Origin of the sequence: Niallia taxi, from assembly GCF_004005475.1 — a bacterium.
In the GTDB taxonomy this organism is placed as follows: domain Bacteria; phylum Bacillota; class Bacilli; order Bacillales; family Cytobacillaceae; genus Niallia; species Niallia taxi.
In genome coordinates this window covers 57,672-115,342 of sequence record NZ_RZTZ01000014.1, presented here as the reverse complement: position 1 = coordinate 115,342, position 57,671 = coordinate 57,672, and the positions used below count along the sequence as shown (strand labels likewise).

At 36.9% G+C, this 57,671-nt stretch carries 57 protein-coding genes and 1 pseudogene (2 of these 58 cut by a window edge); 41 read left to right on the top strand and 17 right to left on the bottom strand.

Features of this window, described 5'->3' with window-relative positions:
* Positions 1-58: the end of a (2Fe-2S)-binding protein gene (locus EM808_RS23450; RefSeq protein WP_127741372.1), read on the top strand. 413 nt of this gene lie to the left of the window's left edge; the window shows 58 of its 471 coding nt (coding positions 414-471); its start codon lies beyond the left edge, outside the window; its stop codon occupies positions 56-58.
* Between the two features lie 29 nt (positions 59-87).
* Here the strand turns inward: EM808_RS23450 and lepB are convergent, their stop codons facing one another.
* Positions 88-606 carry a signal peptidase I gene (lepB, locus tag EM808_RS23445; protein WP_127741370.1) on the bottom strand — a complete coding sequence of 173 codons (519 nt, stop codon included), beginning with the start codon at positions 604-606 and terminating at the stop codon, positions 88-90.
* Positions 607-731: 125 nt separating this feature from the next.
* Between lepB and EM808_RS23440 the strand changes: the two genes are divergently transcribed.
* Positions 732-1,358 (top strand): NUDIX hydrolase, encoded by a 627-nt coding sequence (locus EM808_RS23440; protein ID WP_127741368.1) that lies wholly within the window; start codon positions 732-734, stop codon positions 1,356-1,358.
* A gap of 30 nt (positions 1,359-1,388) precedes the next feature.
* Here the strand turns inward: EM808_RS23440 and EM808_RS23435 are convergent, their stop codons facing one another.
* The 3 genes from EM808_RS23435 to EM808_RS23425 form a co-directional block, all read right to left on the bottom strand.
* Positions 1,389-2,027 carry a histidine phosphatase family protein gene (locus EM808_RS23435; RefSeq protein WP_164849763.1) on the bottom strand — a complete coding sequence of 213 codons (639 nt, stop codon included), beginning with the start codon at positions 2,025-2,027 and terminating at the stop codon, positions 1,389-1,391.
* A 164-nt stretch (positions 2,028-2,191) separates the two neighbouring features.
* The gene (locus EM808_RS23430; RefSeq protein WP_225314780.1) at positions 2,192-2,359 is read right to left on the bottom strand and encodes a DUF4021 domain-containing protein; all 168 of its coding nucleotides are present in this window, start codon (positions 2,357-2,359) and stop codon (positions 2,192-2,194) included.
* Positions 2,360-2,413: 54 nt separating this feature from the next.
* On the bottom strand, positions 2,414-2,995 hold the full coding sequence (locus EM808_RS23425; RefSeq protein ID WP_191965165.1) for a CBO0543 family protein: 582 nt from the start codon (positions 2,993-2,995) through the stop codon (positions 2,414-2,416).
* Positions 2,996-3,219: 224 nt separating this feature from the next.
* Between EM808_RS23425 and EM808_RS29595 the strand changes: the two genes are divergently transcribed.
* From EM808_RS29595 to EM808_RS23410, 4 genes and pseudogenes are all read left to right on the top strand, one after another.
* Positions 3,220-3,351 (top strand): hypothetical protein, encoded by a 132-nt coding sequence (locus tag EM808_RS29595; protein WP_259347222.1) that lies wholly within the window; start codon positions 3,220-3,222, stop codon positions 3,349-3,351.
* Between the two features lie 95 nt (positions 3,352-3,446).
* Positions 3,447-3,824 (top strand): annotated as a pseudogene (locus tag EM808_RS23420) (cell wall hydrolase).
* A 124-nt stretch (positions 3,825-3,948) separates the two neighbouring features.
* Positions 3,949-4,425 (top strand): YbaK/EbsC family protein, encoded by a 477-nt coding sequence (locus EM808_RS23415; protein WP_127741364.1) that lies wholly within the window; start codon positions 3,949-3,951, stop codon positions 4,423-4,425.
* Positions 4,422-5,195 (top strand): nucleotidyltransferase domain-containing protein, encoded by a 774-nt coding sequence (locus tag EM808_RS23410; protein ID WP_164849762.1) that lies wholly within the window; start codon positions 4,422-4,424, stop codon positions 5,193-5,195. The genes EM808_RS23415 and EM808_RS23410 overlap by 4 nt, the downstream gene beginning before the upstream one ends.
* 456 nt (positions 5,196-5,651) lie before the next feature.
* On the opposite strand, the gene lexA is transcribed toward EM808_RS23410, so the two are convergent.
* A complete protein-coding gene (lexA, locus tag EM808_RS23405; protein ID WP_127741360.1) occupies positions 5,652-6,272 on the bottom strand; it encodes a transcriptional repressor LexA in 621 nt (206 codons plus the stop codon).
* Between the two features lie 156 nt (positions 6,273-6,428).
* Between lexA and yneA the strand changes: the two genes are divergently transcribed.
* The 7 genes from yneA to EM808_RS23370 all read left to right on the top strand — a co-directional run bounded on the left by yneA (position 6,429) and on the right by EM808_RS23370 (position 11,815).
* On the top strand, positions 6,429-6,743 hold the full coding sequence (yneA, locus tag EM808_RS23400; RefSeq protein ID WP_164849761.1) for a cell division suppressor protein YneA: 315 nt from the start codon (positions 6,429-6,431) through the stop codon (positions 6,741-6,743).
* Positions 6,744-6,823: 80 nt separating this feature from the next.
* Positions 6,824-7,489: a YneB family resolvase-like protein gene (locus EM808_RS23395; protein ID WP_127741356.1), complete on the top strand. Its 666-nt coding sequence runs from the start codon at positions 6,824-6,826 to the stop codon at positions 7,487-7,489.
* A gap of 109 nt (positions 7,490-7,598) precedes the next feature.
* Positions 7,599-7,832: a DUF896 domain-containing protein gene (locus EM808_RS23390; RefSeq protein ID WP_127741354.1), complete on the top strand. Its 234-nt coding sequence runs from the start codon at positions 7,599-7,601 to the stop codon at positions 7,830-7,832.
* A gap of 426 nt (positions 7,833-8,258) precedes the next feature.
* Positions 8,259-10,268: a transketolase gene (tkt, locus tag EM808_RS23385; RefSeq protein ID WP_127741352.1), complete on the top strand. Its 2,010-nt coding sequence runs from the start codon at positions 8,259-8,261 to the stop codon at positions 10,266-10,268.
* Positions 10,269-10,445: 177 nt separating this feature from the next.
* Positions 10,446-10,889 (top strand): sporulation inhibitor of replication protein SirA, encoded by a 444-nt coding sequence (gene sirA, locus EM808_RS23380; protein ID WP_127741349.1) that lies wholly within the window; start codon positions 10,446-10,448, stop codon positions 10,887-10,889.
* A gap of 87 nt (positions 10,890-10,976) precedes the next feature.
* Positions 10,977-11,195: a YneF family protein gene (locus tag EM808_RS23375; protein ID WP_127741347.1), complete on the top strand. Its 219-nt coding sequence runs from the start codon at positions 10,977-10,979 to the stop codon at positions 11,193-11,195.
* Between the two features lie 404 nt (positions 11,196-11,599).
* Positions 11,600-11,815: a hypothetical protein gene (locus EM808_RS23370; RefSeq protein WP_127741345.1), complete on the top strand. Its 216-nt coding sequence runs from the start codon at positions 11,600-11,602 to the stop codon at positions 11,813-11,815.
* A 217-nt stretch (positions 11,816-12,032) separates the two neighbouring features.
* Here EM808_RS23370 and EM808_RS23365 read toward each other — a convergent pair whose 3' ends face one another.
* Positions 12,033-12,206, bottom strand: coding sequence for an aspartyl-phosphate phosphatase Spo0E family protein (locus EM808_RS23365; RefSeq protein WP_127741343.1), 174 nt, complete (start codon positions 12,204-12,206; stop codon positions 12,033-12,035).
* A gap of 242 nt (positions 12,207-12,448) precedes the next feature.
* Between EM808_RS23365 and EM808_RS23360 the strand changes: the two genes are divergently transcribed.
* The 5 genes from EM808_RS23360 (at position 12,449) to EM808_RS23340 (ending at position 17,210) form a co-directional block, all read left to right on the top strand.
* Entirely contained in the window at positions 12,449-13,156 is a 708-nt protein-coding gene (locus tag EM808_RS23360; RefSeq protein ID WP_127741341.1) for a cytochrome c biogenesis protein CcdA, read from the top strand.
* A gap of 157 nt (positions 13,157-13,313) precedes the next feature.
* Entirely contained in the window at positions 13,314-13,673 is a 360-nt protein-coding gene (locus EM808_RS23355; RefSeq protein ID WP_127741339.1) for a response regulator, read from the top strand.
* A gap of 139 nt (positions 13,674-13,812) precedes the next feature.
* Positions 13,813-14,283 carry a CcdC family protein gene (locus EM808_RS23350; RefSeq protein ID WP_127741337.1) on the top strand — a complete coding sequence of 157 codons (471 nt, stop codon included), beginning with the start codon at positions 13,813-13,815 and terminating at the stop codon, positions 14,281-14,283.
* Between the two features lie 440 nt (positions 14,284-14,723).
* Positions 14,724-15,281 carry an isochorismatase family protein gene (locus tag EM808_RS23345; RefSeq protein ID WP_127741335.1) on the top strand — a complete coding sequence of 186 codons (558 nt, stop codon included), beginning with the start codon at positions 14,724-14,726 and terminating at the stop codon, positions 15,279-15,281.
* A gap of 483 nt (positions 15,282-15,764) precedes the next feature.
* Positions 15,765-17,210: a DEAD/DEAH box helicase gene (locus EM808_RS23340; protein WP_127741333.1), complete on the top strand. Its 1,446-nt coding sequence runs from the start codon at positions 15,765-15,767 to the stop codon at positions 17,208-17,210.
* 168 nt (positions 17,211-17,378) lie between these two features.
* Here EM808_RS23340 and EM808_RS23335 read toward each other — a convergent pair whose 3' ends face one another.
* The gene (locus EM808_RS23335; RefSeq protein ID WP_225314779.1) at positions 17,379-17,639 is read right to left on the bottom strand and encodes a phage holin family protein; all 261 of its coding nucleotides are present in this window, start codon (positions 17,637-17,639) and stop codon (positions 17,379-17,381) included.
* A gap of 177 nt (positions 17,640-17,816) precedes the next feature.
* Here EM808_RS23335 and EM808_RS23330 point away from each other — a divergent pair, with 177 nt between their 5' ends.
* The 9 genes from EM808_RS23330 (at position 17,817) to EM808_RS23290 (ending at position 26,556) form a co-directional block, all read left to right on the top strand.
* A complete protein-coding gene (locus EM808_RS23330) occupies positions 17,817-18,035 on the top strand; it encodes a DUF1659 domain-containing protein (RefSeq protein WP_127741331.1) in 219 nt (72 codons plus the stop codon).
* 30 nt (positions 18,036-18,065) lie between these two features.
* Positions 18,066-18,281: a DUF2922 domain-containing protein gene (locus EM808_RS23325; protein WP_127741329.1), complete on the top strand. Its 216-nt coding sequence runs from the start codon at positions 18,066-18,068 to the stop codon at positions 18,279-18,281.
* Between the two features lie 76 nt (positions 18,282-18,357).
* The gene (locus tag EM808_RS23320; RefSeq protein ID WP_127741327.1) at positions 18,358-18,495 is read left to right on the top strand and encodes a YvrJ family protein; all 138 of its coding nucleotides are present in this window, start codon (positions 18,358-18,360) and stop codon (positions 18,493-18,495) included.
* A gap of 208 nt (positions 18,496-18,703) precedes the next feature.
* Positions 18,704-18,904, top strand: a complete 201-nt coding sequence (gene cspD / locus EM808_RS23315; protein ID WP_127741325.1) for a cold-shock protein CspD — start codon at positions 18,704-18,706, stop codon at positions 18,902-18,904.
* 184 nt (positions 18,905-19,088) lie between these two features.
* Positions 19,089-20,234: an exonuclease SbcCD subunit D gene (locus EM808_RS23310; protein ID WP_127741323.1), complete on the top strand. Its 1,146-nt coding sequence runs from the start codon at positions 19,089-19,091 to the stop codon at positions 20,232-20,234.
* Complete coding sequence (locus EM808_RS23305; protein ID WP_127741321.1) at positions 20,231-23,368, top strand: AAA family ATPase; 3,138 nt, start codon at positions 20,231-20,233, stop codon at positions 23,366-23,368. Before EM808_RS23310 ends, EM808_RS23305 begins: the two co-directional genes overlap by 4 nt.
* A gap of 274 nt (positions 23,369-23,642) precedes the next feature.
* Positions 23,643-24,596: a C40 family peptidase gene (locus tag EM808_RS23300; protein ID WP_127741319.1), complete on the top strand. Its 954-nt coding sequence runs from the start codon at positions 23,643-23,645 to the stop codon at positions 24,594-24,596.
* Between the two features lie 399 nt (positions 24,597-24,995).
* The gene (locus tag EM808_RS23295) at positions 24,996-25,940 is read left to right on the top strand and encodes a response regulator (protein ID WP_127741317.1); all 945 of its coding nucleotides are present in this window, start codon (positions 24,996-24,998) and stop codon (positions 25,938-25,940) included.
* A gap of 61 nt (positions 25,941-26,001) precedes the next feature.
* Positions 26,002-26,556 (top strand): M15 family metallopeptidase, encoded by a 555-nt coding sequence (locus tag EM808_RS23290; RefSeq protein WP_205685893.1) that lies wholly within the window; start codon positions 26,002-26,004, stop codon positions 26,554-26,556.
* Between the two features lie 49 nt (positions 26,557-26,605).
* Here the strand turns inward: EM808_RS23290 and EM808_RS23285 are convergent, their stop codons facing one another.
* Positions 26,606-27,655 carry a M42 family metallopeptidase gene (locus EM808_RS23285; protein WP_127741315.1) on the bottom strand — a complete coding sequence of 350 codons (1,050 nt, stop codon included), beginning with the start codon at positions 27,653-27,655 and terminating at the stop codon, positions 26,606-26,608.
* 478 nt (positions 27,656-28,133) lie between these two features.
* Between EM808_RS23285 and EM808_RS23280 the strand changes: the two genes are divergently transcribed.
* From EM808_RS23280 to EM808_RS23260, 5 genes are all read left to right on the top strand, one after another.
* Positions 28,134-30,098, top strand: a complete 1,965-nt coding sequence (locus EM808_RS23280) for an LTA synthase family protein (RefSeq protein WP_127741429.1) — start codon at positions 28,134-28,136, stop codon at positions 30,096-30,098.
* Positions 30,099-30,485: 387 nt separating this feature from the next.
* The gene (locus EM808_RS23275) at positions 30,486-31,739 is read left to right on the top strand and encodes an MFS transporter (protein ID WP_127741313.1); all 1,254 of its coding nucleotides are present in this window, start codon (positions 30,486-30,488) and stop codon (positions 31,737-31,739) included.
* A gap of 201 nt (positions 31,740-31,940) precedes the next feature.
* Entirely contained in the window at positions 31,941-34,259 is a 2,319-nt protein-coding gene (helD, locus tag EM808_RS23270) for an RNA polymerase recycling motor HelD (RefSeq protein WP_127741311.1), read from the top strand.
* Positions 34,260-34,388: 129 nt separating this feature from the next.
* The gene (locus tag EM808_RS23265) at positions 34,389-37,742 is read left to right on the top strand and encodes a hypothetical protein (RefSeq protein WP_127741309.1); all 3,354 of its coding nucleotides are present in this window, start codon (positions 34,389-34,391) and stop codon (positions 37,740-37,742) included.
* A 118-nt stretch (positions 37,743-37,860) separates the two neighbouring features.
* The gene (locus tag EM808_RS23260) at positions 37,861-38,568 is read left to right on the top strand and encodes a class I SAM-dependent methyltransferase (RefSeq protein WP_127741307.1); all 708 of its coding nucleotides are present in this window, start codon (positions 37,861-37,863) and stop codon (positions 38,566-38,568) included.
* A 29-nt stretch (positions 38,569-38,597) separates the two neighbouring features.
* Here EM808_RS23260 and EM808_RS23255 read toward each other — a convergent pair whose 3' ends face one another.
* Complete coding sequence (locus tag EM808_RS23255; protein ID WP_127741305.1) at positions 38,598-39,188, bottom strand: sortase; 591 nt, start codon at positions 39,186-39,188, stop codon at positions 38,598-38,600.
* A complete protein-coding gene (locus tag EM808_RS23250) occupies positions 39,178-40,140 on the bottom strand; it encodes a processed acidic surface protein (RefSeq protein WP_127741303.1) in 963 nt (320 codons plus the stop codon). Before EM808_RS23250 ends, EM808_RS23255 begins: the two co-directional genes overlap by 11 nt.
* 192 nt (positions 40,141-40,332) lie before the next feature.
* Between EM808_RS23250 and EM808_RS23245 the strand changes: the two genes are divergently transcribed.
* On the top strand, positions 40,333-40,668 hold the full coding sequence (locus tag EM808_RS23245; RefSeq protein ID WP_127741301.1) for an antibiotic biosynthesis monooxygenase family protein: 336 nt from the start codon (positions 40,333-40,335) through the stop codon (positions 40,666-40,668).
* Between the two features lie 50 nt (positions 40,669-40,718).
* On the opposite strand, the gene EM808_RS23240 is transcribed toward EM808_RS23245, so the two are convergent.
* Together EM808_RS23240 and EM808_RS23235 are read right to left on the bottom strand one after the other, a co-directional pair.
* Positions 40,719-41,741, bottom strand: a complete 1,023-nt coding sequence (locus EM808_RS23240; RefSeq protein ID WP_164849760.1) for a potassium channel family protein — start codon at positions 41,739-41,741, stop codon at positions 40,719-40,721.
* A 114-nt stretch (positions 41,742-41,855) separates the two neighbouring features.
* Entirely contained in the window at positions 41,856-43,406 is a 1,551-nt protein-coding gene (locus EM808_RS23235; protein ID WP_127741297.1) for an ABC-F family ATP-binding cassette domain-containing protein, read from the bottom strand.
* Between the two features lie 547 nt (positions 43,407-43,953).
* On the opposite strand from EM808_RS23235, the gene EM808_RS23230 reads away from it, so the two are divergent.
* A complete protein-coding gene (locus EM808_RS23230; protein ID WP_127741295.1) occupies positions 43,954-44,499 on the top strand; it encodes a hypothetical protein in 546 nt (181 codons plus the stop codon).
* Positions 44,500-44,510: 11 nt separating this feature from the next.
* Here the strand turns inward: EM808_RS23230 and EM808_RS23225 are convergent, their stop codons facing one another.
* On the bottom strand, positions 44,511-44,816 hold the full coding sequence (locus EM808_RS23225) for an Hsp20/alpha crystallin family protein (protein ID WP_127741293.1): 306 nt from the start codon (positions 44,814-44,816) through the stop codon (positions 44,511-44,513).
* A 124-nt stretch (positions 44,817-44,940) separates the two neighbouring features.
* Positions 44,941-45,087, bottom strand: a complete 147-nt coding sequence (locus EM808_RS23220) for a small acid-soluble spore protein P (RefSeq protein WP_127741427.1) — start codon at positions 45,085-45,087, stop codon at positions 44,941-44,943.
* Between the two features lie 171 nt (positions 45,088-45,258).
* On the opposite strand from EM808_RS23220, the gene EM808_RS23215 reads away from it, so the two are divergent.
* From EM808_RS23215 to EM808_RS23205, 3 genes are all read left to right on the top strand, one after another.
* Positions 45,259-45,519, top strand: a complete 261-nt coding sequence (locus tag EM808_RS23215) for a hypothetical protein (protein WP_127741291.1) — start codon at positions 45,259-45,261, stop codon at positions 45,517-45,519.
* A gap of 789 nt (positions 45,520-46,308) precedes the next feature.
* Entirely contained in the window at positions 46,309-49,014 is a 2,706-nt protein-coding gene (gene acnA / locus EM808_RS23210) for an aconitate hydratase AcnA (protein WP_127741289.1), read from the top strand.
* Between the two features lie 137 nt (positions 49,015-49,151).
* Positions 49,152-49,541, top strand: a complete 390-nt coding sequence (locus tag EM808_RS23205) for a rhodanese-like domain-containing protein (RefSeq protein ID WP_127741287.1) — start codon at positions 49,152-49,154, stop codon at positions 49,539-49,541.
* Between the two features lie 56 nt (positions 49,542-49,597).
* Here the strand turns inward: EM808_RS23205 and EM808_RS23200 are convergent, their stop codons facing one another.
* The 3 genes from EM808_RS23200 to EM808_RS23190 form a co-directional block, all read right to left on the bottom strand.
* Positions 49,598-50,575, bottom strand: a complete 978-nt coding sequence (locus EM808_RS23200; protein ID WP_127741285.1) for a D-2-hydroxyacid dehydrogenase — start codon at positions 50,573-50,575, stop codon at positions 49,598-49,600.
* Positions 50,575-51,795 carry an aminotransferase-like domain-containing protein gene (locus EM808_RS23195; protein ID WP_127741283.1) on the bottom strand — a complete coding sequence of 407 codons (1,221 nt, stop codon included), beginning with the start codon at positions 51,793-51,795 and terminating at the stop codon, positions 50,575-50,577. The genes EM808_RS23200 and EM808_RS23195 overlap by 1 nt, the downstream gene beginning before the upstream one ends.
* Positions 51,796-51,892: 97 nt before the next feature.
* Complete coding sequence (locus EM808_RS23190) at positions 51,893-53,074, bottom strand: MFS transporter (RefSeq protein ID WP_164849759.1); 1,182 nt, start codon at positions 53,072-53,074, stop codon at positions 51,893-51,895.
* Between the two features lie 306 nt (positions 53,075-53,380).
* Between EM808_RS23190 and EM808_RS23185 the strand changes: the two genes are divergently transcribed.
* The 4 genes from EM808_RS23185 to EM808_RS23170 form a co-directional block, all read left to right on the top strand.
* Complete coding sequence (locus tag EM808_RS23185; protein ID WP_127741279.1) at positions 53,381-54,715, top strand: glutamine synthetase family protein; 1,335 nt, start codon at positions 53,381-53,383, stop codon at positions 54,713-54,715.
* 421 nt (positions 54,716-55,136) lie between these two features.
* The gene (locus EM808_RS23180; protein WP_127741277.1) at positions 55,137-56,066 is read left to right on the top strand and encodes a manganese-dependent inorganic pyrophosphatase; all 930 of its coding nucleotides are present in this window, start codon (positions 55,137-55,139) and stop codon (positions 56,064-56,066) included.
* 144 nt (positions 56,067-56,210) lie between these two features.
* Positions 56,211-56,909 carry a response regulator transcription factor gene (locus EM808_RS23175; RefSeq protein WP_164849758.1) on the top strand — a complete coding sequence of 233 codons (699 nt, stop codon included), beginning with the start codon at positions 56,211-56,213 and terminating at the stop codon, positions 56,907-56,909.
* Positions 56,906-57,671, top strand: partial view of a HAMP domain-containing histidine kinase gene (locus tag EM808_RS23170; protein WP_127741273.1) — the 5' portion only. Its footprint extends 599 nt past the window's final position; the window shows 766 of its 1,365 coding nt (coding positions 1-766); the start codon lies at positions 56,906-56,908; its stop codon lies beyond the right edge, outside the window. Before EM808_RS23175 ends, EM808_RS23170 begins: the two co-directional genes overlap by 4 nt.

The window sequence follows — 57,671 nt, the reverse complement described above, 5'->3', positions numbered from 1 at the left end:
GAGCTATGAAGAAATTGAGCATGCCGTACTTGAAGCAATGGGGAAATGGAATACGTAAAAAGGGAAGGGCGAACCTCTTCCCTTTATTTATGGGAGTCCAATTTCATGAAGTGGATAAATGCGTAAAACAACTTTGCCGATAACAGAGTTTTTGTTTATAAAACCAAATATTCTGCTGTCTTTACTGTATAATCGGTTATCACCCAAAACAAACAAGCTGTCCTTAGGAACAGTTGTCTTACCTGTACGCTCCCAAAGCGTAAAGTCGCCAGTGAGCTTAGAGGTAGAAGCTTCTTTTTTGTTTTCTGTTAAATAAGGCTCTTTGTAGGCTTTGCCATTCACATACAAAATGTCATCCGTAACAGAAATTGTATCACCTGGAAGTCCAATCACTCTTTTTATGTAATTATTATCGCTGTCTGGTGCATGAAAGACAATCATGTCAAAGCGCTGAATATCGGCAATTTTGCTGAGAATGATTTTGTTGCCATCCTCAAAAGTGGGAGACATGCTATTACCATGGACAACACTCGGGGAAAACAGGAAATTTCTGCATATAAAAACAAGAATAAAGGCAAAAACAATGCATTTCAGTACAGAATACATTTCTTGTTTCCAGTTTTTTTCATAGAAGACCTCCTAGTTATTTACTACTTATATTCTATCTAGTAAATAAATGGAAATCAATGATATAATAGATGCAAAAAGCATGAAGATGGGAAGAGTTTGTAATGGAAGATGAACTGTTAAAAGTATTTGATGAACAATTTAATCCTATTGGAAAGGCACCGAGAACAAAAATTCATGTAGAAGGCCTTTGGCATGAAACAGTTCATTTCTGGTTAATGACAAAAATGAGCGGCAAGCATTATGTATTTCTACAAAAACGAAGCAAAAGCAAAAGGGATTATCCCGCTCTCCTTGATATAACTGCAGCAGGCCATTTATTGGCAACAGAAACATCCACAGACGGGGTAAGAGAGCTGCAGGAGGAATTGGGGCTTCCTTCGATTGAGAGGGACAAGCTGTATAAGCTTGGAACGGTGAAGAACATTATCCATACAAATAAGTTGGTAGACAATGAGTTTAGCCATGTTTATTTGTATATAGTGAATGATGATATTTCTTTTCATTTGCAGGAAGAGGAAGTATCTGACATCGTTGTCACAGAGTTTATGGCCTTTTATCCATTTTGTATGGCAGAAAGGGATGAATTGGTCATTTATCCTTGGCGAGACGGTAAAGTAATCAACGACGAAGAAAGTAAAGCTGGTAAAAACAACTTTGTTCCGCATGAGGAGGCTTATTTTAAGAAAGTAGCAGAACTACTAAAACAACAATTAGAAAACCTCGAATAGGCCAGCAAACAAATGCTGGCCAAAAAGTAGTTATTTGGCAGATGAAAGCAATTCCATCCCTTTGTCCCGGAAAGAGGGATCTGCAGCCATTTCAACTGTTATTTCACCATTTTCATAGGAAATAACGGAAACACAGCAATTATCATGATGTGGAAAAGTTTCCATTTTTGCAAGGGACATGATCAAGTAACCGATTGTGACACCATGCGAAAAAATCAGTATGTTTCCGCCGTTCTCTTTATGTGTAGCGATTATTTCATCTACAGCTGCCTTTGTTCTTGTTAATAAATCGGTGAAAGACTCTCCTTTTGGAACTTTAAAATTAATATCAGACATGGAAAAGATTTTTTCTAATATATTTCCATGCTCTGAGATGATTTCTTCTTGTAACAATGATTCCAATATACCAAAATTCATTTCCTTTAATCGAGCATCTGTTTTAATTGGCAGTGCTTTTTCACCTAGTGCGAATTTAGCAGTATCCTGGACCCTTTGACTTTCACTCGCATAAACCGCTTCGAAATCGATGGAAGCAAGACCTGCACCAACTGCTTTTGCTTGCTGTATCCCTCTATCTGTGAGAGGTGAATCACAAAATCCCTGCATTCTTTTTTCAATATTGTATTGAGTTTCTCCATGACGGACAAAGTAAAGTTTTAATTTAGACATGTAATACATATGCTCCTATTCATTTTAATTCTTAGAAAAAACGTCTCCCTCTTACTATTCTTTATAACTTAGTATAAACCCTTCTAAATGCGAAAGAAAAGAGATAGAAAAAAACAAGAGTTCCTATGTCAATGACAAGAACTCCTGTTTCTTTTGTATTACTATTATTTATTCTCTTTTTGGTGCAAGTCATCCTCTTCCTGCGTTTCCAGCATGCCCCATAATCCGTTGATTTCTTGTTCATCCAAATCTACACCTAATGCTGCCTGCTGTGCTGCCAGTTTCTTCGTTAGTTCTTCTTTTTGATTTTGATTTTGATTATTGTTTTCCAAGAGTTATCACCTCCCACTTAAGATGCCACGGAAAAAGTGAATATATGCACTTAACTATGTGGAGTCCTTTAAGCTGTGCATTAGTCCAAGCTTTATTCCTTTAAATATCGCTCTTAATACAATGCCTAGTAGAATGAAGCCAATAAAGGAATAAGAATGCTTCCAATTGTCACCAAGCATAAACATATTCCATTCCACAAATAACGGTTCAAAAATATAAGAAAACAATGCCGCCCAAAGGATTGTACCAATAAGAAAGGTCTTCCACTTATTTGTATATTGATATACGAGCATGGCGGTAATTGGAATCATGACCAGATCGGCAGGAATTAATGGAGGAATCCATGGTAGAAGCTTATCAGGGTAGCTCCACAGCAGCATTTCTGTGCCGATAATGTCCAAAACAATTGAAAAACAGCCGCAAAGTAGCCCATATGAAAAAATTTCGTAAAACCTCTTTATATTAACTAGTCTCCACCAAATGAAATAAGGGATTATGGTTGCACCGACAAGAATCCACCACTGTATGGAAAATAAATCATAATAAAGCCAATGATTGATAGTCAGTTCGACGAGATGCTTTTTCGCTTCCATAATTTCTGAAGATGACGCCATACCTTGAATAAGGAATATCATGTTCACTCACCATTCGTATAGTTTAGTAAGTCAGATGCTCATTATCGTTTATAGTAAATGAAAGCCAGAATTTAGCTTGATAAAGCGCTACAACAGCTACTTTCTTTGAGATTTTATTATTATTGCTCTCTTTCCATAAATTATTAATATCTTGAAGAATTTAGATTAGTCGCATAGAAAAAAATACAATTGGAAAAGATATGCAAAAAAAGAGGAGTGAGAAAATGAAAAAAGAGAAACGAAAGCAAATGATGACTTATTTACAGGGAGCTTTTTTTATTATGTTTATGGGATCAATCATCATTCTTAGCTATGTTATTGGCTTTAAAGACTTTAAGGAGGTTCTTGGATTGTAAGGATACTAAAATCGTCCAAAGAATCGCACTTGGCTGTAATGGGACAAAATATAGGAGGTGTGCCTTGGCGGTGGTAAAAAGCAACATCAGCAAATTTGGATTTGTTGGAGAGACTGCATTGTTCATAAGCAGAAGGAGAAGGGAAACAAGGGATGTCAATGTTAGAAACAACAGAATAAGATCTAATTGCTCTGGTTTCAAAGGTTTGCGCACAATTCCTGAAATGGTCTTCCAACCACATGCATCTGAGGCAACGACAAAGAGGAATTTTTATCAAAGGGCTAGTGCAAACTTGTCAGGAGAGTTAAAGGGTGAAAGAATTTGTCCGGCGAAATTTTAGTCTTTAGTATCTTCGTCAGCCTGGAGATTTTACGCAAAACTGGTATAATCAACCCAATATAGACAGATTTGAACTCCACTGCTTTTATGAGCCAACAGCAATATCTATAATACATAAAATTATAAAGAAATAGGCAAAGGCCGGAGCTGAAGTATGCTGCGCCTTTTTTTATTATATAAGTTTGTTGTTTGAAAAAAAGGGGGAGAGGATGGTATATTTGAATTTATTGATAAATGAAAATATTTTGGAGGCTTAATATGTCATTAGAAAATGTCGTTACACACTTTGCCAAATGGGAAAAGGAAAAAGACATCATGGGATTTGCAACATCAAGTGCGACGGTCCTCGAGGCAGCGGAAACTTTACAGGTGGAACCTGCAAGAATCGCAAAAACATTGTCATTCCGCAAGGGTGAGGAAGGAGTTCTGATTGTCACGGCAGGAGACGCTAAAATAGATAATAAGAAATTTAAAACGATATTTGAAGAAAAGCCGCGCATGCTTTCAGCAGAGGAAGTATATGCGAAAACCGGCCATATGGTTGGCGGGGTTTGCCCATTTGGATTGACGACAGAGATGAACGTTTATCTTGATGAATCATTAAAGCGATTTGTAACTGTTTTCCCTGCATGCGGCAGCAGCAATTCAGCAATAGAGCTTACATGTGAGGAATTATATGAATATGGAAACGGAAAAGCGTGGGTGGATGTCTGCAAAGGATGGCAAGACATATGAACGATGTGATTATATCTAAACTAGAGGAGATTGAACGCAGCCACACTGTTAAAATTCTATATGCAATAGAAGCCGGCAGCCGTTCACAAGGTGTATCGACTCCTAATAGTGATTATGATGTCCGATTCATCTATATGCATGAAAAGGATTGGTATTTGTCACTCGATCAGAAGAAAGACACAATAGAATTGCAGGAAGACAAGCTTGATATTAGCGGCTGGGAGCTTGCCAAGGCTTTAAGGCTTTTACGGAAATCAAATATTTCAATATCAGAGTGGCTGCAGTCAAAGATTGTTTATCAGGAAGTGCCGGATTTTGCTCAAGAGCTACTGCAATTATATAAATCTTCTTTTAATGCTAAAACTGCGTTTTATCATCATTTGCAGCTCGCGAAAAAAAATTGGCTAGCATATGATCGTAAACAAAAAAATCCCAAAATTTATTATTACACCTTGAAATCCATTCTTGCGTGCAACTGGATTCACCAGTGGAACCAAATGCCGCCAAATGATATCCAACTGCTGCTAGAAGATGCTGATATTCCTGCAGAACTACTTATAGAAGTAAACCTTTTGATAAAGGAAAAAATGAGCAGGAAGAATCAAGAGCTTGAATTAAATAATCTCAGAAAATATATAGATGCTGAATTAGTGCAGCTTCAGAGTATTGGTCAGGGCATGTCTATTAGTATATCTAATGAGAGAGAAATCACGCTTGCATTAGATAGCTTCTTTAGAAAAATGCTCAATCTCTATGATTTCAAACAGTAATACAATGAAATAGGCGACAATCCATTTACATTTTTGAAGTAAAGGACTGTCGCCTATAATATTTTATTTTTTCCCCTGTACACGAAGGTACACCATTTTTGTTTTTTATTGGCAAACCTAATATCTTTAGAATGGATTCATCTTTTTTATTATTTGTACGTGGGAAATGGTCGAGAGGATCTGTTAACTTACTGCAAATATGCAGGAAGGACAGATAGCAACAGAAGGATATCAGATAGTATCATCTTTTTAATCTTAGGGTTTTCACAGTATAAATATTCGCTGTTCAGATGCTGCAGCTCGTTAATGAACATCCTGTACTCTAAATCATGCATTGCATCACCTTTTATTATTTTGTTAGTATAAATTTACCCTGAATTTATCAAGCTAAACGCTATTAAGAGCAAGACTTAATCAGAAAAAAAAAACTGTCGATTGTAGAATCGACAGTTTTTTTTATTGTATATGACGGTAAACACCAATAACTTTTCCTAGTATGCTTACATGGCGCAGGATAATTGGCTCCATTGTGGAATTTTCAGGCTGTAAACGAATGGAATCTCTTTCTTTGAAGAACCGCTTGACTGTCGCTTCATCATCTTCTGTCATTGCAACAACGATATCGCCATTGTTAGCGGAATTTTGTTGTCTTACGATAACGTAGTCACCATCAAGGATCCCGGCTTCAATCATACTTTCTCCCATTATTTCAAGCATGAATACTTGTTCATCACTTGGAGCAAGCCTTTCAGGTAGCGGAAAATACTCTTCCACATTTTCAATGGCAGTAATCGGCAAACCTGCAGTAACTTTACCGACAACAGGAACATTAATAATGTTGTATTTTGGTATACTGTTTTCTTCCAAATCTAGTATTTCAATCGCCCGTGGTTTTGTTGGGTCTCTTCTAATTAAGCCTTTGCTTTCAAGCCTGGCCAAGTGCCCATGAACAGTGGAGCTGGACGCAAGTCCAACAGCTTCCGCTATTTCTCTTACAGATGGCGGATAGCCTTTGAGGCGGACTTCTTCTTTTATGTATTCCAATATATCTAGTTGTCTTTTAGATAGCTTTTGCATTGTATGCACCTCGACTATATTTTCTTAAAGCTAGTATACCATGGAATAATTAGTGATACAAACATAAGTTCTGATTTTTTTGTTGACACGAAACATCTGTTCGTATTAAAATGCGAATATAAGCGAACGTATATTCTAAATAAAGGGTGGTTCACAATGGTCGAAAAAATTTGGAGAAAACATTCATATTCTATCATTCTAATAATATTAAGCTTCATGACATGCTTTGTGATTGCTTTAAAATCAGGTCATGAGGATACACAAAAATACATAAAAGTCACTGTTAGCCAAGGAGATTCTTTATGGAAAATTTCCAATCAATACGAAAATTTATACAACATGCCAAAAGAAGAATTCATGAGTTGGGTCGAAAAGCATAATGATATTTCCCGCAATCAAATTCAAACAGGACAGGAGCTCGTAATACCTGTGCTGATGGAAAGACAGAACACAATGCTTGCGGCAGACTAAAAGCGGTTAAGAAATTTTTATGTTAATATTTATGACAGAGACAAGCCTCTTGTCAGATAATAGTATATGGTGGTTATGAAATGGACGTAGTAATATATTGCAGGGTATCAACAGATAAAGAGGAGCAGGCAACCTCACTTGTAAGACAAGAAGAAGAACTCCTGCAATTGGCAAAAGACAAAGGTTTTCGGGTATGTCATATCATTAAAGAGCAAGCGAGCGGTTTTGACTTGGAGAGAGATGGACTTTTAGAGCTTCTTGAAGTGATAAAAGAAAAACATATTTCAGCTGTATTAATACAGGATGAAACCAGGCTTGGCAGAGGGAATGCGAAAATAGCAATACTTCATTGTATTCTTAGAGAAAATGTAAAGCTTTATAGCATATCCCATTCTGGTGAGCTTCTCTTGTCAGATGCTGACTCAATGGTATTGCAAATCGTTAGTCTAGTTGAAGAATATCAAAGGAAAATACATAATATTAAGATAAAAAGAGGGATGAACAGAGCAATTGAAAAAGGCTATAATCCTGCAGAAAACTTAAAGAACCAAGGCGTCCACTCTGGTAGAAGTCGATTGGAGGTTCCTGTTGAAGAAGTAGTGAAGCTAAAACAAAATGGTTTAACTTTTTCAGAGATAGCATCAACACTTCGTGGGTTAGGTTATGAGTTTTCTAAAGCGACTGTCCATCGCAGATATAAGGAATACATGGAGGAAAATGAAGTTGCTTCCATGGAAGACGAATAAAATGTAAAGCATGAGCGTTTATGTTATAATAGTTACTTCATGATAAGATAGATTCTGTCCCATATAAACACGGTAGTATTAAAAAAATGGGTGGAAAAGGAGAATAACAATGATAACAAATGAACAGCTTAATCGTATAAATGAATTAGCAAAGAAGAAAAAAGAACAAGGTTTAACGGAAACGGAAGCAAAAGAACAAACAAAATTACGTGCAGAATATTTAAAGTCATTCCGGTCTTCCATGCTAAACACACTTGAAAATGTTAAGATATATGATCCTAATGGAGACGATGTAACTCCTCAAAAAATTAAGGACATTCAAGAAAAGAAAAAGCTTCATTAAAAAATCATGGCAAATGAATTGCCATGATTTTTTTATATAGAAATTTGCTGTAAGAAATTTAGTATGAATACATTTGCAGGTTTGACATAAAGACTGGATTTAGATACTGCTATGAATGAATTTGAACTAGTATAAAAGCTAAACTTGATAGTGAGATATAGGCTGATATTTAAGGTGGAAATAACTTGGAAGCAAAAATATTACTTTTATTTATATAAATTTTTAAGCATTTTTAGTGAAATTGGATAAGCTATAATAGGAAAATTGGAAAGAATAGTGCATTAAATAATGATAGCGGTATTTTTTTTTGTTCAAAATGGGTTTATACTATAAAAGTCAGACATCTTATAATCTAATGAGTTGTGTTATAAAGCCGAGACATTTATTATAAGTATGTACGATTTATAAATGAGAGGATGTTAGTGAATGACAGAAACAATTGATAACTTATCTATTAGTTCAATTCGCACATTAGCGATTGATAGTATCGAAAAAGCTAATTCCGGCCATCCAGGAATGCCAATGGGTGCAGCTCCAATGGCATATAAATTATGGACTTCTTTCATGAACCATAATCCAAAAAATCCAACTTGGTTTAACCGCGATCGTTTTGTTCTTTCTGCAGGACACGGTTCTGCATTGCTATACAGCTTGCTGCATTTATCCGGTTATGATTTATCAATCGAAGACTTGAAGCAATTCCGCCAATGGGGAAGTAAAACACCTGGCCATCCTGAGTACAAGCATACAGCTGGTGTTGATGCAACGACTGGACCACTTGGTCAAGGTATCGCTATGGCTGTTGGTATGGCATTGGCTGAAAGACATTTAGCAGCTACTTATAACAGAGATTCTTATCAAGTAGTAGATCACTTTACATACGGCATTTGCGGTGATGGCGATTTAATGGAAGGTGTTTCTGCAGAAGCAGCTTCACTAGCAGCACACTTAAAGCTTGGCAGATTAGTTGTTCTTTATGATTCTAATGATATCTCATTAGACGGAGATTTGGACAAGTCCTTCTCTGAAAGTGTTGAGCAACGCTTTAAGTCATACGGTTGGCAATACTTACGTGTAGAAGATGGAAACGATCTGCAAGCATTGACTTCTGCTTTAGAGGAAGCAAAATCAGACGAAAACCATCCAACACTTATTGAAGTAAAAACAGTTATCGGATACGGTTCACCAAACAAATCCGGTAAATCTGCTTCACATGGTGCTCCACTTGGTGCAGATGAAATCAAACTTACGAAAGAAGCATACAAATGGACTTTCGAAGAAGATTTCTATGTTCCTGAAGAGGTTTATGAGCATTTCAAAGCAACAATTGCTGATAATGGAGCGAAGAAAGAACAAGAATGGACAGATCTTCTTGCACAGTATGAAAACGAATACCCTGAACTTGCTAAGCAATTCAAGCTTGCAATTTCTGACGAGCTGCCAGAAGGCTGGGATAAAGATATTCCTGTTTATGAAGAAGGCAAAAGCCTTGCAAGCCGTGCATCTTCTGGTGAAGTGCTAAACGGTATCGCTAAAAACCTTCCTTCATTCATTGGCGGTTCTGCTGACTTGGCAGGAAGCAACAACACAATGATTAAAGGCGAGAAAGACTTTACTCCTGAAAACTATGAAGGTAGAAACATCTGGTTCGGTGTAAGGGAATTCGCAATGGGTGCTGCAATGAACGGTATTGCACTACATGGCGGTTTAAGAATATTTGGAGGAACTTTCTTCGTATTCTCTGATTACCTGAAACCAGCAATCAGACTTGCTGCAATTATGGGATTGCCTGTAACGTATGTATTTACACATGACAGCATTGCGGTTGGTGAGGATGGTCCTACACATGAGCCTGTTGAACAGCTTGCTGGATTACGTGCAATGCCAAATCTTTCTGTAATCCGTCCAGCAGACGGAAATGAGACAGCTGCAGCTTGGAAGCTTTCTTTAGAATCTACTGACAAACCAACAGCATTAGTTTTGACTCGTCAAAACTTGCCAACTATTAAAGGAACTGACACGAACGCATACGAAGGCGTTTCTAAAGGTGCATATGTAATCTCACCTGCAAGCAAAGAAACTCCTGATGCACTTCTTTTAGCAGCTGGCTCAGAGGTTGGTCTAGCAGTTGAAGCACAAAAAGCATTAGAAACAGAAGGAATCTCTGTATCAGTTGTCAGCATGCCATCATGGGATCGCTTTGAGCAACAGTCAGCTGAATACAAAAACAGCGTCATTCCAAAATCAGTGAAAAAACGTCTTGCACTTGAGATGGGTAGCTCACTTGGATGGCATCGATATGCTGGAGATGAAGGTGAAGTATTAGGAATTGATACTTTCGGCGCTTCTGCACCAGGAAACAAAATTTTGGAAGAGTATGGCTTCACAGTAAGCAATGTAGTTGCACGCTTGAAAGCTGTATTGGATAACAACTAATTTCTGCCATATAAGAGAAGAGCTGACGGCTCTTCTCTTTTTGATTGCTTAACAATATTCCAATAAATGAAGGATTCGACAAAACTAGTCTGTTTTTTTAACAGCTTGAGACACAACTTGTACATTTGCTTCCTTATAATAGAAGAAAAGATGCAAATAGGCGGGTGTGTAAAGAGTATGAGAAAATATTATTTGTATTTAATAAAAGAGGATATTGCTGCAGATTATCATGGGAAAGAAAGAATGTTTTACAAATTATTTTCTGAGCATACTAAAACAGACGATTCCTTGCTTAAAGTGGAGACAGAAAAACAAATAGACTTTATCACACTTCCTATATCAGTTTGGAAAATTCAAAAGCTGCTTTTTAATGATTTGCAGAAAAATAAAAGCTTTAAGCAGCGGGACAACCATACTTATTACATAGAAAATGGAAACTTAAGCAGTGCCCAGTTGAGCTTATCGTCGAAATATATAATAATTGAAGCAGAAGGGTATTATGATGCTGAGTCAATTTTCTTTGAAATATTAAGGAAAAACGAACCGTCCTTTTTGGCGATAGACATCGAAAATGCACGATTTGGATGGCTAAAGCCAATAAAAGAAAGAAATTTGATATGAACATGAGAAATTAACGGACAAATATTGTATAATATTCTTTGGTCTAGTACACTAAGTAATAGACAACATGAAGGAGGAAAAGAAATTATGCTATGGCTTTATATTCTAATTGGTGTTTTGGCATTGATTGCTGGACTAGCTATTGGGTTCTTCATCGCACGTAGATACATGATGACTTACTTGAAGAACAACCCGCCAATTAATGAGCAAATGCTTAAAATGATGATGATGCAAATGGGAATGAAACCATCCCAAAAGAAAATCAATCAAATGATGGCTGCTATGAACAAACAACAAGGCAAATAAAAGCGCTTAAAACCCGATAATTTATTAGGGTTTTAACCACTTGTATTTGATTTGTGTTTGAGATTCATCATTTTCATTAAGATAGATTGTAACTTACTTCAAAGAAAGCTTTGATTTGGTTTAACTATCATTGAAACAATTTAAAAACCACCTCTTCTAATGAGCAAACCATTAGAAGAAGTGGTTTTTTTGCTTTAAAAGATATACTAGGAGAGTATTAACCATTCCTTTTTTTTATCTGATGCAAGCACCCGCCTGAGTAATTCTAGTTCTTCTTTTAGACTAATTAATTGATAAATCGTCCGTACACTAAATCGAATAAATTTAATGATTTGTTCGTTATTAAGAAGGAATTGTTTGTTATATTGCCGAATAGTTATAGTATAGGAGGTGTATTCAACGATATGAAAGAATATATTGTTTATTTTACTTATGGGGATAATGAAAGAAGAAGCTTAATAATTAGACATAATCATTTAAGTAATGCCACTGGTTTTATTTTGAAGAATCAATGGATTCAAGACTCGGTTTCAGGCGAGTACTTTAATTTTGATAAAGTTTTAAGTTTTTCTGTTGAAGAAGCACCGAATGAAAGAGAGAGAATTACAAGCGATTGGTGATCAGAAAAAGTATTGTTTATAAAGTTGTTGAAAACGCTTTATAAATAGAGAAAGACATCCATATGGATGTCTTATTTTTATATATTTTCTTCAATCCGTTTTTTTATAAAAATAGTAAAGTATTTTGTCGTATTATGCGATTGCCGGGGGAATAATCTTACTGAAATATTCCCTAAGTTAATAATAAATCCCCTTTCTATATTAGGAAGGGGATTTATTAATTGGCGGTTTCCTTTTGTTTAGGGGAATCCTCCATTAGTTTATTTATTAGTACGTCAAGTTCTTGACTGCACTTTATCACAATTGGAGAAGCAAAACCATGTAATTTTGCGACTTCTAATAAGGTTTCTCTTTTTTGTTCTATTAGTAAAATCAACTGTTGATTTGACATGGTATATGTCCTTTCTAGCTTTCTGATTCGTCGCACTTAAAGGTTGATTGTTTATATGCCGGCGGATCTAGGCATCAAAAGTAGCATCTATTTTTTAACGGTTTATTAAAAAATATTGATTACTATGCATGTCTATAACTTAATTATAACGACTTTTGGAATTAAATGCAAAAAAAGCAAAGATATCATAATACAGAATGCTTGTCATATAGTATATGGATGGAGTTAGGAGGAGGGATAAGATGAGTGATATAAATTTGTTCATATCATTAGGGGCGGGGTTTTTAAGCTTTCTTTCACCATGCTGTCTGCCGCTATATCCGGCATTTCTCTCCTATATAACAGGAATGTCTGTTGACAGTATAAAAAATAATGCTGTTTTACGTCATAAAAATAGCCTTTTGCATACAATTTTTTTCCTATTAGGATTTTCTACGATATTTTTTGCCTTGGCATTCAGTACCTCGTTAATAGGGACGCTTTTCGGGGAGTATATGGAATTTTTAAGGAAAGCAGGCTCTATTATTATTATCCTTTTTGGTCTTATAATCTTAGAGATTATTCGCCCGAAATTTTTAATGAAGGAACGGAGAATCTCCTTTAGGGAAAGACCTGCAGGTTTTTTCGGTTCTTTTTTAATCGGGATCAGTTTTGCTGCTGGCTGGACACCATGTTCTGGACCAATAATAGGAGCAGTTTTATATTTAGCAAGCACAAATCCAGCATCTAGTATTCTCTATATGTCAGCATATATTTTAGGATTTGCCATCCCATTCTTGTTGCTATCCTTCTTCATTGGCAGCACTCCACTCATTAGACGCTACAGCAGGTCATTTATGAGAATTGGAGGAGTTTTTATGATAATTATGGGAATTATTTTGTATTTTAATGGGCTAAATGTCATAATTCGAGTGCTTTCGCCAATCTTTGGCGGCTTCAGAGGCTTTTAAATTTTTTACTTTCCTGTATAATAATAGGTAAGTAATTGCATCACTGAACTAAACAAAATAGTGATTGAAAAGATCAGGAAGTTTCGTTATATTGTTTAAGGTGCATTTAAATAGGTGATAAAGTATTTTGTCCGTTTTTTGTTGAGGAGGAACAGCTATGGCAAGAATATTAATTGTAGACGATGCAAAATTTATGAGATTAACACTCTTTAACATACTAAGCAAAGCAAACCATGAAGTGGTTGGAGAGGGAGAAAACGGGCTAGAGGCTATTCGTCTTTATAGAGAATTAGACCCGGATCTTGTCACAATGGACATTACTATGCCAGAAATGAGCGGACTCGAAGCAGTGAAGGAAATTAAAAAAGAATTTCCAAATGCTAAAGTCGTCATGTGTTCAGCAATGGGGCAGCAAAAAATGGTAGTCGAAGCAATTGAAGCAGGCGCTAAAGATTTTATTGTAAAACCATTTGATGAAAATAGGGTATTAGAAGCTATTAATAGAGTATTGAGCTAATGTTTAAGAGTTTTGGGTATGATGTAAATCATATCCGTTTTTTATTTCTTTTAAAAATAGATAAACTTTGTTAATATAGAATAGGATAAAATGATCATCAGCAGTTTCAAACTGCTTTAGATAAAAGGAGAGATGAGCAATGGCATCAGTCATTATTTCATCAATTATAGCTGTATTTATGGGGACGTTTTTTATGTTTGTCCGGATGAAGTCAGCCAAAAAACCAGTATCAGCAAAAAAAATCATTTTGCCGCCAGTCATGATGAGCACTGGGGCACTGATGTTTCTATTCCCAGTATTTGCAGTTACGAAAACGGAAATACTAGAATCCTGCATTATTGGAATGTTGTTCTCCATCTTGCTGATTAAAACATCAAGCTTTGAGATAAAAGAGAATGATATTTATTTAAAAAGATCAAAAGCATTTGTTTTTATTTTATTTGGATTACTTGCAGTACGAATCGTTGCCAAAATAATATTAAGCAGCTCCATTGATGTCGGTGCACTAAGCGGTATGTTCTGGATACTTGCCTTTTCCATGATCGTACCATGGAGAATAGCGATGCTGCTTAATTATAAAAAACTAGCTGCACAATTAAAAACAAGCTAAAACCTTATCCTAGGATGGATAAGGTTTTTTTGATGTTTAGAGCATACCTACCTCCTTCTATCTTTTCTGTCGTAATATTTTAATATCTCATCAATAATGAAAAATAGAATGGCTATGGTAAAGGCGAACAATGTGAAAAACCATAAAATGAAAAATGAAAGAAAACCACAAAGCATACAATACAAAGGAAAAAGCAATTCTTCGCTCTTGGATTTTTTTAGGTAACCATAAAATAACCGCTGCTAATTTACAATAAATAGGGAGCTCCCCAATATTATCCTCTTGCTTAATAGCTGCCTCATAAAACAATAAATACAGCTACTATAAAAGTTATAAGGCATGTGCATAGTTTTCTTTTTTATATATTAACAGAATTTGTAAGGTTAAAGATAAATATTGTAAAATAATAGTATATATTCCTTTAAAGGGGGAGAATTATTTTGAACCAAGCATTACTTATTATTGATGCCCAACAAGAATTAATAGACGGATCTATTTTAGAGAAAGGTGTACTGGAAAAAGAATTACTTATCAATAATATTAATACGGTGATAAACAAGGCTATTGATGCCAATGCATTAATTATTTTTATTAGAGACTTGGATACTGCAGGTGGAGAAGGTCCAGGCTTTCAAATACATACAGATATTCATTTACCTGTCGACTTCCTGCTTTTTGATAAAAAAGCTACAAACCCTTTTTATGATACTCCGTTACTGCAATCTTTAAATGAAAACAAGGTGGAGCATATAATAATGATGGGCTGTAAGACAGAGCATTGTGTGGATGCGGCTGTAAGAACAGCAACGGTAAATCACTTTGATGTAACGCTAGTTGGTGACGGACATTCCACATCTGATTCAGCAGTTCTGACGGCTGAGCAAATAATTCTTCATCATAACGAAACATTACATGGTCATTACAACGTCGATAACTTCTCATTAGTAAGATATACACATGAAGATGTGTTTAACCCGACACATAATAATTATCGGTAGAGAATAGCTGATAAATGAGGTGCGAGTATTATAAACAACAAATACTCCAGTTTGCGTTCTCACGCAAAACAACTCTTTGAGACTTCACCGGCAAAAGCTTTCAATGATGACTATGATAAACAAATGTACATAGAGTTTTGGGAAGAGTATGACCAATTATTACAAAAAAGCTACGCTTAATAAATAACCAACATAAGAGGTTGAAACGAACTAATTTAGGATGAAACTGAACTATATTATCGATTAGTTCAGTTTTTTTATTTGGTGCTTTCTGTTTAACTAGATTCTTTGTTTTTTGTTTCAGTGTTTAACCATATATGGTAAAAAACAAAAGAAATTAAATCGTATTATTTTTAAAATGGAAATAGCAGCTTTTTCACCCTTCTTTCAAGTATAATAAAAGGATATGTATATTTGCATAACCTATTTGTTAAAGAGAATCCTATATATATATCGAATAATTTAAAGAATGAGGTTTTTTTTATGGGTAATATAAGCTTTGAGAACTATCAATTAAGTGATGAAATAAAAAGAGCACTTTCTGTACTTAAATATGAGAACCCTACAGAAGTTCAAAACAAAGTAATTCCACTTGCTTTAGAAGACCATGACTTAGTAGTGAAGTCTCAAACAGGCAGTGGGAAAACAGCTTCCTTTGGTATCCCTATTTGTGAAATGGTTAAATGGGAAGAAAAAAAGCCACAAGCTTTAATTCTAACACCAACAAGGGAGCTAGCAGCTCAAGTTCGTGAGGATATTACTAATATTGGAAGATTTAAACGAATAAAAGCAATGGCAGTTTACGGAAAAGAACCGTTTGCCAAACAAAAAGAAGAATTGAAGCAAAAAACACATGTAGTTGTCGGAACACCTGGACGTGTTATGGATCATATTGAAAGAGGAACATTAGTATTAGACGAGATAAAGTATCTTGTTATTGATGAAACAGATGAAATGCTAAATATGGGCTTTATTGATGAAGTGGAAGCAATTATGGAGGAACTCCCTACAAATAGAGTGACAATGGTATTTTCTGCGACATTGCCTAAGGATGTGGAAGGCCTCTGTCATAAATATATGAAAGACCCTGTTAACATCGAAATCGCTTCAAATGAGGTAACAACTAGCACAATAGATCACTATAAAATAGAAGTAAAGCAAGAAGAAAAACTATCCTTACTCAAAGACGTAACTGTTATTGAAAATCCGGATAGCTGTATTATTTTCTGCAACACAAAGGAGCACGTTGATACTGTTTTCTCAGAATTGGAAAGAGCAAATTATTCCTGTGAAAAAATTCATGGCGGCTTAGAGCAAGAAGATCGGTTTGCGGTAATGGATGGCTTCAAAATGGGGAACTTCCGCTATCTTGTCGCAACAGATGTAGCGGCTAGAGGAATTGATGTTGATAATGTAACGCTAGTTGTTAATTACGACATCCCTATGGAAAGAGAGAGCTATGTCCATAGATCAGGCAGAACTGGGCGTGCCGGTAAAAAAGGGAAAGCCATTTCGTTTACAACGCCATATGAGGGGAAATTCCTTAAAGCAATCCAAAATTATATTGGCTTTGAGTTGACTGAAATGGAACCACCAACAAAACAGGCAGTTGCCAGCGGGCAAGCCGCTTTTGATGAAAAAATCAGTGGCCGCCGAGTGGTAAAGAATAATAAAACTGCAAGAATCAATCAAGATATTATTAAACTCCATTTTAATGGCGGGAAAAAGAAGAAAATTCGCCCAGTAGATTTTGTTGGAACTATTGCGAAAATACCTGGCGTTACGGTTGATGACATTGGCATAATTACGATTCACGATAATATGTCTTATGTTGATATTTTAAATGGTAAAGGATCATTAGTCCTCCAAGCAATGGAAAATGCAACGATTAAAGGGAAGAAGATGAAGGTTAGCAAAGCAATTAAATAAAAGGGGTATGTAAGCTAAGCAAAAACAGCTTTCAGAGATAGTGTTTTATCGAAAAGGAAGGTTACCATAACCCTTGTTTTATAACCATGAATAATATAAAAAAGAAGGCTTGTGCTGCTTAAAGGTTTCCTAATAAGCACAAGGCTTCTTTTTCTTTAAAAATAATTATTATTTTTTAAAAGGCATATGCGCCATCATTTGATGTCCTAATACCGCGACTCCTGTAACTAAAATGCCGTTAATAATAGTTGATAGGTGAAAACCAGTGATCCAAGTACCGAGAATAATGGAAAATACCAGCAAAATCCAGATAATAAGCCAGTTTGGTATCAGAGGTGTTTGTTTTAGCGCATATCCTATCACCCATAGAACTGGTATAAAAATATAATAATTTTCATTAATATATGCCTTCAATAATTCCAATTCCATGTTGCTTCCCTCCGTTAGATCCTTTAATACTATATTCTATGAAATAGTGCTTTCATACGTATGTTCGCATACCTAAAGTAAGAGTGTATTTTAATATATATTTTCTTTTCCTTTCGTGTTTACCTGTCCATTATCTCTTTTCTTTTCTATATAGAAGGGGAAAGGAGGTGATGGGAAATGGCCCAATCATTATTGAAGGAGACTAGCATTAAGCTATATTTTCAAAATGGTGTGAAGGAAAATGGAGACCCGCAGCTTATCAGTAAAACCTTTAATCTAGTCAAGGCAACAGCTGCTCCAGACCAAATTATTCAAGCTGCAGATTCCATTGAATCAATCGTGAAATATCCTGTTCATTCTGTGACAAAGCATGAAAGCTATGATATTACGAGATAATCTTAGTTAAATAAATAGGAGGTGGACTAAATGACGAAAACACTGGAATTAACCTTTATTGCTGCAAACGGAAAACAATCCAAACTAACGTTTGGAGAGCCTTTAGAGCCAATTGACATGGAAACGATGAAAACAGCTATGGACACAATCATTGCTGCAGATGTTTTGACAACTGCTAATGGTGATTTAATTGCTGCTAAGGGTGTGCGTGTAATTGAACGAAATGTAACAGAATATGAACTATAAGCAGAAGGGGGGACAGTTTTTCTCTGCTGTCCCTTTTATTAATAAGTAGCTGAAAAAACTAAAAAGGAGTAATAATATGGCTGAATGGTTATCATTTATCAGCGAAGCAGGGTTTCCAATCGTCGTATGCTTGTATCTGTTATATCGGATTGAAACCAGGCTAGATCAGATGATTCTATCAATTGATAGTTTGCCAGATAGAATGAAGGGATAAAATATATAAAACTAATTATCTGAAAAATGAAAGGGTTTTCTATTGACAATAATAACTAAAAATGTTAAATTTACATTAACCGTTAGTTAACGTATTTAAGTGTTACTGCCTCTTTTCATAGTTTTAAAGATTGGCAATCGTAATAAGAATGCGGTATAAAATGGTAATTTTAAGTAAAGCTTTTTTTAGCTTATAGGAGGATATTTTCATGAACAACGGTAAAGTAAAATGGTTTAACGCAGAAAAAGGATTTGGATTTATCGAGCAAGAAGGCGGAAATGATGTATTTGTACATTATTCTGCAATTCAAACAGAAGGCTTCAAGTCTTTAGAAGAAGGACAAGAAGTTGAATTCGAAGTTGTTGAAGGCGCTCGTGGCCCACAAGCTTCTAATGTCGTTAAAAAATAATCGACCAACATAAATAAAAAGGGGATACCTATTAAATAGGTATCCCCTTTTGGCGTTTTTTGGAATCATCAAAACTAAACTCCATTCTATACATAATAGTTTGCTATAATGATAAATAGTCTCAATGCTTTTGTTGAAATAATAGACTTAATATATATATATTTTATTTTTTGAGGTGATAGATTTGAAATTTATTCATACCGCAGATTGGCATCTTGGAAAGCTAGTACATGGTCTTTATATGACAGAGGACCAAAGATATATGCTTAATCAATTCGTAGAACTTGTAAAAACAGAACAGCCAGATGCTGTTATCATTGCCGGAGATTTATATGACCGCTCCATTCCGCCAACAGATGCAGTGAACTTGCTTGATGAAATACTTTATACCATCAATGTAGAAATGAATATTCCAGTCCTTGCTGTATCAGGGAATCACGACAGTGCAGAAAGACTGTCATTCGGAAGCTCATGGTATAAACAAAATAAATTTTACTTAAATGGAAAAATAGAAAACAGTCTTACGCCAATTAATATGAATGGTGTTAACTTTTATTTAGTTCCTTATTGTGAGCCAGTAACGGTGAGAGAATTTCTTGGCGATTCATCCATCGTTAGTCATCATGATGCGATGAAAGCAATTGTTGGCAAAATAGAAGATAAGCTCAGTGTGAATGAGCCCAATATTTTAATCGGACATAGTTTTGTTCTTGGAGGAAAAACATCTGACTCCGAAAGAGTCCTGTCTGTTGGAGGTTCAGGCTGTGTAGGAGCAGAATTATTTGCACCTTTTGCTTATACCGCTTTAGGTCATCTTCATAGTCCTGATGCTATAAATCATCCTACCGTAAAGTATTCTGGCTCATTAATGAAATATTCCTTCTCAGAAGCAAAGCAACGAAAATCAGTATCGATTATTGAAGTAGATGAAAAAGGGTCTTTCTCGGAGCGATATCATTCCTTTACACCAAAAAAGGATATGAGAGAGCTTGAGGGATATATGGACGAGTTACTGGATCCAGCATTTTATAACAAGCAAAAAATAGACGACTATTTGAAAGTTACGATATTAGATGAGGGTGCAATTCTTGATCCTATACAGAAGCTGAGACAGGTTTATCCGAATGTGCTGCATCTGGAACGGAAACTGGAAAATATCGATAAGAAGAAAAAAACTTCCTTAGAAGAAAAAGATCATAAGCGCAAAACAGAATTGGATTTATTTATGTCCTTTTATGAGGAAATGACAACTGCTGATTTCACAGAGGAAAAACGAACAATAATTAGTAATGTTATCGACAAAGTCAGAAGGGAGGAGGCATTAAAATGAGACCGCTGAAATTAACGATGCAAGCATTTGGCCCATATGCTAAGACAGAAACAATTGATTTTACAAAGCTAGGAACTCGGACAATGTTTGTGATTTCTGGTAAAACAGGAGCAGGTAAAACGACGATTTTTGATGGAATCAGCTATGCGATATATGGAAAAGCAAGTGGAGAAGACAGAAATGGACCTGAGCTGAGAAGTCAGTTTGCGGCAGATTCCTTATTAACAGAGGTTAGTCTTGATTTCAAGTTAAGAGACAAGCGCTATCTAATTACAAGATCGCCGCAGCAAGACAAAAAGAAAGAAAGAGGCGATGGTTTCACTACAATCGGTGCGAAAGCAGAGCTGTATGTTTATGATGGAAACGGAGAATTAAAAAACATCGCTTCCTCGATAAGAGAAGTGGAAGAAAAAATTAAAGAGATTATGCAAATAGACAGTAATCAATTTAGGCAAATTCTTATGATTCCCCAAGGTGAATTTAGAAAGCTTTTGACTTCTGACAGTAAGGAGAAGGAAGCAATTCTCCAGAAGCTCTTCCACACAGAAATATATAAATACATGGAAGATAAGCTTAAGGACAAATCATCAGAGCTGAAGAGAAATGTGGAACAGCAGCTGTTGATGAGAAAATCTGCTTTAGCCAATATCTCCAGTGTATTTGTCGAGGAGCTTTACAGCCTGATAATAGAAGGAAATGATAACGATGTTGTTCTTTTGCCTTTGCTTAAAAAAGAAATCGAGATGATGGCCCAAAAAACAAAAGAGTTAAAGGCAGAGCTTGAAAAAAAGAATAAGGACCGAGATGACCTTAATAATAAAGTGTTTGAGGCTGAGGCTGTATTAAAGCAAATGAAGCTGAAGAACGATCTGAAGCTGCAAAAGGATAGGCTTGAGGAACAGCGTGAAATGGTGAATGCAAATGAAAAAGCAGCATTGCTCGCCCAAAAAGCGGCAATGCTCACACAGCAGGAGGAAATATGCCATCACTTGAAGAAGCAGCTGGACAAATGCGAGCAGGAAAAAACGCAAATAGCTGCAATGTTGGAAAAAATCGCGAAAAACATGATAGAAGCTGAAAAGGCTTTTCAACGTGAAGCAGATAAGGAGCTTGAAAGAAAAGAGCTATCCGACTATATTTCCTTTTTGAAAACTATTCAAAAAGATGTTGAACAGTTTGCCATGCTTGAGGCTGCTGTTGCGAAAACTTCTGCGCAAATAATGGAGCAGGAAGCAAACAAGCAATCAATTTTGAAAAACAAGGAGCAGCACGAAAAGGATTTGCGGCGATATAAGGAAATCAGACAGGAGCTTGAAAGCAGCAAAATCACCTTACTAGAAAACAAGGGACTTTTGGCAGATAAAAAGCATGTGCTGGAAAAGCTGGATAAACAGATTTCAATCGAAACAAGATTAGCAGAACAAACAAAAATAGCTGGTAAGAAAAAGGAACTTTCAGCAAATATTCTTGCCCGATTTGAGGATGCAAAATCTTTAGTGGAAAAGCTTGAAAACGATTGGTTTACTGGACAGTCCTACCATTTATCCTTAAGCCTGGAACAAGACGCACCATGTCCTGTTTGCGGCAGTAAACATCACCCAGCTCCTGCAAGCAGTAACAATGTTAATATCCCCTCACAGGAAGATATTAAAAGCGCTAAAGGTGATGCAGCTACCATTGAGAAGCAAAAGACTGCTGCAGAAACAGAATTAGTTCAAATAAATTCGCAAATAAGCTTTTTAGCAGAACAACTGGAATTAGGCAGTAAAGAGCTGCAATCCATAAGAGCAGATGCCGCCAATTGGTCTGCTGTTGAGATGAAGCAAGTAGTTGCTCGTGAGGTAGAGGAGCTTGAGCAGGTACAGCGAAGCCTTGGAGAGGCTGCGAGCAGGCTTGAAAGGTTGGATAAAGCAACAGTTGAATTGCAACAAGCAATTGAATCAAACAATGGCCAACTTGAAAAAGCAATAGAAGAAAGCCATCATTTAATTCTCAAAAAGACAGAATTGGAATCAGCGCTTAACACGAAGAAGAATGCTGTTCCAGAAAATCTCCGACATACTGAAAGCTTTAAACGGGAGTTCGCTGCATCCAAGTCGAAATTTGCAACGTTGGAGGAATTGTATAGCAAATCACAGGCAGCACTCCAAGAACTAAAGACGAAACAGCAGAAGGAACTTGGTGTAATGGAAAGCCTAGAAAAACAGCATACGGATATTGCTGCAAATCTGCAAACAGAACGGAAAATTTTCTTGGAAAAAATGACAAGTGAGGGCTTTGCCACATATGGACAATTTCATCAAGCAAAGCTTCCTGCTGGCGAAATTGAAGCACTGCAAAACAGCATTCAGCAATATAAAGAACAATATCGGTCTATTTCTGATCGATTTAGTGACTTAGAGGAAATACTTCGAGACGTTAAGACGCCAGATATGGAATCATTATTAGCACAAAGAAAAGTATTTGATGAAGAAATTGCTGTTATGCAGCAGGAGCATACGAACCTCCTGATTAAGGAAAAGGACAATAAAGAAATAATGGCTAAGGTAAAGAAAATTAACAGTGATATGAAAGAGCTCGAGGAAAGCTATAAGCTTATTGGCCATTTATACGACATTACTAGAGGTCAAAACACGTATAGAATGACGTTTGAAAGATATGTCTTAGCAGCATTTTTAGATGATATTTTACAGGAAGCTAACAGCAGGCTTGTGAAGATGACAAGTGGAAGATATAAGCTCATTAGAAAAAAAGACCGCTCTAAGGGAAATGTGCAAAGTGGATTGGAGCTGCTTGTCTTTGACCAATATACTGGCCAAGAAAGACATGTGAAAACATTATCTGGTGGAGAAAGCTTTAAAGCTGCCTTGTCATTGGCATTAGGCTTAGCAGATGTGGTTCAGTCATATGCCGGCGGAGTTTCATTAGAAACGATGTTCATTGATGAAGGCTTTGGTACATTGGATCCTGAATCATTGGATCAAGCAATTGAAACATTAATGGAAATACAAAGTACAGGCAGATTGGTCGGAATTATTTCACATGTTCCTGAATTAAAGGAAAGAATTGATGTGCAATTAGAAGTAATATCAGGTCAAAACGGCAGTACGACTCAATTTCATCATTTATTTTAATAGATTGTAATCCTTTTGGACCATTGTGTTTAAAAGGATTACTTTTTTTGTTTGTCGCTTCCATTCTTATATATGGAAACAGATGATTGTTATGGAAAAAAACTAGGATAATTCTACTGTATTTAATAGGTATTTATGCGTGAATAAAGTCTTTTGGTTTTCAAAAGGAAAAATAGACCAAATCATCCAGCTTTTATGCATAGGAATCTAGTAAGCTAGTTATTAGAATAAGAGTCAGAGACAGTACAACACACACAAAGGAGAATGCCACTACATGAAAAAACAGCTGCTTACTGTTTGTGCAACAGCGACGATTATTTTTGCCGGATTTCAGACAACTGCAAGTGCTCACGAGAAGAAGTACGTTGTAAAATCAGGTGATACATTAACGAAGATTTCTGCTGCCAATAATATTTCAGTTGCCAATCTTACGGCGTATAATAAATTGAGTAATACAGTGATTAAGGTAGGACAAGAATTAACATTGCTTCCTGCGCATATCCATTATACAGTCAAGAGTGGAGATGCTTTGTCGAAAATTGCGGTAGCCTATAATACAACTACTGCGAAAATTAAAGAATGGAACAGTTTAACGAGTGATACAATTAAAGTTGGTCAATCGTTGATGATTGTTACATCGAATGGTTCACAAAGCACGGCTTCAACTTCAACTACGGCTTCAACTACTGCAACCTACAAAGTAGTAAGCGGCGATTCTTTATGGTCTATTTCATTAAAGTTTAACATTACAGTAGACCAGTTAAAGACATGGAATAAAATGACCACTAATACAATCTTCGTTGGACAAGTCCTGAATGTAAAAGCACCTGCTTCAGGTGGTACGACTGCTGCACCAACGCAAAATAAATCTTCTCAAGCATCTGCTTTGATTGCAGAAGCACAAAAGTATATTGGTGTTCCATATGTATGGGGCGGAAGTACACCAGCTGGATTTGACTGCAGTGGATTTATTAATTATTCCTATAGCAAAGTAGGCTTATCCATTTCAAGAACTGTTGCAACAATGTGGAGTTCTGGAACAGTAGTAGCTAAACCAGAAGTAGGAGATATTGTATTTTATGAAACAACATCAGGTCCTTCCCATGCAGGTATTTACATGGGGAATAATAAGTTTATTCATGCAGGATCATCGACAGGTGTTACAATTACGGATATGAGTAATTCCTATTGGAAAAGCCGTTATTTAGGCGCAAAATCATTCTTCTAATTTAATGAGAACTCCTTTCTATATCAGCATGCTTCATTGCACACGTTACCGACATTTTGCTAATAAAGAAAGAAGCTTTCAAAAGTAACATGGGTATGGGGCTTTTATCACGAAAGTGATATTTAGCACATGCCCTTTATTTATACCCTGTTATAATGAACAGGATGCAAGAATAACTACCCTCTGAATTGTGTGAAAAATAAAAAAATACCCAAAAAATGAAAATTTGTAGTACTATTTTGATAAAAAGCGACTTAAATGATTCCTTGCTTTGTAATAAGTTTGTGCTAGTGGAATAAGGAATATACAATTTAAGCGTTTATATGGGCTATTGGTTAGAAGTGCTGACAGCTGAAATTTCTAATCAATTTTTAGTAAAATGGAAAAAGGGGCATAATAATGAGATTTTTTTTAGTGGATGATGATGGGGCGGTTCGTTCTGTATTAAAGCATATCATCGAAGGTGAAAAGCTAGGAACGGTAGTTAGTGAAGCTGAGACAGGGTGTCAGGTAACAAGCAATGTTCTAAGCTTTTATGATATTGATATCGTCATCATGGATTTGCTGATGCCGGACAGTGATGGTATTGAAACAATAAAATCTTGGAATGGTGAGTTTAAAGGAAAGGTAATCATGCTTTCCCAGGTTGAAGCAAAAGAACTAATTGGTGCTGCATATACGGAAGGTATCGACTATTATGTAACAAAACCGATTAATAAAAAAGAACTGGTTGCCGTTATCCATAAGGTGATACAAACGATACAACTTGAAAAAACCGTAAATAATATCAGACGCTCCCTAAATGGGTTAATGGGCACACATAAGCAGGACATACAAAGCAATGGTGTTACTCAAGCAGGGGTGAAAATTGTCGAATCTGCTGAGTTTTTGTTGTCAGAACTTGGTATAATAGGAGAAAATGGCAGTAAAGATCTGCTGGAAATGGTGCAATACTTGTATGAACATGAAATAAATGATGGGTTTGATCTCCATTTTCCCTCATTGAAAGAGCTTTTTGAAAAGCTCTCCATCATGAGATTAGGAGAGACAGCTTCATCTCTAGAATTGAATCGAGAAACAAAAGCAAGTGAACAGCGTGTGAGAAGAGCCATCAACCAATCAATAACACATTGGGCAAACATTGGCTTGAGCGAGTCAACAAATGGAAAATTTGAAAACTACGCAACAAAGTTTTTTGACTTTTCGACGATAAGATGTAAAATGACGGAACTTCGTAATGAAGAATTCATATCACCAAAACAAGTTAAAATCCATACGAAAAAGTTTATTCAGGTTTTATACTTTGAAGCGAAAAAACTTGCTTCCTCAGAAATGTATAAATAAAAGTTAAAGTTACCGATCGGGCTTTTGCAAGTATATTATAGAAGAAATAGGGAGAGATTCATTGAAGAAGACACCAAAACGAAAGCGAAGGAATGTTGCTAGCTTCCTTCTAGTTTGTTTAATATTATCTATTTTTGTTATCGCTTATTGGAAAGAAGAGCAAAAAATCGACCTACAACAGGATACTCCGTTGCCTACAGAGCTAAATGAGACGGTTGCCAATAAACGAGATGAGCTGATAAGCTTAGCTGCCGATAAAGGTATTAATATAGTTATAACAGCAGATTTCAGAAGCTCAGAGGAACAGGATAAGCTATATGCGCAAGGCAGGACAGCATCTGGTGATGTTGTCACAAATGCAAAAGGCGGAGAATCTTATCACAATTATGGTCTCGCCATTGATTTTGCGCTTATGAATCTTAATGGGGAAGTTATTTGGGACATGGATTATGACGGAAATGGCAATGCAAAAAGTGATTGGTCGGAAGTTGTCGAAATGGCAAAGTCATTAGGATTTGAGTGGGGTGGAGATTGGAGAAGCTTTAAGGATTACCCCCATTTTCAAATGGATTTCGGGTTAAGTATTGAGGATCTCCAAAATGGTAAGCGCCCATAAAAAGAACAGCAGCAATCGTTAATTGCCGCTGTTTTTTTGTTGATAGAAATTAGGTAAGCATGTCACTCCATACATAGGCATAAATCAAGTTTGCAGTTGCTTCAATAGATGTGAAATGCGTTCTTTCATAAGCGTGAGAAGAATCAATTCCAGGGCCAATCAGACCATGGATAATATCATGACCAGATCTAATGGCAGCAGAAGCGTCTGAACCGTAATATGGATAGATATCAAGCTGATAAGGGATATTGTTATCGGCAGCAAGCTTAACGAGCTTTTTGCGTAAGCCAAGATGATAGGGACCGCTCGCATCCTTCACACAGATAGAAACAGTATATTCATCTGTGGATTGTCCATCTCCCATAGCCCCCATATCGACTGCTAAATATTCGACCGTTTCTTTTGGGATATTAGAATTTCCGCCATAGCCAATTTCTTCATTATTGGAAATAAGGAAATGTGTAGTATATGGAATTTGTTCACTTGAAGTCTTTAAGGCCTTCATCACTTCAAGCAGAATTGCAACGCTTGCTTTATCGTCTAAATGCCGTGATTTAATAAAGCCGGATTTAGTTAGTTCCACTCTTGGATAGAAGGAAACAAAGTCACCAACTGCAATACCAAGCTTCTTGACATCCTCTGCAGAAGCGACACGCTCATCAATGCGGACCTCCATATTTGCCTGATTTCTTTCAGCCTTACTTGCCTCTTTGTATACATGAACAGAAGCTTGATGAAGCAGAATTGTACCAGTATAAACGTCTCCGTTTGATGTTTCGATCAGGCAATTTTCTCCTTCAATACTGTTATGGGTAAAACCACCTATTAGGTCAAGGCGAAGTCTGCCGTTAGCTTTAATTTCCTTTACCATAGCTCCTAATGTATCAACATGGGCTGTCAGCATTCTTTGCTTTTCAGCGGTTTTGCCTGGAATTGTTGCAATAAGTCCGCCTTTATTATTCCTTCTTGTTTCAATTCCTTCTGCTGTTAATTGGTCTTCTATGTAGTTAATGATATTAACTGTGTTGCCTGAAGGGCTGCTGATGTTCAGTAAGCTCTCCAATGACTGCAAAAACTCAGTTTGCTTCAATTTAAGCATGCTCTATTCCTCCTGTTTGGTTTCACCATTATTATACTTGAAAAGAAAAGGGCAAACAAAGTTTGAGAAATTGGTCTCTTTAAATAAAAGAAATGGAGTTAATTTATATAAAGATTTTGATTCTTTTTACTTATAGTTTTTCACTAGCATTTTTTTTGTAATTATTGTAAGATGGGTTTAATTTGAAGAATTTATATGCTTTTTGTAAACACTATGTGGAGGTTATATGTGGAAATGGAGGCATAATTATTTATTTCTCTTTGAATCATCCTGTGGTATAATTTAAAACGTTATTTTGAAAGTAAAGGCAAAACACATCTTGATTATGGCGAATCTTGGCTTTTACTAAAACAGGAATTAAAAACAAAAAACTATAAAACTAAAAAATGGCTATGTGTGATAGCCAATGAAAAATCAGTTGGATTTTTTGCTAAAACTTGAATTGAGGTGAATTTGATTGAAAGGTACAGCAGAATTAATGAAGAAATTTTTCTCTAAACATTCTTCTTTCTTTTTAATCGCCATTATTTTATTTTGGATGAAAACGTATATTGCTTATAAGGTTGAGTTTAGTCTTGGAGTGGAAGGTGCACTTCAGCAATTCCTTCTGTTCTTAAACCCATTAAGCTCTGCCTTGTTCTTTATTGGACTTGCTTTGTTCATTAAAGGTAAGGCTCAATCGATTATGATTGTTGTCATAAGCGGAATCATGTCCGCATTGCTTTATGCCAATATCGTCTATTACCGCTTCTTTACAGACTTTATCACTGTTCCTGTTGTTATGCAGGTTAAGGTGAATGGCGGACAGCTTAGCGACAGTATAAACTCGCTAATGCGTTTTACTGATATTTTATACTTCCTTGATGTCATCGTACTAATAGTATTGCTGGCAACGAAGGTTTATAAACCTAAAGTGCAAAAAAATCGCAGAGCTGCTAAATCTGTATTCGCATTAGCAATCCTTGTGTTTATTATTAACCTTGGCCTTGCAGAAGCAGATCGTCCACAGCTTTTAAGCAGATCTTTTGACCGTAACTATTTGGTTAAATATTTGGGTGCATACAACTTCACAGTATATGATGTTGTGCAAAATGCTCGCTCTGAGAGCCAACGAGCTCTTGCTGACAGCAGTGACATTACAGAGGTTCAAAACTATATTAATGCCAATTTTGCAGAGCCGAATTCCGTTTATTATGGAAAGGCAGAAGGAAAAAATGTCGTTTATATCTCACTTGAATCACTGCAAAGCTTTATCATTAATTACAAGCTAAATGGTGAAGAGGTAACACCGTTTCTGAATTCTCTTGTAGGTAAGCAAGACACACTTTACTTCGAGAACTTCTTCCACCAAACAGGTCAGGGTAAAACATCTGACGCTGAATTTATGATGGATAATTCCTTGTACGGAATGTCACAAGGGTCTGTTTTTGTGAATAAAGCACAAAATACATTGCAATCTGCTCCAGCTATCCTGAAGACAAAGGGCTATGTGTCTGCAGCTTTTCATGGTAACTACAAGACATTCTGGAATAGAAACGAAATGTATAAATCAATTGGATATGATTATTTCTTTGATGCAGAGTACTATGACATGTCTGAAGAAAACACAAAGAACTACGGGATGAAGGATATTCCTTTCTTCAAGGAAAGTATGCCGTTATTGGAATCACTTCAACAGCCGTTTTATGCGAAGTTCATAACATTGTCTAACCACCATCCATTCGAAATGGATGAAGGGGATACGGATTTCCCTGCTGGTGACTTTGGAGATTCTGTTGTAAACGACTATTTCCAATCAGCGCATTATCTGGATGAGTCCATTAAGGAATTCTTCAGCTACTTGAAGGAATCAGGCCTGTATGACGACACAATGGTTGTAATGTATGGAGACCACTACGGAATTTCTGAAAACCACAATACGGCAATGGCGAAGGTAATGGGTGTTGATGAAATAACACCGTTAATGAATTCTCAATTGCAACGTGTTCCATTGTTTATCCATGTTCCTGGCATGGAAGGCAAGGTTGTCAGCGAGTACGGCGGTGACGTCGATGTTATGCCGACAGTTCTACATTTGTTAGGTGTTGATACGAAGGATTATCTGCAAATCGGATCTGATTTGCTGTCGAAAGATCATCGTGAAACAATTCCTTTCCGTAACGGAGATTATGTATCGCCGACAGTAACAAAAATCGGAGATAATTGCTATGATACAAACAATGGTGACCTGTTAGATGCTGCTCAATGTACAAAGCAGGCTGAAAATGCTGCTGCAGAGCTGCAAACATCTGATGCAATTGTAAGTAAAGATTTACTTCGATTCTATACACCAAAAGGATTCACACCAATTAATCGAGATGATTACAGCTATGTAAAAAACGGTGATGATTCCACAACAGATCCTGCAACAGATACAAAATCAGAAACAGAATCTGGCGAATAAAAAGAAGCTGCTTACCAATTCGGTAAGCAGCTTTTCTTTTGCCTGCAAAATGGCGGCCTACGTATTAAAATTTTACTAAGAAACGGCTATTGATGGCAGTGTAACAAAAAGGCACTAGCACCTCCAGTTAAAGCGTTCCTATCACGATAAATCCTTTCGTTTTCTTCCGTTTAATGGGCCTTTTTCTAAAACGAAATAAGCTTCTAAACTAAATTTTTGGCCAATTTTTTAGCGAAAAAAAGTACTGTAAATTTTCAAAAAAAAGCTTGTAACCGTTAATAGAAGGGAGTAATATTACTAATGGAAAAAAGTTCAGAATTCGAAATAATTTTCGTATTATTCCGTTAACAAAGAAAAAAAGAATATAAAAGGATGGATGATTAACAAATGGATGAGCATGAACAGGTAAATAGCGCTAATGAAAAATGGAGCATTAAGAATGGTGTATACACGACTTTAATTCTTAATATATCTAATAATTATTTTCCTCTTTTCGCTATAAGTGTTCTTGGTGTTTCAAATTATGAGCTCGGCTTGATTGGATCATTGCCTCAATTTGTTGGGATGTTTGCAATGATTATCGGTTCCATTATTATGAATAAGCTTCAAAGTAAAAAGATGTTTACGGTGTATTCTTTTCTGATGGCAAGAATATTTTTACTTGCCATGGCGCTTGTCGTTTTTCTGCCTGATTCCATACAAAGCTGGACTTTCATATTGCTTGTGGCACTGATGAATTTACCATTTTCCTTTGCCAATCTAAGCTGGCAAGCATTGATTGCAGATATCGTTTCGGAGCAGAGAAGAAATGTGTTTTTTAGTACACGTAATAAAGTAATGACCGTTGTAGCAATGATTTCAACCTTTATTGTCGGTTTATTCCTGCAGCTATTTGATGCAGGCAATCCATTGCCATACCAGCTGTTATTTATAGCTGCTTTTGTATGTGGTTTATTAGAAATAACCTACTTGAAAAAACATGTTGAACCGAAAAAGAAAAGAGTGGCAGCTGCTAATAATTCATTGTTCGGCTTGTCTGTTTTTAAGCATAAACCTTTTTTATATTTTCTTTTATGCAGTCTGTTTTTTAATTTTGCTTGGCAAATGTGCTGGTCACTGTTCAGTATTTATCAAATCAAGTACGCTGGAGCAACAGGATTATGGGTAAGTCTTTTTGCGGTCGCCAATTCAATTGGACAAATTGTCAGCTTTAAATGGTGGGGAAGGATGGCAGAAAAGCATAGCCATTCTAAAATGCTTGTTCTTGTTTCGATAGGAATGGCAACTACTCCATTTATGACCGTGCTGTCGACTAACCTGCCGTATATTGTCGCTGTCAATTTGTTGGCAGGCTTGTTCGTGTCAGGAACTGTTTTGTTATTGTTCAATCAGCTGCTAGACAGTACAAAAGAGGAAACCAGAAGTCAAAGCATCTCTAATTACAATATCCTGTTGGCACTCGTCGCTTTTGCGGCACCACAGTTCGGTGTTGTTTTGCTGGAAATGACGAATATATACAGTGCCATGAATATTTCCTCTGTTATGCGAGCATTAAGTGGTGTATTTTTCTTTGCTTACTACGTATACTTAAAAAGGAAGGATACCCTTCTGTTGAAAAGAAAAGTGGCAAAGATCGGATAAGGTATTGTCATTTTTATGAAACATAAAAAATCCCATGCTAATAAGGCATGGGATGATTTTATAGATATGTAATAGCATTTATGGTATACTTGAAAAGTTATAAATAATAACGATCGTAAATTATTTATAATAACCTAACATTATACTATCATAAAAATTCCTGCTTGTCAAATAGTAACGTACAAGGAGTGGTAAAAAAACATGAGCAAAAAGGACATAGAAGAGATTTCAAAAGAACAGCAAAGAGCTGATATGGTAATACATGAAATCGGCAAAAAAATAGATAAATTAGAAGGGAATAAAAAAGATGTTGGCGGTGATGCAGGACATCTTCGTGAAACCTTCTGGGAAGACGTAACAGTTAACTTTGATGAACCAGATGATGTGCTAGAAACGCATATAAGTCTCAGACAGCAGGCAGAGCTATTAGGCGAACGTGAGCGGAGCATCGGTCAAATACATAAACAGTTAAAAACATTAGAGAAATTAAAGTATTCACCGTATTTTGGAAGAATTGATTTTAAGGAAGATCAGGAGGATGCAGAAGCAATTTATATTGGGATTACCTCCTTTATGGATCAAAATGATGAAAATTTCTATATTTATGATTGGAGAGCACCTATCTCAAGTGTTTATTATGACTATTCACCAGGTGCTGCCTCCTATAAGACACCTGAAGGAAAAATCGACGGTGAACTTCAGCTAAAAAGGCAATTTCTAATCAGAGATGGGAAAATCCTTAACCTCTTTGATACAGGTGTTACAATCGGTGATGAATTGCTGCTTGAGGTGCTTGGCACAAATGCTAGTTCCATGATGAAAAGCATTGTAGCGACAATTCAAAAAGAACAGAATAGAATCATTCGAAATGAAACAAGTAAATATTTAATTGTTCAGGGCGTGGCAGGCAGTGGAAAAACCTCTGCTGCACTGCAAAGGGTCGCATTTTTGCTTTACAGACATCGTGATACGCTTAAATCTGATAACATTATGCTCTTCTCCCCAAATCCATTATTTAACAGCTATGTATCAACAGTGCTGCCTGAGCTTGGGGAAGAGAATATGCAGCAGACAACATGGCATGAATACATTCTTAATAGGGTCGGAAAATCATTTGATGTAGAAGATCCTTTTACACAGTTAGAAGCACTGCTTTCTGATGAGAATGAACAAAGCAGTAAGCTTCGACTTGCAGGTATTCAATATAAAAGCAGCCTTCCTTTCAAGCAGCATCTGGATGAATACATGCAGGGGTTATCAAAAGATGGTATGGTTTTTAAAAATATCACCTTCCGTAAGAAGGTCCTGATTTCGAAAGAGGAATTAGCGAGGAAATTTTATGAGCTGGATGACCATGTCACCATTCCAAATCGCATGCAGAGTTTAAAGGATTGGGCGCAATCAGAGATGAGAAAGCATGCTAAAGCTGAAAGAAAACAGTCCTGGGTCGATGAAGAAATGATGCTGCTTGATAAGGAAGATTATTTAAGTGCCTATAAAGCAGCCCAGAAAAATAACCGTGATGATGATGAATTTTCTTACTTTGATAAGGAAGAAGTTGTTCTTCGAAAGGTTATTGTGAATAAGCGATTCAAATCTATTTATAAGGGCATAAAGAATTTGCGATTTATTGATTATGGACAAATATACAAAAATGCCTTTGACAAAAGATCAGATGATCTGTCAGATGATGAGTGGACCAGCATAGTGAATACGACTATTGTAAATCTTGAACAGGGGATTTTATGGAATGAGGATGCGACAGCATTTGCTTATTTAAAGGATATGCTGGAAGGCAAAAAAGCAAATACAGGTATTAGGCAAGTATTCATAGATGAGGCACAGGATTATTCAGCATTCCAAATAAGCTATATAAAGCAGCTTTTCCCATACAGCAAAATGACTTTTTTAGGTGATTTAAATCAAGCTATCTTTGCACATGGTAATGATGAGTTCTTAAGAGATGGAACGGATGAAGATGTGGAGAAGATAACCTTAACCAAAAGCTATCGTTCCACAAGTGAAATTATTGAATTTACTAGAAGCATGGCGCATAATGGGGATGAAATAGAGCCGTTTAACCGTCATGGAAATAAGCCGTTGGTTATTGAAGTACCTAATAAAAAAACGATTTTGGCACATATTGAAGGGGATTTGCAGCACTTAAAAGAAGAAGGTAATAAAACCATCGCCATTATATGCAAAACACAAAAGGAAAGCATGGAAGTGTATGAATCTTTAAAAGGATCTGGTGGTGTCCGTTTATTGGAGAAGGGAACAATCTCTTATGAAAAGGGAATTTCAGTCGTTCCCGCCTATTTAGCAAAGGGGATTGAATTCGACGCTGTTATTTTATATAATAGCTCGGTTTATGTGAATGAAATGGAGAAGGAGCTTTTCTACACGGCATGCACAAGAGCGATGCATGAGCTTTACGTTTATAGGGAAGAAAATATACCTAATCCGTTCTTAGATAATATTGATAAAGAAGCATTTAGGTTGAAAAAAATATCAAATTAACATTTTTTGCTGCTTGGCTACAATTGCCGGCAGCTTTTTTTATTACTTTTGTACATATTATTGAAATTTATTAATAAATATTGTAATATTACACATTATGTACAAAATTATCATAAGGGGTTATGGTGAATGACTGAGAACTCATTTTTGACAAAGCTTAAACTGCTTAAGGATCACGAATACATACGTTCGCAAGCATACGAGGAAGTTCTTTCCGGTTATAAGGACTATGTCCAAGATACAGAGGCAGCAGTTGTTTTACCGAAGAAGGAAGTGGTACAACAAGACAACATACTTGAACAAAAACAAATTCGCGAAAAGAAGAAAAAAATGAAAAAAGTCCGCAGTAAAGAGGAGCTGCGTGAGCGTAATATTTCCTATCTTTTGTATCTTGGCGTTTTCTTGCTTTTACTAGGTGGCCTTTTTGTCGCAACAAGCAATTGGAGCACAATGGTTGGGTGGATGAAGGCAGCAAGCATTTTCTTTGTCTCTATTTTATTTTTTGGATTCGGTTTTATCGCAAAAAATATTGTGAAAATAGAAAAAACAGCTTTCGCCTTTACCGTTCTTGGCGGATTATTTCTGCCTATTGGATTTCTTTCCGTCAACTTCTTTCATTTAGCAGGTTTTTATCTTTCATATGAAGGGGAAGGAAGGTATCTGTTTGGGGCGATTGCAGGAACAGTACTTGTGATTGTTTATCACCAGCTAGCGAAAAGGATGCAATCAAGTTTTTTTCGTGTATTGGCATTGACGGCTGTTTCGTCAACTGTTGCCTTTGGGGTATTAGCATTATCCTTACCGCTAGATGTGTTCACACTTTTAATGGTTATCTTTAATTTCTTGATTATTCTGTTTATGGCGAAATACAAAAAAGCCTGGTTAAGTGGTTATCTTCGTCTCTTGCCTGTCTATATGCTCGTACATATGATTGTCACAACTTTATTCATTAGCTTTTTCTATGAATCTTCGATATTTCAAGGCTGGAATTTTTTATTGATGAGTGCTGTCTACTTCCTTTTCCTCCTTGAAACAAACAAGAAAGATGTTCATCTTTTGGTAACAGTGACTGCAAGTGCTGGAGTTTATCAGCTTTTTTCTTACGAATTTCTGTCTAACTGGATGCCATTGGCCTTTGCTGCTTTAGCTGGCGTCTTCCTTTTCTTAGCCATGGTAAAAAAAGAAATGAATTTGAAAAAAACCTGGGAGCATACAAGTATTGCGGTTGGATTGGCAAGTCTTATTTACAGTGCTGTTTTTCGACTAGAGCTTGTTTGGAGCGGTTCGTATATTATCACGATAACTTTACTGCTGCTTGGAGCCCAATTTGTATACTTAACGAAACATCTTCCTACACGTATTATTCCATATTTGCCTGCATTATTATGGGGGATGAGCTTTTGGCAGCTTGCGTTAAAATGGATTCTTGTTAACGATCTAAACAGCTTATTAGTGGTCAGTTATGTTAGTGCCTTTCTTTTATTACTTTTGTTAAGCCTATTTAATAATGTTCCAATGTTGCAAGTGATAAAAAGAAGCTCAAGCGATGTAACACTTGGTACGATGGTTTTATGTACATATGGCAGTGCCATGTTTTTCTTTGGCGGTTGGGAAGTGTGCTTTATGCTTTTCCTCCTTGGATTCACCTTATTATATATAAAGAGGCAAAACATAGAGATAACAGGCTTTACATTATTGAATTTAATTATTCCAATTGTTTATAGTGTTGCGTTTGTCACATTGTTTTCAGCTATACAAGGCTTGCAAGATTTAGGGCACTTCGTTTCTGTTGCTTTGGCTAGTATCAGCATATTAGCTTTAAGCAAATGGTACCAAGGAAAAGATGAAGGAGTGGGAAAAAACGGGTTTTATATAAGTCAATTTATGTATATGGTGGCAGTGCTATTGACCGTAACAGCGCCATCTAATAGTGATATTGCAAAAACGGCTGTCTATGCTGGTGGAATTTTTGTTTTTTACTTGTTTTATCAATTGCGACGAGAAAAAGCAATCCCATGGCTGATTACTGCAGTTTCGTGCTTCTGCTATTTTTCCTTGATTGATTTGCTGTTTTCGTCATCAGATTGGATGTACGAGAAAAGTGCTCTTTATGGCTGGATTCTCTTGTTATTAGCTGCAGTGTTTATGAAAAATAAAGACTTTAAGCTACCTTTAGCAGCATTTGGTCATACGTATTTATTAATGGCACTAGGCTTTGATGTTATATTTAACTATAGTAACGCAATGCTTCATTTTGTGTTCAGCTTTATTGCCTATTCAGCGAGTGCTTATCTGATAAAACAGAAATATGTAAAAATATTCATGCATTATGGAGCCTATCTTTCGTTTTTTATGTTTTTCGCATTGGAAAAGCATCTTGCTTTTGTTGGCGGTACAGAAGTATCGCAAGCTTTTCTTTACACTAGTATTCTTATATTAGGCCAACGCTTGTATCAGAAACGGAATAGCGGTAAATCATTATTATTATTTTTTATCCCGTTTAGTTTGCTGGGAATTGTTTCTTGGCTCATATTAGCAGAATTCTCTTATTATGAATTTTTCATCAGTCTCCTTTATTTGACTTTTTACTTGCTGCTAATGCATTTGGATAAAAAACACTTTTTGATTGCACCAGCAATGCTGCTGTTATTCTGCAGTACAGAAAGGCTTATGTATGCACAGGCTTTTCTGCAAGCTGAACGGTTTTTCTTTTATGCTATATTAGGAGTATTTCTTATCATTATAGGAATATGCTTATACAGAAGACTAGCCACATTTGAAAACGATATATTAAGTGCAGTAGATCTGTATAGTATTAGTGGCTTCCTTGCATTAGTCTTCCTGCTGTTTACAAATACAGATTTATTATGGATGAAGGTGGCACCAGGTATTCTCTTGGCTCTATCTATATATATCCAAAAGAGAAGGGTCGCAAAGAATAACAGTTGGATGGCAAAAATAGCATCAATGTTCGTCCTTCTGCAGCCATATTATACATTGCTTCATGAGCTGCCGATTTCTATTTACTTTAACATGGAACTGCTGTTACTGCCTTGGTTTATCTTAATATGGGTTTGTAAAAAATTAAAACCTGATCATCTGCAGTTCCTAATAAAAGCAGAGTGGATCTTTCTGCTATTTTCAGCGGTATGCTTCATAATGGATGGGTTAAAAACCTCTGACATTATGGATGCCATCATTCTTGGGAGTTTATCATTAATGTCCGTTATAGGAGGTTTTTATTTCCGTTATAAATCCTATTTCTTTATTGGTATAGGCGTACTTCTTTTAAATGTCCTTTTGCAAACTAGACCATATTGGGGCAATATGCCATGGTGGGCATACCTGCTCATTGCCGGCAGCGTTTTAATCGGCGCAGCCAGCTTTTATGAAATGCAAAAGCAAAAGGGAGGCAACAATGTCCTTCTGTTTATAAAGGAGTGGAAAACGAAAATAGCTGCTGTCTTGGCAAAGTGGAGTTAATACTAACGGAAACATTACGAACCATGCTTTTGCATGGTTTTTTTGTAGTAGAAAAAGGATTGTAAACAATCTACAAAGAATATACACATAGATGTGTATTTAAGTAGGAGGGGAAAAAATGAAAGAAAAAATACAAAAGGTATTTGATTCTTTATCTACTGTTTATGAAAACCAGGTTGATGACTCTAGCTTATATAATACACAATACGAACGGCCAGGAATGTTGGCAGAAGTAAAGCAAGATTTACATGGCAAGAAAATCCTTGATGCAGGGTGTGCAGCAGGGTGGTATGCAAATGAACTGCTTTTAAGAGGGGCTGATGTAACTGCTGTAGACATTAGTCCACAAATGATAGCAGCCACAAAACGAAGAATTGGTGACAGAGGAAAGGCATTCTGCTTGGATTTAGAGGAACCACTGCCTTTTCACAACTCTTCCTTTGATTTGATTATCAGCTCATTGACACTTCATTATTTACAAGATTGGACTCGGGTGTTTGCGGAATTTAGCAGAATTTTAAAAAGCGGTGGGGAGTATTTATTTTCTGTCCATCATCCATTCATGGATATCAATATTTCGGAAAACAAATGCTATTTTGAAACAGAAGCACTAACAGATATCTGGAATAAACAAGGCAAGGAATTCGAGGTCCCGATGTACCGCAGACCCCTACAAGATATCATCAATGAAACAACAAAGGCATTCACGCTAACATCAATAAAGGAGCTCCAACCAACAGCGAAACTAAAAGAGTTAAATGCGGAGAGTTATCAGTATTTGATGAATAACCCACATTTTCTCCTTATTAAAGCAAAAAAACGATAACCTGCTAAAAAATAGCAGGTTATCGTAGGCTATCTGGCTGCAGACATGTCTTTATTTATGAGATCTGCCGTCACGATAAAGCGTTCTGGTGCATCACCAATAAAGTAGAATGGATAGCATGTTGTTAATGTTAAAACAGGTCGGCTTTTTGGTGTTACTATATTTTCAGCGGAGGCAGAAACCACCTCTGTTTTACGGATTTTATAGGTGAAGGTTCCACTGCTCGTTTGAAGGATAATTCGATCATTTTTGGCTACATCCTTTAGAAAACGAAAATATGTGTCCCGATGCCCTGATATCACCGTGTTATTACTTTCTCCAGGGTTTGCACTGCCTGAAAAGTGGCCAGCGCCCTTTGCTAAAGTAGAGGAGTTTGTCCCTTCGAATATCGTTACTTCTTTGTTTTGTTTCGGTGCAATCAGTATGCCGAACCAATCACCTTCTTGTGGTGATGTGCTTTTGGCAGTACTGGAACTAAGCTCTTTTGTAACGTTGGCAATCACAGAGGACAACGGTTTGTTTGCATTCACCAAATGGACTGAATTGGAAATAACAAAGACCATACCAACCACAATTAATGTATAAGCACATACAGACAGGGTGATAGTTTTACTTTTCATAAAGCTTTTTGCTCTTATTCCGTAACAAAATGATGCAGCCTGTTAATACACACAAATATCCTGCAAATAAAAATAAAGGGACAAAAGATGCGGTGTTTGGAAGCTGTGAATCATAAAGTGTCGTTAAGTTTCCGCTTAATTCAGCCAAATTCACCACTTTGTCAGCTGCGGCTACGGCAAATCCGCTCGTGAGTTTTTCTGGAGAGATAACGGTATCTACAAGCAAAGCATCATTGCTGTCGTAAATCTCCAAAGCTACCGTATCATATTGTGGCGCTTGCAGAAATTCATCGAGTACAATTTCTTTTCTATTGCCGTTATCGTCAACAGAATAAAAAACAGGGGTTAATTCCAGCTGTTTGCTGACATTTTTCCATATCGACAATAAGCTTTCTTTATTAGCAGAAGAAAGCTGCTCCTCCTGATCCATCGTGACAAAAGCTTGTAGTTCTTCCTTCCAGTTAGAAATATTATTTGCTAAAGCTTGTTTGTCGAGCTTTTTAAAATGCTGATACAAGCTAGCCGTTTCGTCTTCTGTCATCCCAATATTCAGCAAAAATGCCTCTAAATTTTGCATTTGCTCTTCATGATTTTGATAAAAGTCAATGGCGACATCTAAATCCTCTATGAACCAGTAATCTTGAACACTTTCATTGAAACCAGTCAGCAAAATCTCCAATTCTTCCTGTGTCATATTATAGTTTTTCAGCAATTTATTTAAATTATCAGGTGTAATTGGTGTGCCTAGATAATCCTTTAAGCTTTCGATTGAATCAAAATGCTCTAAAGAAAGCTCTTTATCGCTTAAATAGTTTTCCAAATCATCAGTCGTCCATCCAAGTGAATTAGCAAGTTGGCTGACCTCCTCGTTTGTTGGCGCAGCGAGTGCTCCAACCGGATTCAAGAGTAATAACAAGCAGGCAAGTGTGGAAAGAGTGATACCTCTTATCATAGCAAAGACCTCCAATAAATCTAATTATTGGTATTATTTGCTGTCGTTAAAAAATCATACAATATTTCCAAAAAAAAGCGAGCGTAATGAAAAATAACAGGTAGTGCAGCTAACAGACGGTTATTAATTGACAATGATAATCTTTATCAATAGAATAAAAAATATACTTTATAATGGATTGGAGAGAAAGGTATGTTTGTAATCACTCGAAATATGGTTGTGAAAGAAGGAACATCTGACCTTGTAGTTAATAAGTTCAGCCAAGGTGGTATCGTGGAGGAGCAGGAAGGCTTTGTTGATGTCAGTGTTTATGTGAAAAAAGTTCGCCGTGGTGATGAAGAGGTTTTACTAATTTTCAGATGGGAATCAGAAGAGGCTTGGAAGAATTGGGAGAAGAGTCCTGCCCATATTGAGGGACACCGGAAAAATATTGGCAAGCCAAAGCCAGATCATATTATCTCTGTAAAAGTGGATAAGTATGAGTTAAAAGCAGTCAAAAAAGGGAAACAGCACACAGAAACAAATTAAAACACAGAGGGCAAAGTATATGTAGTATATAGTAGCCCTCTAAAAATGGCTTATTTAAAATTTAATATCGTTGTTTCACTGCAGACAATTGTCAATGTCGCATCATTCGGAAGAGCCCTATTAGCTTTTGTTGCGACATCTAAATCATCATTAACGGCAATGAGTGTTGCACCTAACGAGAATACACCCTCTGCAGCATCTTTATATGTTTTCCATTCCTGTTTCGCTTTCATTTGATGCCAGTCTGAACCTCTTTCATTTGAGAGCAAATCATTTAATAAAGTGGCACTCCCAGAATGCAAGCATTCCCTTGCAATCAAGAGTCCAACCGATTCATAGGAATAAACGAATCTTTCAACATTTGCATGCTTAAAGCGTGGCTTATGGGAAGCCTTGCGAATTTCAACTGTTGTATGCATATTAACTGAATACTCATTGGACAGGTCTTCAACTCCTAATGCAATTAAGGCTGTTGTACCGTCTGCCGCTAAATCATTGTCAATTGCTTCATCTGAAAAAATAAAAACACGCTCTGCAGCAGGTAAGTTTGCTTTTAACAATGTTTCGTCTTCTGCTGGATTTCCATTAATAAAAAATACATAATCTTCATTGTAAGGGTTCTTATCGAGCTTGCTGTCTATAAGCACTATCGGCATTTTCGCATTCGAGCTTTTTACCTCCTTAATGGCTATCGCTGTTTTCTTCCCATATCCGATAAAAATTACATGACCATCCCTTTTGTAGTCCAATTTTCCTTCCTCCTTCAGCCTTTTATAGTCAGAAAGCATTTGCTGAATTTTTCCAATAAACACAGTCAGGGTCATGATTCCATACAGGAAAAACACCATCGCAAATATACGACCGGCGATGGAGGTAGGGTAATAGTCTCCGTAACCAACTGTTGTAGAAGTGACCATTGTATACCATAAGCTGTCGAAATAGCTTGGAAAGGTCGCTGGCTCCAAAACGTGAAACAGCCATGCAGCACTCAAAATCACCCCAAAGGTGATAAGTAAAATGGCTGAAAAGCTAAAGTTAATGATGACTTTCCAAATCCGCCCAAAGAAATACAAATTGCACCTCCTTGCCACATTTTTATCAAAAAAAAACTATCAAATAATGAATATTCTTATGAATGGAATTTTATCCATCACAGCAATTCATCATTGATAGTTTTTTATAATTAATTAGTTATTTTGGTTAGACCAATCTTCAACATTCCAAACCTTTGTTACCCAATCTTCATAGAAGTCAGGTTCATGGCAAACGAGAACAACGGTACCTTTATAAGCTTTCAATGCTCTTTTCAATTCTTCCTTAGCCGAAATATCTAAGTGGTTTGTCGGTTCATCGAATAGCAGCCAGTTGCTTTCTTCCATTAACAGCTTGCATAAGCGGACTTTCGCTTGCTCGCCACCGCTCAATTGATTAAGTGGTCGTGAAATATGCTCGTTTTTCAACCCGCATCTTGCAAGTGCAGCGCGAACTTGGTGCTGATCCATGCTTGGGAAGGAATTCCATACATCTTCAATTGGAGTCAAATTGCCTGCTTTTACTTCCTGTTCGAAATAGGAAGGATACAAGAAATCTCCACGCTCAATTTTTCCGCTAAGCGGTTTGATTTTGCCAAGCATTGTTTTAAGCAATGTAGATTTACCAACACCGTTACAGCCGACGACCGCAATCTTTTCACCACGCTCGATTGTCACAGACATCTTCGGTAACAGCGGGTCAGCGTAACCAATTTCAAAGTCTGTTCCCTCAAAAACATACCGGCTGCTGCCGCGGGATTCTTTAAACTCAAATGTCGGCTTAATAGCAGTTTCCGGTCTGTCAATGCGCTCAAGACGGTCTAACTGCTTTTGACGGCTTTTTGCTCGTCCAGTTGTAGAGTATCTCGCTTTGTTTTTAGAGATGAAATCTTCTTGTTTTTTAATAAATTCCTTTTGTTTCTCATACGCGTTCAAATGCTGGTTTTTGTTGATTTCCGCAAGCTCAAGGAACTTATCGTAGCTTGCTGTGTATCTTGTAAGCTTGGAAAATTCAAGATGGAAAATAACATTTGATACCTGGTTCATGAACTCTGTATCATGAGAAATCAAAATAAAGGCATATGGATATTCCTTTAAATAAGAGGCAAGCCATTTAATATGCTCTACATCGAGATAGTTTGTCGGCTCATCCAACAATAGAACTTGCGGCTGTTCAAGTAATAGCTTTGCAAGCAGAACCTTCGTTCTTTGCCCACCGCTCAATGCTGCAACATCACGCTCTAGTCCAATTGCATCAAGACCTAACCCGCGTGCTGCTTCTTCAATTTTTATATCAAGTGTATAAAAGCCGCCTGCATCCAGCTTATCTTGGATAACACCCATTTCATCCAGTAATTCTTCCAGCTCTTCTGGTGTAGCATCACCCATTTTCGCTGTTACTTCATTTAACTTTTCTTCTTCCTTAAATAGTGGAAGGAAAGCATCCTTTAATGCATCGCGAATGGTTTTTCCTGGTGTAAGCACTGTATGCTGATCCAAGTAACCGTAATGGACAGAAGGAATCCACTCGACTCTGCCGGCATCATGAATAAGTTGTCCTGTAATAATATTCATTAATGTTGATTTACCAACACCGTTAGCCCCAACAAGACCGACATGATCCTCTGCAAGCAAACGGAAGGAGACATCTTTAAATAGTGTTCTATCTCCAAATGTATGACTTAAATTTTCCACATTCAATAACATAAGTTTATATCCTCACTTCATTATAAAGTACATGTATGAGACAAATCGCCAATCAATGGCAGTATCCATTTCTTCATGATACTAAAATAATGAACAGAAAACTAGACTAGTTGCTTCATTTCTATTATTTTCATTGTAAATCCATTGAAATCGTACTGACTGCTTTTTATCTTTCGCAGTTATGATAGAAACCGACAGCTTGTAAAAGGCTGTTTTACTGGATACGGAGGCAAGCGAGCCCTTTCAACAATTACAGTTAGCTGCTGCTGGCATTGTGGTAAAAAAGGGAAAGGGCTATGATGGTCTGATAGGAGCAGCTAACCATTAATTAATATGTACGACAGCAGTCATGCCCAATTGAACGAAAGTGCTTGGAGCCATGCTATTGATGACAATTCAACAGCAAGTTAATATACAAAACAGGCAGCGAATAAATGTCCGATAATTTTAGGTTTTGAAGGATTGTCAGTATATGAAATAGAAGTAAGAATAAATAGTCTTCCGACACATTGGTATGGGATTAATGGAAAGGAGCAGGTTTCGTGTTATGAAGGGAATTTATTTAACTGCATTATTATGCCTTGGATTCCTACTAAGTCTATATTTACTTGCTTATTATACAGAAAGAAAGTCACGTAATAGTAAATGGATTGAGTTGTATTTACGGTTAAGAAGGCATAATCCTTATTACGGCTATATTTTAGCTTTAACAAGTAAAAATGATAAAGCCGTGATCAGCAATTATCGTAGACTCGTTAAGCTCCCTCTGTATAGAAGGCTATATCCTGAGGTGACAATCCTCTTTTGTTTTTACTTTAATAGCACACAGGGAATAGAAGGGGAAATAGAAAAAATTACTTGTGAAAATAAACAAAAATTTTTCAGGCAAGTGTTAAAAATAGGATATAAAAAGGAACCGCTGGTTAAAGAAGAGCTATGTTCTATTGATAACTTGTGGATGAAGGAAGTGCTTTATGCCCTTGCTGATAAACAAAAGGGTGATTATCATCAGGAGCTTTATCATTGGAATAAAGGATTAAATGATGCAAATGGTATCATATATTATACGCTGGAAAAAGTGTTAAATCGTTAAAACTAAAAAAGTTAGTCCTTAATGATTTTTACTTCAAGCAGGCCGTTTGAAAAGGTAGAGCTAATTATTTTACCTTCAATTTTTGTTGGAAAGTAAATCGTTCTCCTTTTAGTATTATTTTCTAAGTCTTTCGCTGTAATCATTAAATAATTCTCATTAACAGCTAGTACTATGGTCTTCTTTGTTGCGAACGGTATCAAGCATTCAGCTAAATAATAGGTATCTGCTTCATATGCATCAACTTGAAATTCTGTTTCGTCTAAATAATTAACAAGTGAGCCAAATTCAAACATCAAGTCCGAATAATCATTGTTCATGTCATTTCACGCCTTTTTTGAAACAATGTATTCTTAACTGCGGGAAGTGTGCTTAAATTAAGCCCACAGGCTGAAGAAAAACGGATTTCATCAGCCTGTGAAGTATTTATATCAAGCTTTGGAATTAGAAGTCGTGACCGCTGTTATGCTTTTGTCTAGTATGGTTGCGGTTTTTTACTTTTTTGCTGCCGCTAAGAGGCTCTGGCTGACCGCCGTGATGGCCTTTAGGTGAATTTTTGCGCATGTCTTTACTGTCGTTTTTATTCATTATTCTCATCTCCTTTGCATTGGAAAAGCAATTTGCCCTTCATTGATTAGAATGAGAGAAATATCAGTTGTTTATACCGAATATTTTTCTTATCGCTTGAGCAATTTAATTGTAGGGTTTCTTTCCTGCTGACAACAACGAATAATGATGTGAAAATGGATAGGAGGAAATACAGTGTTTTATCAAAGTAATAAACAAGAAGCTTTTCAAGCTGCGCAAAATAATATGACTGAAACTCAGTCTTTATATGAAAGTATCGTGAAGGACTCAGCAAGTTATGGCCATCAGCTGAAGCATTTAAAGCAAGAGATTAATGAGACATACCAACAAATCGAGAATGCTTTAGAGGTTGCTTCAGAGCATCAGCGTCAACAACTTGAAACTTTTCAAAATGATTTGAAAAATATTGTTAATGAAGTTAATGAGCTTTCATAAGCGATAAGAAAAAAATGCGAGGCTGGGACATAAGTATGTGAACCAGCGTAAAGACCGAACTACTTAATCAATATTGATTTAATAGTTCGGTTTTTTGTTATTAATTTATATACAAAAAATTAGAAATTTTAGTGGAATGGAGCGGAGGCCACTCGACTACTAAGGGAAATAGAGGACGCTTTAGACCCCGCAGGCCGAAGAAGAGGATGCTCAGCTTCCTCCCCGCGGAAAGCGAGTGGGTGCAGCGCAATGAAACGAACTAACTTTAACTAAAATTCTATTTAGACACAACCTTCTTTTTCAAATTTAGTTGTATTCGTGTTTACAAAACTTATCTTTTGTTTTGTCCCAGCCTCGTTTTTGCTGTTGTAACTATTTTTTTGGGGAAGCTGGGATGTGCTTTAGTAGATAGATTTCCGAGCACCAATAAAGTATGACGTGTGTACCAAAGAAGAAGTCAACCTCTTATAATATAATCTATTTACGAGAGCTGCCCGGCAACAGTAGTTGTTAAATGCAGTATGCTTAATTCATATCACATTTACATAAGTATGTTTTTTCTCCTTTATAACAAATTGTAATGTCTGTATTTACATAGTGGGGGGAATGATTGCTTTGTTATGGGTCATAAGTAGTACTTATTATAAATGATAACTTTCTTATTATTTACTTATCAATATTAGTGTATTAAAATGAATGAGGATGTAAATGACAAAAAAGATAGAAAGTACGAAATATTCGACTATTTTTCTATTTTTGGTATATGATTACATGGAGGGGGTAATACATATGGCAAAAGATACTTACAATGCACGTAAATCGTTCGAGGTTGATGGGAAGCGTTATCATTACTATCAATTGGAAGCATTGGAAAAAGCGGGAATCGGTAATGTGACAAAATTGCCGTACTCTATTAAAGTACTATTGGAATCTGTATTAAGACAAATGGATGGTTTCGTCATTAAAGACGAGCATGTGGAAAACCTAGCAAAATGGGGAACAGATGAACTGAAAGAGATTGATGTGCCATTTAAGCCTTCAAGGGTTATCCTTCAGGATTTCACTGGTGTTCCTGCTGTTGTTGACTTGGCATCTTTAAGAAAAGCAATGGCTGATCTCGGTGGAGATCCAAGCAAAATTAACCCGGAAAAACCTGTTGATCTTGTCATTGACCATAGTGTGCAGGTCGACAAATATGGTACGCCAGATGCGTTGACAGCAAATATGGATCTTGAATTTGAACGCAACGCGGAGCGCTACCAATTTTTGAGCTGGGCTCAAAAAGCTTTTGACAATTATCGTGCAGTACCGCCTGCAACAGGTATCGTACACCAAGTAAATTTAGAATATTTAGCAAATGTTGTGCAAGTAGTAGAAAACAAAGAGGGCGAATTAGAAGCCTTCCCAGATACGCTTGTTGGAACGGACTCTCATACGACGATGATTAACGGAATCGGCGTACTTGGTTGGGGTGTCGGCGGTATCGAGGCAGAGGCAGGTATGCTTGGACAACCATCTTACTTCCCAGTACCTGAAGTAGTGGGAGTTAAGCTTGTCGGTGATATGCCAAACGGTTCAACTGCAACAGACCTTGCTTTAAAAGTTACGCAAGTGCTGAGAGGCGAAGGAGTTGTAGGGAAATTTGTAGAATTCTTCGGACCTGGTATTTCCCAATTGCCGCTAGCTGACCGTGCGACAATTGCAAACATGGCGCCAGAGTACGGCGCAACTTGCGGATTCTTCCCAGTTGATGAAGAATCATTGTCCTACATGAGATTGACTGGCAGATCGGAAGAACAAATCAAAGTGGTGGAAGAATACTCTAAACGAAACGGATTGTTCTTTGATCCTAGCTTTGAACCAGTTTATACAAAAGTAATTGAAATTAACCTTTCAGATATTGAAGCTAACCTGTCAGGACCAAAACGTCCTCAGGACTTGATTCCATTATCACAGCTACAAAAAGCATTTGTTGATTCTGTCACTGCGCCAGAAGGAAATCAAGGCTTCGGCTTAAAGAAAGATGAGTTTGATAAATCAGTAGATATTAAGTTTGCTAACGGTGATTCCACAACGATGAAAACAGGCTCTGTTGCTATCGCTGCAATCACTAGCTGTACAAATACCTCTAACCCTTATGTGCTAGTAGGTGCTGGTCTTGTTGCTAAAAAAGCAGTTGAGCTTGGTATGGAAGTACCGAAGTTTGTAAAAACTTCTTTGGCTCCAGGATCAAAGGTAGTTACTGGTTATTTGAGAGATTCAGGCTTATTGCCGTATTTAGAGCAAATTGGCTTTAACTTAGTTGGATATGGCTGTACGACTTGTATCGGTAACTCCGGTCCGTTGCGTGATGAAATTGAAATGGCTGTAGCAGATGCTGATTTACTAGTTACTAGCGTACTTTCAGGTAACCGTAACTTTGAAGGCCGTATTCATCCGCTTGTGAAAGCAAACTACTTGGCATCACCGCCATTAGTTGTGGCATATGCACTTGCTGGAACAGTTGACATTGATTTGCAAAATGAAGCAATCGGTAAGGATAAGGATGGAAACGATGTTTTCTTCAAGGATATTTGGCCATCAACAGAAGAGGTTAATGAACTTGTGAACAAGACAGTAACACCTGAATTGTTCAAGAAAGAGTATGAGCGTGTGTTTGATGACAATGAGCGCTGGAATGAAATTCAAACTAGCAGTGATTCCTTGTATACATTCGATGAAACAAGCACATATATTCAAAACCCGCCTTTCTTTGAAGGACTTAAACCAGATCCGGAAAAAGTGCTTCCTATTAAAGGATTAAGAATTGTCGGCAAGTTTGGCGATTCTGTTACAACAGACCATATTTCTCCAGCTGGAGCTATCGGTGTTAACACTCCTGCAGGGAAGTACTTAAAAGCAAATGGAGTCGAGCCTCGTGATTTCAACTCTTATGGTTCTCGCCGTGGTAACCATGAGGTAATGATGAGAGGTACATTTGCCAATATCCGTATCCGTAACCAGATTGCTCCTGGAACAGAGGGTGGAGTCACAACGTATTGGCCATCAGGTGAAGTGACATCTATTTATGATGCTTGTATGCAATATAAAGAAGACGGCACAGGTTTAATGGTTCTTGCTGGCAAAGACTATGGCATGGGATCTTCTCGTGACTGGGCTGCAAAAGGTACGAATCTGCTTGGAATTAAAACAGTTCTTGCAGAGAGCTTTGAGCGTATCCATCGCTCTAACCTTGTGTTAATGGGAGTTCTTCCATTGCAATTCAAAGCTGGAGATACTGCTGAATCACTTGGTTTGACTGGTAAAGAGACGTTCAATGTATATGTGGATGAAACAGTTAAGCCTCGCGATTTCATTGAAGTTACTGCAACAGATGAGGATGGCAACAAAAAGACTTTTGAAGTCCTTGTTCGCTTTGATTCTGAAGTTGAAATTGACTACTACCGTCATGGCGGAATCCTGCCAATGGTGCTTAGAGATAAATTAAAGAACTAATTTAGACAGAAGAGGCTTCCTATCGCATTGCCGGTAGGAAGCCTCTTTTTTGTTCTGGAAAGATCATTCTATTAGGTAAATTAGGAAAAGTTTGCTACTATAGATATGTAGGAAATTAAATTATAGGAGTGATTTAAATGGCATTGACATTCGGAAAGCTATTAGAAGAAGCACGCAGTAACGTGAAAGGTATCTCATCAATTGAAGCAAAAAAACAAATCGAAGAAAAATCTAATACATATGTAATTGATGTACAAGATGCTACAGATGCAGGTGCTTGTGGCTTAATTCCTAGCAGTGTTAATATTTCACTTGGCATGCTGCCAATACGCGCTGATTTGGAGCTTCCAGAAGAGCTTCGCAACGCAGAATTAGCTGACCGTAATAGACCTGTATTAGTAACATGCGGTCTTGGTGGACAAGCTGCATTAGGCGCTTATTTACTTAAACAAATGGGCTTCACTGATGTTGCATTCATTGAAGGCGGAACAACTGCTTGGAAACAAGAAGGCTTTGAAACAGTTTAATTAAGCAAGTAAAGAGGAAGGCGTGAATTTATGCCTTCCTCTTTTTTGACTTCCTTTTAATAGCCTAGCTCTTTATTTACGACATTAAGAAGCTCTTTGCCTTCTATAAATCTTGTAAGGTTTTCTATAAATATATCCATATAACGCTCCATGCTTCTAGGAGAATAATAGGCATTATGCGGAGAAATAATGACATTATCAAGCTCCCAAAATGGATGATCGCCTGGTAATGGCTCTATATCAAATACATCAAGGGCAGCGCCTTTTATTTGCTGACTATATAATGCCTGCAGTAAGTCCTCTTCTACAATTGTATTGCCTCTTCCAATATTAATTAAAAAGGAAGAGTCCTTCAGCAAGCGAAGCTTATGTTTATCGATAAAATGATATGTTTCCTTTGTAGATGGCAATGCTAAAATAAGAAAATCAGCCTTTTTTATTACTTCGTCTATTCTCTCAAGCCCGACAACTTGGTCTGCAGGGTCATTGTCAAGAGTGTTAGAAGGCCGTTTGCGACAACCGACTACATACATGCCAAGCGCTTTGCATCTTTTCGCAATTTCCTTGCCAATTTCCCCGTAGCCGACAATTCCTACATTCGAACCTTCTAAATCCTTAATCTCCGTATTGCTCCAAATCTTCTTGTGCTGATTTCGAAGCATTGTCGGAAGTCCTCTCGAAAAAGCAGAAATCATCGCAACCGTATGCTCCGCAATAGGAATAGAAGTACAGCCTTTTGTATTTGTTATTATTATATCACTATTGATTGTCTCTTTATGAAGAAGTGCATCAAGTCCAACACTCATTGATTGTACCCATTGTAGATTTGGTGCAATTGGTTGGATTGTTAATGGATCGATTAGTCCCAATGTTAAGACGATATTACATTCGCTTAAATCATATGTTACCTGAGGTTCCTCTTTGCCAAATATCCATGGCTCAAACAGGACGGTTGCTCCTAAAGCTTTTATTTTGTTAAGATACTTTTTTGGAATATTGTATCTAACATAAATAACCGGCTTTTTCCCAGTCATCAGTTAGCTTCCTCCATTGGCAAACTGCGAAGATGCTGGTAATAAATTTCAGCAAGACGCTTAATTGCTTCCTTAATTTTTTCCTCATTACAGTAGGTGAAGCATAGTCTCATTGTATTATAGCCTTCCTCCTCGAGGAAGAAATGACGGCCATCTAAATAAGAGACACCTGCAGTCATCGCATCATCGACAAAGGCACTAGTGTTAACTCCTTGTGGAAATGTTACCCATAGGAAGAAGCCGCCTTCTGGTGAAACAAAGCTAACTTCGTCACCGAAATGCTCTTTAATCGCTGCCACCATCGCTTCTTTCCTTGTTTTGTACATAGTGCTCAAATTATTAATATGTGACGCAATATCCAATTGCTCTAGCACATTATAGGCTACTTCCTGAACATAAACGCTTGTTAGTCCATCTGTCTTGAGGATACGCATTTTACTAATAATTTCACTTAATCCAATTGCCCATCCAAGCCTGATTCCTGGAGCAATCACTTTTGAAAAGGTGCTTAAATAAATAACTCTGTCTGGACCAAAGGAATGGATGGAAGGTAAGTAGGTACCGTCAAAGGAGAGCTCTACATATGCATCATCTTCAAGGATGATGAAATTATATTCATAGGCAAGATCTGCCAGTTTTTTTCTGCGATCAACGGAGAGATTAACACCTCCAGGATTGTGGTAGTTAGGCATGATATACAGGATTTTTGGCAGTGGCTTTTGTTGAAGTGTTGTTGCTTCGATAAGGGCCCTTTCTACATGCTCGACAATAATGCCGTTCTCATCAATAGGAAAGGAGCGTAAATTTACCTGTGCTAAATTAAATGTGCGGATAGCACCAAAAAAACAGGGTGCTTCAATCCAAATTTCGTCACCTGGGTCTGTAAGTGTTCGGGCAACTAGGTCGATGGCCTGCATGCTTCCAGACGTAACGATGATTTGATCTTTATTTGCATATACTTCTCGCAGCTCGGAACGCTTCAAAATCCAATTAACAATATTACTAATCCCACTTCCACCTGTATAGGACATTGCCCCGGAACCTTGTGTTTTCATTGCCCGTTCTGTCGCTGTGACCATCGTATCAAGAGGGAAGGACTCTGGAGCAGGGAAGCCGTAGGAGAGGGGAATGACATGATCAAGTGATCCGGCAAAGGAAGAACCGATAATCGGCATGTCTGGAAATCTTTTGCTGAAGGTGATTTTTTTCATAGAATTCATAATGTTAGCACCATCCTAATGTTTTAATATTTTATATATTTTAAAAATTAACACTATTCTAAAAATTAATCTAGCTATTTACTGTAAAAAAATATCTTTATTTGGTTATAGTCCTAGAATGCATGCGATGTTCTGTAAAAGATTTGGAAAAAGAAAAATAGAAAAATAAACAGATACAGAGAACAAAAGCCATTAAAAATGGACCGGAATGAGCCATTGAATAGAGAAGGCCTGCTAGAAGTGGACCGACACCTCGACCAAGACTATCCATTGCCGCTTGAAGTCCCATTACTGTTCCTTGGCCAATAGTGTTTTGTCTGGCAAGCATGCTGATTAATGTCGGTCTAGTAAATGCACTTCCGATTCCTATCAAGATGCATCCTATAAACACAACAGACAAATGAAAAGAAAAACCTATACAGGCAAAACCAAGCGCTTGAATAATTAACCCAAAAGAGGCGGTCACTTTCTCCGTGAGGTGCCTGCACACAAAGCTAAACAAAACAAGCTGTACGAAAACCGCTGCACCAGATTGAATACTGAAGGCGGCGCCTGTTTCAAATGGAGTTGCCAAAAAGCGCTCCATTAACAAGAAACCTAGCATGGAGAACAAGCTAGAAGCAGCAACCGCCATGCCTAAGGTGATCAAGAATAATTGCTTGTAGTCTTTTTCAAACAAAAACCTTATAGACTGAAGGAAATTAACCTCATGCTGTTTTGCCGTTCTTTTGTTCTGACCATCTATTATGAATATCCATGCAAAGGGAATGGCCAACAGGCTTAAAAGCCCTGAAAGAAAAAATGGCGAAGTCATGCCGAAGGGCGAAAGGAGTGATCCTGCTAGTGGGCCGCATAAAAAGCCCAAGCCGCTTGCTGCCCCCATTTTTGCAATCGCCTCACTTCTGTTTTTCTTGTCATGGAGATTTGTAACAAGTGCCATTGCAGCAGGCTGCATGCCAGAAGAAAGGATGGCGCCAATTACTCTGATTAATAAAAGGGAAAGGTAGGAGTTTGCTGCCAATAATAATAGAAAGGCAACTCCAAATCCACCGAGTCCAATAAGCAGGACAGGCTTTTTCCCGATTCTATCTGCGAGCATCCCCCAAAACGGTACACTGAAAAACTGTGCCAATGCCCATCCCGTAATCAGTGTCCCCATTTGAAAGGAGCTTAAATCTAAGCTTGCGGCAAGGTAAGGCAAAGCCGGAAGGACGACACCATAGCCTGTCATCGAAAGAAAGGTGATAAAGTACAGCAAATATAGAGATTTTTTTGTCAAACTGTTACCTCTTTCCATTGAAAGACATTCATATATATGTGCAACTATAGGCGATTTATTTCGAATATGGAAATATTAAAATGATACGAAAACAAGAGAATGATGAAGAGAAAACAATAAAATTAGTTATTTTTAGTGAATTTTCGTATTTTTACAAATATTAACCCATACACAAAATTCTGGTAATGTAAACGCTATCTTTAAAATATTTAAAAAATTTTAAAAAAAGATATTGTATAACTATAAATAATTTCTTATAATGAATTCAAGTTAGATATTAGAACATTGATTGTGAGGTAAATTGACATGGCTGAAATTACATTAGAACAGATTCAAAGTATCATTAAAGAAAAAAACGTTGAATTATTGCATATGCAATTTGTCGATATTGAAGGAATTTTGAAAAATATCACAATTACAGCAGCTCAATTAGATGATGCAGTAGAAGGGAAAATCATGATTGATGGTTCATCCATTAAAGGATTTTCACCTATTAATAAATCGGATTCTTACTTAGCCCCAGATTTAAACACATTTGTTGTGTTGCCTTGGACAGAAGAAGAAGGATACTCAGAAGCACGTTTCCTTTGCTCTGTAACAAATCCAGATGGCACATTATTTGAAGGCGACACACGTAATGTTCTTAAGAAAACAGTTGCACGTGCTGCAGAACAAGGTTATACAATTTCTGTAGGACCAGAGTTGGAATTTTTTTTGTTTGAAACAGATGCACAAGGGTATCCAACAACAGTTTTAGGTGATAGAGGCGGATACTTTGAGCCATCTCCGAAAGACTTAGGTGAAAAGGTTCGTGTTGAAATCTTCAAAACATTAAGAGCAATGGGCTTCACAATTGAAGCATTGCATCATGAAGTGGCAGAAGGCCAGCATGAAATTAACTTTAAATATGCAGACGCTCTTGGTGCGGCTGACCTTGCAACAACTTATAAATGGGTTGTTAAAACAATCGCAGCACAATACGGTTTGCATGCAACATTCATGCCAAAACCAGTATTTGGCATCAATGGCTCTGGAATGCATGTTAACATGTCATTCTTCAAAGACGGCGAAAACATTTTCTATAATGAGTCTGATGAATTACAGCTTTCAAGCGAAGCTTACTCTTTCATCGCAGGTATCCTTGATAATGTTAAGAGCTTTGTGGCGGTAACAAATCCGCTAGTAAACTCTTATAAGCGTCTAGTGCCTGGCTATGAAGCACCAGTATATCTTGCTTGGTCTGCATCTAACCGTTCTGCATTAATTCGTATCCCTGCGAAAAAAGGCATGGCTACTCGTGTAGAATTACGTTGTCCAGATCCAGCATCTAACCCATACTTAACATTTGCAGTTATCGCTTCTGCTGGTTTGGATGGAGTAGAAAAAGGATTGAAAGCTCCAGCACCTGTTAATGAAGATATTTTCCACATGACAGATGCACGCCGCGAAGAACTTGGCATTGAAAGCTTGCCAGGCGGTCTAGAAGCAGCTGTTGCTGAACTAGAAGCAGGTGAAATCGGTCTTAAAACACTTGGCGAGCACGTATTCTATGAATATGTTGCAGCGAAAAAAGCAGAGTGGGATAACTACCGTACACAAATTCATGCTTGGGAAATTGAAAATTACCAATTCAAATTCTAATAGTTTTATAGATGAGGTTTGGACGTAAGTATGAAGTCCAAGATATAACTGAACTATTTATCGATTATTGATGAATAGTTCAGTTTTTTTTGTTTAAAAACATAAATTAAAAATCTTAGTGGGATATAGCTTATTGAAACGAACTAATTCTAAAAGTAAATTCCAAGCTCGATGCTTCAAAGTTTTATAACTCGTATTTAGATAGCTTATATTGCGTTTTGTCTCATCCACTTTTGCTATGCTAACTAGCAGACAAAATCTAGCACAACTAGTACAAAATTATAATTCCGATAAATTAAGAGGGAGATTTTGTCTAACGATTCTTTATTTTTGCTTGCGATATGATACAATAAATACATTGATAAACGGCGCAACCTTGTTTATCTATATCAATAATTTCAGTTACAAGGAGAATTAAAGAATGGGAAAAGTTTTAGTTTTTGGTCATAAAAATCCAGATACGGATACGATTTGTTCTGCTATCGCATATGCAGAATTGAAAAAGGCATTAGGAGTTGAAGCAGAAGCTGTTCGTCTAGGTGACATCAATGGCGAAACACAATTTGCTCTAGATACTTTTAAAGCAGAAGCTCCAAGATACATACAAAAGGTTTCAGAAGAAACAGATTCTGTTATTCTTGTAGACCACAATGAATTCCAGCAAAGTGTGGAAGACATTAAAGAGGTTTCTATCCTTGAAGTTATCGACCACCACCGCATTGCAAATTTCGAAACTAGTGATCCTCTATATTACCGTGCTGAGCCAGTTGGTTGTACAGCAACGATTCTTAACAAGCTTTACAAAGAGAATAATGTAGAGATTAAAAAAGAAATTGCTGGTTTGATGGTATCTGCTATCATTTCCGATTCCTTATTGTTCAAATCTCCAACTTGCACAGAGCAGGATGTTAAAGCAGCTCAAGAGCTTGCTGAAATTGCAGGAATTAACCTTGAGCAATACGGGTTGGACATGCTGAAAGCTGGCGCTGATTTAAGCGATAAAACAGTAGAGCAATTAATTAGCCTTGATGCGAAGGAATTCCCAATGGGATCATATAAGGTTGAGGTTGCGCAAGTAAATGCTGTTGACACAAATGATGTCCTAGCTAAGCAAGCGGAAATAGAAGCAGTATTAAGCAAAGTGATTGCTGATAAAGAGCTTGATTTATTTTTACTTGTTGTAACAGATATTTTGAATAATGATTCTGTTGCTCTTGCACTTGGTAGTAAAGTGGATGCTGTTGAACAAGCATTTGGAGTAAGCTTGGAAAACAATACTGCATTGTTAAAAGGTGTTGTTTCACGTAAGAAACAAATCGTACCAGTATTGACAGAAGTATTATCTAAATAAGAATTAACGGCTTTTCTGCACAGTATTCATCCAAGTGGATGAACATTGGCAGGAGAGCCTTTTTTTATTTGCGAATTCACTATAATATAAAGTAGAGAATAAATGTTATTTAACATAGATACTAAAACGAGGGGGCTTATGAATTTGACAAAGGATAAAATTCTTGTGATTGAGGATGAAAAGAAAATAGCAAGAATTATTACAATGGAACTGGAGTATGAAGGCTATGAAGTACATGCAGAGCATGCAGGCGAACAGGGGCTCGAAAAAGTGCTTGCAGGCAATTGGGATCTTGTGTTGCTTGATGTAATGCTGCCAGAAATAAGCGGGTTGGAAATTTTAAGAAGGATGCGCAATGCATCTGTAAATGTTCCGGTGATTTTGTTGACGGCCAGAGATTCCATTCCAGACAAGGTAACAGGACTTGACTTAGGTGCCAATGATTATATGACAAAACCCTTTCAAATTGAAGAGCTCCTCGCTCGAATTAGAGCAAGCCTGCGTATCAGCAAAATGCATATGAAACACGAGCAGGAAAAAATCCTGCAGGTAGACGACTTACAGGTTTTTGTGAAGTCCTATTCGGTGAAAAGGGCAAATATCGATATCGAGCTCACACCAAGAGAATTCGAGCTACTGCTTTACTTAATGGAAAATAAGAATATTGTGTTGTCAAGAGAACAGATCTTAAATCATGTATGGGGCTATGACTTTATGGCAGATACAAATGTGGTGGATGTTTATATTCGATATTTGCGAAAAAAAATCGATTATGAGTTTGAAAAGCAGTTGATTCAGACAATTCGTGGAATCGGGTATGTTATTAAGGATACTACTATATGAAAGTAAGAACTAGAATTCAAGTTTTTTCGACATTATTACTTGTAATTATGATGATTTGCTTAAATACAACCATATATTTTGTTTTTCAAAAGGAAATCCTGCGAAATGAGACAAATGAAACTGCAGCTAAGCTAATACAGACTGCAAGAAATATCCAAACTGCTACAACGGAAACGAACCAAAATTCTCTTCTTCGTGCATTTGTCCCAACAGAGGGGATGATCCGTGTTATTGACGCAAAAAACACGGTCCTTTTTACAAGTACAAAGGATTCGAGTTATGCAGAAATGGAGCATTTTTATTCAGAGGCACAGACTGAAGAAGTCTTAAAGCACGATGGGAATACCTTCTCTGTCGCATCCATGCCAGTCGTTTGGAATAATGGCAATATCGTAAAGCTGGAAATGTCCGAAAATATAGACAGCTCTGTAGGGATATTACATATTTTGCAGCTGATTTTAATTATTGGCACAATACTTATTATCATACCAACCTTTTTAGCAGGAAGAGTACTTTCAAGCTTTATTTTAACGCCAATTCAATCATTGATAAGAACAATGGAGGACATCCAGTCTAACGGCAGCTTTCAAAAGCTTCCCTTAAAAGATAAAAGCAAGGATGAGTTATTTCAACTAGGAAGTACCTTTAATAACATGATTTCGAGGTTAGAAATTCAATACGACAAGCAGAAGCAATTTGTATATGATGCATCACACGAGCTGAGAACACCGCTGACGGTAATCGAAAGCTATGCAAATATGC

Bases quoted from the DNA above. Each gene is read 5' to 3' on its own strand.
- lepB (WP_127741370.1), bottom strand. From the start codon at position 606: ATGTATTCTGTACTGAAATGCATTGTTTTTGCCTTTATTCTTGTTTTT.
- EM808_RS23440 (WP_127741368.1), top strand. From the start codon at position 732: ATGGAAGATGAACTGTTAAAAGTATTTGATGAACAATTTAATCCTATT.
- EM808_RS23435 (WP_164849763.1), bottom strand. From the start codon at position 2,027: ATGTCTAAATTAAAACTTTACTTTGTCCGTCATGGAGAAACTCAATAC.
- EM808_RS23425 (WP_191965165.1), bottom strand. From the start codon at position 2,995: ATGATATTCCTTATTCAAGGTATGGCGTCATCTTCAGAAATTATGGAA.
- EM808_RS29595 (WP_259347222.1), top strand. From the start codon at position 3,220: ATGAAAAAAGAGAAACGAAAGCAAATGATGACTTATTTACAGGGAGCT.
- EM808_RS23415 (WP_127741364.1), top strand. From the start codon at position 3,949: ATGTCATTAGAAAATGTCGTTACACACTTTGCCAAATGGGAAAAGGAA.
- EM808_RS23410 (WP_164849762.1), top strand. From the start codon at position 4,422: ATGAACGATGTGATTATATCTAAACTAGAGGAGATTGAACGCAGCCAC.
- lexA (WP_127741360.1), bottom strand. From the start codon at position 6,272: ATGCAAAAGCTATCTAAAAGACAACTAGATATATTGGAATACATAAAA.
- yneA (WP_164849761.1), top strand. From the start codon at position 6,429: ATGGTCGAAAAAATTTGGAGAAAACATTCATATTCTATCATTCTAATA.
- EM808_RS23395 (WP_127741356.1), top strand. From the start codon at position 6,824: ATGGACGTAGTAATATATTGCAGGGTATCAACAGATAAAGAGGAGCAG.
- EM808_RS23390 (WP_127741354.1), top strand. From the start codon at position 7,599: ATGATAACAAATGAACAGCTTAATCGTATAAATGAATTAGCAAAGAAG.
- tkt (WP_127741352.1), top strand. From the start codon at position 8,259: ATGACAGAAACAATTGATAACTTATCTATTAGTTCAATTCGCACATTA.
- sirA (WP_127741349.1), top strand. From the start codon at position 10,446: ATGAGAAAATATTATTTGTATTTAATAAAAGAGGATATTGCTGCAGAT.
- EM808_RS23375 (WP_127741347.1), top strand. From the start codon at position 10,977: ATGCTATGGCTTTATATTCTAATTGGTGTTTTGGCATTGATTGCTGGA.
- EM808_RS23370 (WP_127741345.1), top strand. From the start codon at position 11,600: ATGAAAGAATATATTGTTTATTTTACTTATGGGGATAATGAAAGAAGA.
- EM808_RS23365 (WP_127741343.1), bottom strand. From the start codon at position 12,206: ATGTCAAATCAACAGTTGATTTTACTAATAGAACAAAAAAGAGAAACC.
- EM808_RS23360 (WP_127741341.1), top strand. From the start codon at position 12,449: ATGAGTGATATAAATTTGTTCATATCATTAGGGGCGGGGTTTTTAAGC.
- EM808_RS23355 (WP_127741339.1), top strand. From the start codon at position 13,314: ATGGCAAGAATATTAATTGTAGACGATGCAAAATTTATGAGATTAACA.
- EM808_RS23350 (WP_127741337.1), top strand. From the start codon at position 13,813: ATGGCATCAGTCATTATTTCATCAATTATAGCTGTATTTATGGGGACG.
- EM808_RS23340 (WP_127741333.1), top strand. From the start codon at position 15,765: ATGGGTAATATAAGCTTTGAGAACTATCAATTAAGTGATGAAATAAAA.
- EM808_RS23335 (WP_225314779.1), bottom strand. From the start codon at position 17,639: ATGGAATTGGAATTATTGAAGGCATATATTAATGAAAATTATTATATT.
- EM808_RS23330 (WP_127741331.1), top strand. From the start codon at position 17,817: ATGGCCCAATCATTATTGAAGGAGACTAGCATTAAGCTATATTTTCAA.
- EM808_RS23325 (WP_127741329.1), top strand. From the start codon at position 18,066: ATGACGAAAACACTGGAATTAACCTTTATTGCTGCAAACGGAAAACAA.
- EM808_RS23320 (WP_127741327.1), top strand. From the start codon at position 18,358: ATGGCTGAATGGTTATCATTTATCAGCGAAGCAGGGTTTCCAATCGTC.
- cspD (WP_127741325.1), top strand. From the start codon at position 18,704: ATGAACAACGGTAAAGTAAAATGGTTTAACGCAGAAAAAGGATTTGGA.
- EM808_RS23305 (WP_127741321.1), top strand. From the start codon at position 20,231: ATGAGACCGCTGAAATTAACGATGCAAGCATTTGGCCCATATGCTAAG.
- EM808_RS23300 (WP_127741319.1), top strand. From the start codon at position 23,643: ATGAAAAAACAGCTGCTTACTGTTTGTGCAACAGCGACGATTATTTTT.
- EM808_RS23295 (WP_127741317.1), top strand. From the start codon at position 24,996: ATGAGATTTTTTTTAGTGGATGATGATGGGGCGGTTCGTTCTGTATTA.
- EM808_RS23285 (WP_127741315.1), bottom strand. From the start codon at position 27,655: ATGCTTAAATTGAAGCAAACTGAGTTTTTGCAGTCATTGGAGAGCTTA.
- EM808_RS23280 (WP_127741429.1), top strand. From the start codon at position 28,134: ATGAAGAAATTTTTCTCTAAACATTCTTCTTTCTTTTTAATCGCCATT.
- EM808_RS23275 (WP_127741313.1), top strand. From the start codon at position 30,486: ATGGATGAGCATGAACAGGTAAATAGCGCTAATGAAAAATGGAGCATT.
- helD (WP_127741311.1), top strand. From the start codon at position 31,941: ATGAGCAAAAAGGACATAGAAGAGATTTCAAAAGAACAGCAAAGAGCT.
- EM808_RS23265 (WP_127741309.1), top strand. From the start codon at position 34,389: ATGACTGAGAACTCATTTTTGACAAAGCTTAAACTGCTTAAGGATCAC.
- EM808_RS23260 (WP_127741307.1), top strand. From the start codon at position 37,861: ATGAAAGAAAAAATACAAAAGGTATTTGATTCTTTATCTACTGTTTAT.
- EM808_RS23255 (WP_127741305.1), bottom strand. From the start codon at position 39,188: ATGAAAAGTAAAACTATCACCCTGTCTGTATGTGCTTATACATTAATT.
- EM808_RS23250 (WP_127741303.1), bottom strand. From the start codon at position 40,140: ATGATAAGAGGTATCACTCTTTCCACACTTGCCTGCTTGTTATTACTC.
- EM808_RS23245 (WP_127741301.1), top strand. From the start codon at position 40,333: ATGTTTGTAATCACTCGAAATATGGTTGTGAAAGAAGGAACATCTGAC.
- EM808_RS23235 (WP_127741297.1), bottom strand. From the start codon at position 43,406: ATGTTATTGAATGTGGAAAATTTAAGTCATACATTTGGAGATAGAACA.
- EM808_RS23230 (WP_127741295.1), top strand. From the start codon at position 43,954: ATGAAGGGAATTTATTTAACTGCATTATTATGCCTTGGATTCCTACTA.
- EM808_RS23225 (WP_127741293.1), bottom strand. From the start codon at position 44,816: ATGAACAATGATTATTCGGACTTGATGTTTGAATTTGGCTCACTTGTT.
- acnA (WP_127741289.1), top strand. From the start codon at position 46,309: ATGGCAAAAGATACTTACAATGCACGTAAATCGTTCGAGGTTGATGGG.
- EM808_RS23205 (WP_127741287.1), top strand. From the start codon at position 49,152: ATGGCATTGACATTCGGAAAGCTATTAGAAGAAGCACGCAGTAACGTG.
- EM808_RS23200 (WP_127741285.1), bottom strand. From the start codon at position 50,575: ATGACTGGGAAAAAGCCGGTTATTTATGTTAGATACAATATTCCAAAA.
- EM808_RS23195 (WP_127741283.1), bottom strand. From the start codon at position 51,795: ATGAATTCTATGAAAAAAATCACCTTCAGCAAAAGATTTCCAGACATG.
- EM808_RS23185 (WP_127741279.1), top strand. From the start codon at position 53,381: ATGGCTGAAATTACATTAGAACAGATTCAAAGTATCATTAAAGAAAAA.
- EM808_RS23180 (WP_127741277.1), top strand. From the start codon at position 55,137: ATGGGAAAAGTTTTAGTTTTTGGTCATAAAAATCCAGATACGGATACG.